Source organism: Thermocatellispora tengchongensis (assembly GCF_014202315.1).
Taxonomy (GTDB): domain Bacteria; phylum Actinomycetota; class Actinomycetes; order Streptosporangiales; family Streptosporangiaceae; genus Thermocatellispora; species Thermocatellispora tengchongensis.
Map to the genome: position 1 here is coordinate 227,989 of NZ_JACHGN010000015.1, position 57,671 is coordinate 285,659.

The 57,671-nt window shown below is 71.9% G+C and carries 50 protein-coding genes (2 of these 50 only partly in view); 8 read left to right on the forward strand and 42 right to left on the reverse strand.

All coding sequences use genetic code 11. The features are described from left to right. The 4 genes in view from HNP84_RS31940 to HNP84_RS31955 are tightly spaced (at most 11 nt apart) and all read right to left on the reverse strand, a layout consistent with a single transcriptional unit that may run on beyond the window. Positions 1–98, reverse strand: partial view of an ABC transporter substrate-binding protein gene (locus HNP84_RS31940; RefSeq protein WP_185053657.1) — the 5' portion only. Its footprint begins 1,216 nt before the window's first position; only the first 98 of its 1,314 coding nucleotides appear in the window; it begins with the start codon at positions 96–98; the stop codon falls past the left edge of the window. An 11-nt stretch (positions 99–109) separates the two neighbouring features. Beyond that, a complete protein-coding gene (locus tag HNP84_RS31945) occupies positions 110–916 on the reverse strand; it encodes a carbohydrate ABC transporter permease (RefSeq protein ID WP_185053658.1) in 807 nt (268 codons plus the stop codon). 6 nt (positions 917–922) lie between these two features. Beyond that, on the reverse strand, positions 923–1,885 hold the full coding sequence (locus HNP84_RS31950) for a carbohydrate ABC transporter permease (RefSeq protein WP_221337000.1): 963 nt from the start codon (positions 1,883–1,885) through the stop codon (positions 923–925). Further along, positions 1,882–3,195: a glycoside hydrolase family 36 protein gene (locus HNP84_RS31955; protein ID WP_185053660.1), complete on the reverse strand. Its 1,314-nt coding sequence runs from the start codon at positions 3,193–3,195 to the stop codon at positions 1,882–1,884. Before HNP84_RS31955 ends, HNP84_RS31950 begins: the two co-directional genes overlap by 4 nt. A 156-nt stretch (positions 3,196–3,351) precedes the next feature. Between HNP84_RS31955 and HNP84_RS31960 the strand changes: the two genes are divergently transcribed. Further along, positions 3,352–4,518 carry an ROK family transcriptional regulator gene (locus tag HNP84_RS31960; RefSeq protein ID WP_185053661.1) on the forward strand — a complete coding sequence of 389 codons (1,167 nt, stop codon included), beginning with the start codon at positions 3,352–3,354 and terminating at the stop codon, positions 4,516–4,518. Positions 4,519–4,779: 261 nt separating this feature from the next. On the opposite strand, the gene HNP84_RS31965 is transcribed toward HNP84_RS31960, so the two are convergent. The 10 genes from HNP84_RS31965 to HNP84_RS32010 form a co-directional block, all read right to left on the reverse strand. Further along, complete coding sequence (locus HNP84_RS31965; protein ID WP_221337001.1) at positions 4,780–5,715, reverse strand: TIGR03619 family F420-dependent LLM class oxidoreductase; 936 nt, start codon at positions 5,713–5,715, stop codon at positions 4,780–4,782. Between the two features lie 46 nt (positions 5,716–5,761). Beyond that, the gene (locus HNP84_RS31970; protein ID WP_312926235.1) at positions 5,762–6,493 is read right to left on the reverse strand and encodes a gamma-glutamyl-gamma-aminobutyrate hydrolase family protein; all 732 of its coding nucleotides are present in this window, start codon (positions 6,491–6,493) and stop codon (positions 5,762–5,764) included. Continuing rightward, positions 6,490–7,980, reverse strand: coding sequence for an aldehyde dehydrogenase (locus tag HNP84_RS31975; protein WP_185053663.1), 1,491 nt, complete (start codon positions 7,978–7,980; stop codon positions 6,490–6,492). Before HNP84_RS31975 ends, HNP84_RS31970 begins: the two co-directional genes overlap by 4 nt. Continuing rightward, entirely contained in the window at positions 7,973–9,376 is a 1,404-nt protein-coding gene (locus HNP84_RS31980; RefSeq protein WP_312926238.1) for an APC family permease, read from the reverse strand. Before HNP84_RS31980 ends, HNP84_RS31975 begins: the two co-directional genes overlap by 8 nt. 167 nt (positions 9,377–9,543) lie before the next feature. Further along, entirely contained in the window at positions 9,544–10,392 is an 849-nt protein-coding gene (locus tag HNP84_RS31985; RefSeq protein ID WP_185053665.1) for a fumarylacetoacetate hydrolase family protein, read from the reverse strand. Then, complete coding sequence (locus tag HNP84_RS31990) at positions 10,385–11,296, reverse strand: 3,4-dihydroxyphenylacetate 2,3-dioxygenase (protein WP_185053666.1); 912 nt, start codon at positions 11,294–11,296, stop codon at positions 10,385–10,387. The genes HNP84_RS31985 and HNP84_RS31990 overlap by 8 nt, the downstream gene beginning before the upstream one ends. Beyond that, positions 11,289–12,761: an aldehyde dehydrogenase gene (locus tag HNP84_RS31995; protein ID WP_185053667.1), complete on the reverse strand. Its 1,473-nt coding sequence runs from the start codon at positions 12,759–12,761 to the stop codon at positions 11,289–11,291. Before HNP84_RS31995 ends, HNP84_RS31990 begins: the two co-directional genes overlap by 8 nt. Next, positions 12,758–13,552 carry an acetoacetate decarboxylase family protein gene (locus HNP84_RS32000; protein ID WP_185053668.1) on the reverse strand — a complete coding sequence of 265 codons (795 nt, stop codon included), beginning with the start codon at positions 13,550–13,552 and terminating at the stop codon, positions 12,758–12,760. The genes HNP84_RS31995 and HNP84_RS32000 overlap by 4 nt, the downstream gene beginning before the upstream one ends. A 12-nt stretch (positions 13,553–13,564) precedes the next feature. After that, positions 13,565–14,773 carry an NAD(P)/FAD-dependent oxidoreductase gene (locus tag HNP84_RS56335; protein WP_185053669.1) on the reverse strand — a complete coding sequence of 403 codons (1,209 nt, stop codon included), beginning with the start codon at positions 14,771–14,773 and terminating at the stop codon, positions 13,565–13,567. A gap of 3 nt (positions 14,774–14,776) precedes the next feature. Continuing rightward, on the reverse strand, positions 14,777–14,965 hold the full coding sequence (locus tag HNP84_RS32010; RefSeq protein WP_185053670.1) for a ferredoxin: 189 nt from the start codon (positions 14,963–14,965) through the stop codon (positions 14,777–14,779). Positions 14,966–15,156: 191 nt separating this feature from the next. On the opposite strand from HNP84_RS32010, the gene HNP84_RS32015 reads away from it, so the two are divergent. Both HNP84_RS32015 and HNP84_RS32020 read left to right on the forward strand, forming a co-directional pair. Beyond that, entirely contained in the window at positions 15,157–16,515 is a 1,359-nt protein-coding gene (locus tag HNP84_RS32015; protein ID WP_185053671.1) for a glutamine synthetase family protein, read from the forward strand. A 16-nt stretch (positions 16,516–16,531) separates the two neighbouring features. Further along, entirely contained in the window at positions 16,532–17,800 is a 1,269-nt protein-coding gene (locus tag HNP84_RS32020) for a cytochrome P450 (protein ID WP_185053672.1), read from the forward strand. Positions 17,801–17,851: 51 nt separating this feature from the next. Here the strand turns inward: HNP84_RS32020 and HNP84_RS32025 are convergent, their stop codons facing one another. Further along, positions 17,852–19,315 (reverse strand): amidohydrolase, encoded by a 1,464-nt coding sequence (locus HNP84_RS32025; RefSeq protein WP_221337002.1) that lies wholly within the window; start codon positions 19,313–19,315, stop codon positions 17,852–17,854. A 224-nt stretch (positions 19,316–19,539) separates the two neighbouring features. Between HNP84_RS32025 and HNP84_RS32030 the strand changes: the two genes are divergently transcribed. The 3 genes from HNP84_RS32030 (at position 19,540) to HNP84_RS32040 (ending at position 24,500) form a co-directional block, all read left to right on the forward strand. Next, positions 19,540–20,112 (forward strand): MarR family winged helix-turn-helix transcriptional regulator, encoded by a 573-nt coding sequence (locus tag HNP84_RS32030; RefSeq protein ID WP_185053673.1) that lies wholly within the window; start codon positions 19,540–19,542, stop codon positions 20,110–20,112. Between the two features lie 324 nt (positions 20,113–20,436). Further along, positions 20,437–22,263 carry an amidohydrolase gene (locus HNP84_RS32035; protein WP_185053674.1) on the forward strand — a complete coding sequence of 609 codons (1,827 nt, stop codon included), beginning with the start codon at positions 20,437–20,439 and terminating at the stop codon, positions 22,261–22,263. A gap of 1,610 nt (positions 22,264–23,873) precedes the next feature. After that, entirely contained in the window at positions 23,874–24,500 is a 627-nt protein-coding gene (locus HNP84_RS32040; protein ID WP_221337004.1) for a helix-turn-helix domain-containing protein, read from the forward strand. Here the strand turns inward: HNP84_RS32040 and HNP84_RS32045 are convergent. Next, the gene (locus HNP84_RS32045) at positions 24,482–25,060 is read right to left on the reverse strand and encodes a dihydrofolate reductase family protein (protein ID WP_185053676.1); all 579 of its coding nucleotides are present in this window, start codon (positions 25,058–25,060) and stop codon (positions 24,482–24,484) included. The genes HNP84_RS32040 and HNP84_RS32045 overlap by 19 nt on opposite strands. A gap of 565 nt (positions 25,061–25,625) precedes the next feature. Here HNP84_RS32045 and HNP84_RS32050 point away from each other — a divergent pair. Further along, positions 25,626–27,308: a YncE family protein gene (locus HNP84_RS32050; protein ID WP_185053677.1), complete on the forward strand. Its 1,683-nt coding sequence runs from the start codon at positions 25,626–25,628 to the stop codon at positions 27,306–27,308. A 226-nt stretch (positions 27,309–27,534) separates the two neighbouring features. On the opposite strand, the gene HNP84_RS32055 is transcribed toward HNP84_RS32050, so the two are convergent. The 21 genes from HNP84_RS32055 to HNP84_RS32155 form a co-directional block, all read right to left on the reverse strand. Beyond that, positions 27,535–28,329 (reverse strand): SAM-dependent methyltransferase, encoded by a 795-nt coding sequence (locus tag HNP84_RS32055; RefSeq protein ID WP_185053678.1) that lies wholly within the window; start codon positions 28,327–28,329, stop codon positions 27,535–27,537. An 8-nt stretch (positions 28,330–28,337) separates the two neighbouring features. Continuing rightward, on the reverse strand, positions 28,338–29,291 hold the full coding sequence (locus HNP84_RS32060) for a helix-turn-helix domain-containing protein (RefSeq protein WP_185053679.1): 954 nt from the start codon (positions 29,289–29,291) through the stop codon (positions 28,338–28,340). A 159-nt stretch (positions 29,292–29,450) separates the two neighbouring features. Beyond that, on the reverse strand, positions 29,451–29,825 hold the full coding sequence (locus tag HNP84_RS32065; RefSeq protein WP_185053757.1) for an MFS transporter: 375 nt from the start codon (positions 29,823–29,825) through the stop codon (positions 29,451–29,453). A 177-nt stretch (positions 29,826–30,002) separates the two neighbouring features. Next, the gene (locus HNP84_RS32070) at positions 30,003–30,968 is read right to left on the reverse strand and encodes an alpha/beta hydrolase (RefSeq protein ID WP_221337006.1); all 966 of its coding nucleotides are present in this window, start codon (positions 30,966–30,968) and stop codon (positions 30,003–30,005) included. 122 nt (positions 30,969–31,090) lie between these two features. Further along, positions 31,091–33,400 (reverse strand): CaiB/BaiF CoA-transferase family protein, encoded by a 2,310-nt coding sequence (locus HNP84_RS32075; protein ID WP_185053680.1) that lies wholly within the window; start codon positions 33,398–33,400, stop codon positions 31,091–31,093. Next, positions 33,397–34,305, reverse strand: a complete 909-nt coding sequence (locus HNP84_RS32080) for an SMP-30/gluconolactonase/LRE family protein (protein WP_185053681.1) — start codon at positions 34,303–34,305, stop codon at positions 33,397–33,399. The genes HNP84_RS32075 and HNP84_RS32080 overlap by 4 nt, the downstream gene beginning before the upstream one ends. 26 nt (positions 34,306–34,331) lie before the next feature. Then, positions 34,332–35,327: an MBL fold metallo-hydrolase gene (locus HNP84_RS32085; protein ID WP_185053682.1), complete on the reverse strand. Its 996-nt coding sequence runs from the start codon at positions 35,325–35,327 to the stop codon at positions 34,332–34,334. Continuing rightward, on the reverse strand, positions 35,324–37,384 hold the full coding sequence (locus tag HNP84_RS32090) for an acetate--CoA ligase family protein (protein ID WP_185053683.1): 2,061 nt from the start codon (positions 37,382–37,384) through the stop codon (positions 35,324–35,326). The genes HNP84_RS32085 and HNP84_RS32090 overlap by 4 nt, the downstream gene beginning before the upstream one ends. 30 nt (positions 37,385–37,414) lie before the next feature. Then, positions 37,415–38,512, reverse strand: a complete 1,098-nt coding sequence (locus HNP84_RS32095; protein WP_185053684.1) for an acyl-CoA dehydrogenase family protein — start codon at positions 38,510–38,512, stop codon at positions 37,415–37,417. A gap of 13 nt (positions 38,513–38,525) precedes the next feature. After that, entirely contained in the window at positions 38,526–39,716 is a 1,191-nt protein-coding gene (locus tag HNP84_RS32100; protein ID WP_185053685.1) for an acyl-CoA dehydrogenase family protein, read from the reverse strand. A 4-nt stretch (positions 39,717–39,720) separates the two neighbouring features. Then, entirely contained in the window at positions 39,721–40,554 is an 834-nt protein-coding gene (locus HNP84_RS32105) for an enoyl-CoA hydratase/isomerase family protein (protein ID WP_185053686.1), read from the reverse strand. 17 nt (positions 40,555–40,571) lie between these two features. Further along, the gene (locus tag HNP84_RS32110) at positions 40,572–41,378 is read right to left on the reverse strand and encodes a hypothetical protein (protein WP_185053687.1); all 807 of its coding nucleotides are present in this window, start codon (positions 41,376–41,378) and stop codon (positions 40,572–40,574) included. Between the two features lie 3 nt (positions 41,379–41,381). Then, on the reverse strand, positions 41,382–42,503 hold the full coding sequence (locus HNP84_RS32115; RefSeq protein ID WP_185053688.1) for an LLM class flavin-dependent oxidoreductase: 1,122 nt from the start codon (positions 42,501–42,503) through the stop codon (positions 41,382–41,384). Positions 42,504–42,573: 70 nt separating this feature from the next. Then, positions 42,574–43,728 (reverse strand): acyl-CoA dehydrogenase family protein, encoded by a 1,155-nt coding sequence (locus tag HNP84_RS32120; protein WP_185053689.1) that lies wholly within the window; start codon positions 43,726–43,728, stop codon positions 42,574–42,576. A gap of 26 nt (positions 43,729–43,754) precedes the next feature. Next, a complete protein-coding gene (locus tag HNP84_RS32125; protein WP_185053690.1) occupies positions 43,755–44,675 on the reverse strand; it encodes a cyclase family protein in 921 nt (306 codons plus the stop codon). Between the two features lie 10 nt (positions 44,676–44,685). Then, positions 44,686–45,609 (reverse strand): amidohydrolase family protein, encoded by a 924-nt coding sequence (locus HNP84_RS32130; RefSeq protein WP_185053691.1) that lies wholly within the window; start codon positions 45,607–45,609, stop codon positions 44,686–44,688. A gap of 27 nt (positions 45,610–45,636) precedes the next feature. Continuing rightward, a complete protein-coding gene (locus HNP84_RS32135; protein ID WP_185053692.1) occupies positions 45,637–46,434 on the reverse strand; it encodes an enoyl-CoA hydratase/isomerase family protein in 798 nt (265 codons plus the stop codon). A 70-nt stretch (positions 46,435–46,504) separates the two neighbouring features. Then, positions 46,505–47,509 (reverse strand): ABC transporter ATP-binding protein, encoded by a 1,005-nt coding sequence (locus HNP84_RS32140; RefSeq protein ID WP_246518976.1) that lies wholly within the window; start codon positions 47,507–47,509, stop codon positions 46,505–46,507. A 12-nt stretch (positions 47,510–47,521) separates the two neighbouring features. Continuing rightward, entirely contained in the window at positions 47,522–48,658 is a 1,137-nt protein-coding gene (locus HNP84_RS32145; RefSeq protein WP_312926248.1) for an ABC transporter ATP-binding protein, read from the reverse strand. Beyond that, complete coding sequence (locus HNP84_RS56340) at positions 48,655–49,575, reverse strand: ABC transporter permease (protein ID WP_185053694.1); 921 nt, start codon at positions 49,573–49,575, stop codon at positions 48,655–48,657. The genes HNP84_RS32145 and HNP84_RS56340 overlap by 4 nt, the downstream gene beginning before the upstream one ends. After that, the gene (locus HNP84_RS32155) at positions 49,562–50,500 is read right to left on the reverse strand and encodes an ABC transporter permease (RefSeq protein ID WP_185053695.1); all 939 of its coding nucleotides are present in this window, start codon (positions 50,498–50,500) and stop codon (positions 49,562–49,564) included. Before HNP84_RS32155 ends, HNP84_RS56340 begins: the two co-directional genes overlap by 14 nt. Positions 50,501–50,934: 434 nt before the next feature. Between HNP84_RS32155 and HNP84_RS32160 the strand changes: the two genes are divergently transcribed. After that, positions 50,935–51,624, forward strand: coding sequence for a GntR family transcriptional regulator (locus tag HNP84_RS32160; RefSeq protein WP_185053696.1), 690 nt, complete (start codon positions 50,935–50,937; stop codon positions 51,622–51,624). A gap of 36 nt (positions 51,625–51,660) precedes the next feature. Here the strand turns inward: HNP84_RS32160 and HNP84_RS32165 are convergent, their stop codons facing one another. From HNP84_RS32165 to HNP84_RS32185, 5 genes are all read right to left on the reverse strand, one after another. After that, positions 51,661–52,788, reverse strand: coding sequence for an FAS1-like dehydratase domain-containing protein (locus tag HNP84_RS32165; protein ID WP_185053697.1), 1,128 nt, complete (start codon positions 52,786–52,788; stop codon positions 51,661–51,663). Then, the gene (locus HNP84_RS32170) at positions 52,781–53,692 is read right to left on the reverse strand and encodes an SDR family NAD(P)-dependent oxidoreductase (RefSeq protein ID WP_221337008.1); all 912 of its coding nucleotides are present in this window, start codon (positions 53,690–53,692) and stop codon (positions 52,781–52,783) included. Before HNP84_RS32170 ends, HNP84_RS32165 begins: the two co-directional genes overlap by 8 nt. A 37-nt stretch (positions 53,693–53,729) precedes the next feature. Then, a complete protein-coding gene (locus tag HNP84_RS32175) occupies positions 53,730–55,271 on the reverse strand; it encodes an ABC transporter substrate-binding protein (RefSeq protein ID WP_185053699.1) in 1,542 nt (513 codons plus the stop codon). A gap of 161 nt (positions 55,272–55,432) precedes the next feature. Next, positions 55,433–56,212 carry a crotonase/enoyl-CoA hydratase family protein gene (locus tag HNP84_RS32180; RefSeq protein WP_185053700.1) on the reverse strand — a complete coding sequence of 260 codons (780 nt, stop codon included), beginning with the start codon at positions 56,210–56,212 and terminating at the stop codon, positions 55,433–55,435. A gap of 13 nt (positions 56,213–56,225) precedes the next feature. Then, positions 56,226–57,671 carry the 3' portion of a CaiB/BaiF CoA transferase family protein gene (locus HNP84_RS32185; RefSeq protein ID WP_221337009.1) on the reverse strand. 1,029 nt of this gene lie beyond the right edge of the window, so the window shows 1,446 of its 2,475 coding nt (coding positions 1,030–2,475); its start codon lies beyond the right edge, outside the window; it ends in the stop codon at positions 56,226–56,228.

A 57,671-nucleotide genomic window follows, 5' to 3' on the forward strand; every position in this document is an offset into this window, starting at 1 on the left:
TCGGGGCCGGCCGAGGACGAGCCGGAACCGCATGCGGCGAGGGACAGGATCGCGGCGCCGGCGAGCGCCGCGAGGGGGGTTGTGCGGGGGGAGCGCATGAGTTCGCCTTTCACTTCAGGCCGGTGAGGACCACCGACCTGACGATGTGTCTCTGGAAGAAGATGAAGATCGCCACCATGGGGACCAGCGCGATGAGGCCGCCGGCCATCAGGAGGTTGTAGTCCACGCCGACGCCGCCCTTGAGCGTCGCCATCGCCACCGTGATGACCTTCGTGTCCTCGCCGCTGGTGATGATGAGCGGCCACAGGAAGCTGTTCCAGGACGAGATCACGGTGATGATGGCGAGCGTGCCGAGGGCGGGGCGGCACAGCGGGAGCATGATCTTGAGGAGGATGGTGAGCGGCCCCGCCCCGTCGATGCGGGCCGCCTCCTCCAGGCCCGCGGGCAGGCCGCGGAAGAACTGCCGCATGAGGAAGATGCCGTACGGCGTGCCGAACAGGAAGGGCACGAGCAGCCCCCACCAGGTGTTCACCAGGCCCAGCTCCCGCATGATCAGGAAGAGCGGGATCACGGTGACGGCGCCGGGCACCATCATGGTCGCCAGGTACAGCCAGAACAGCGGTTCCCGGCCGCGGAAGCGCAGGCGGGCGAAGGCGTAGGCGGCGAACGTGGTGAACACGAGCTGGCCCGCCGTCAGCACGGCGGTCATCAGGACGGTGTTGAGCAGGGCGCGGGGGAAGTCGCCCTCCAGGATGCGGGCCAGGTTGGCGCCGGTGGGCGGGACGCCGGGCAGCCAGGGCTCGGTGGAGTTGAGCTGGCCCTGCGACTTGAACGCGGTGAGCACCACGAGCAGGTACGGGAAGACCGACACGAAGGCGCCGGCGAGGAGGACGGCGTGCAGCAGGGTTCGTTTCATGGCCGCTCAGCTCAGGTCATAGGTGGTGCGCTTGCCGAAGAACCGGACCTGCGCCAGGGTGACCAGCAGGATGATCACGAAGAGCAGCAGGGACAGCGTGGCGGCGTAGCCGAAGTCGAACTCCTTGAACGCCGTCTGGTAGATGGTGAAGTTGAACGCCTCGGTGCTGTGGCCGGGGCCGCCGTCGGTCATCGCGAAGATCGTGTCGAACACCTGGAAGGCGCCGATCAGGCTGGTCACGCTGACGAAGAACATGGTCGGGTTGAGCAGCGGCAGCGTCACGTGGAAGAAGCGCTGGACGGGCGTGGCCCCGTCGGTGGCCGCCGCGTCGTACATCTCCTGCGGGATGCCCTGCAGCCCGGCCAGGAAGAACAACATCGTGTACCCGGTGTGCTGCCAGACGTTGACCAGCGCGACGGCGGGCAGGGCCCAGGTGGGGTCCGACAACCAGGCCGGGCCCGTGACGCCCACCAGGTCCAGGGCCCGGTTGAGCGCGCCATCGCGGGGGTCGAAGATCCAGTGCCAGACCAGGCCCATCACGATGGGCGTGGCCATCCACGGGACCACGAACAGGGCCCGGTAGATGCGCACGCCCCGGATCCTGCGGTTGAGCAGGAGCGCGAGCACCAGGGCGAGCACGGTCTGGAGCGGGATGCACAGCAGGACGAACAGGACCGTCACCCACAGGGAGTGCCACACCTGGCCGTCGGCGGCCAGCCGGGCGTAGTTGTCCAGGCCGACGAACCTGGGCTCCGACAGCAGCTCCCAGTCGAACAGGCTCAGGCCGAAGACGATGAGGACGGGCAGGAGGAGGAACGCCACGACCCCGAAGAGGCTGGGCGCGATGAACAGGTGGGCGTACCAGTCGCCGCGCCGGCGCCCGCCCTTCACGGTTGCGGGGACCTTCTCCGCCCGCGCCCCCGCGACCGGCCGTACGGGCGGCGCCGTACGTGTGGCCGGGCGGCTCACGACGGGTCCGTCCTGGTCGGGACCATCAGCCGCCGGGTGGTCCGCAGTCCCCATTCGTCCAGGGCGGCGAGGGGATCGCTGGATCCGCGCAGGCCGCCGGTGGCCTCGATGTGCGCCGCCCAGTCCTCGCGCGCCTCCACGTCCGGGCGGACGATGATGCAGTCGGGGTCGTTCACCCACCAGCGGGCGTGCAGGAACTCGCGGGCCGCGCCGGCGAGCCTGGCCCCGAGCTGGGAGGGCTGGCTCAGGTCGCCGGACCTCGGCATCAGGGTCGGCGCGACGTCCGGGCTGACCCGCATGATCTCGACGAGTCCCAGGCTCGGCAGCATGGGCGCGCCGCACCCGTGCAGGATCGCGTCTTCGCCGGCGCCCTGGCGGATCAGCTCCAGCCCGCGCCGGTAGGCGGCGATGGGGTCCACGTCCTGCGCGCGCCGCCCGGGGAGCGCCCCGGCGTAGCAGTAGTCGAGCTTGAAGTGGGTGATCCCGAGAGCGCGCAGGGTGGCGAACACCGTGACGAGGTGCTCGGCCGCCCCGGGATGCGTGACGTCGAGCACGGCGAGGTCCTGGTCCCACATGTGGCCCGCCCAGGCGTCGCCGACCAGCCACTCGGGGTGCTCGTGGAACACGCGGCTCCGGTGCCCGACCAGGAAGGGGGCGACCCAGATCCCGGCCCGCTTGCCGGCCTCGCGGATCGTGCCCACCGTCCGCTCCAGCGACCCGAAGCCCTGCCGCGTCTCCAGCCAGTCGCCGATCTCCGCCTCGTAGCCGTCGTCGAGCAGGAACATGTCCGCGGGAATGCCGAGCCGCGCGGCGAGGTGGAGGTTGTCGACAACGTCGGCCTCGGTGACCTTGTCCCAGTAGCCGTACCACGAACACCACATCGGCGGGACCGCGGGGACGGCCGGCGGCGCGTGGCCCTCGGCGATGCGCTCCGCCCAGGTCCGCAGCGCCTGATCGAGGCCGGATTCCGCCTGCCAGTGCGACACCGGCCCGTCGGCGGAGACGACCAGCCTGCCGCCCTCGCGACGCGCCCGGATGGACGGGACCTCCAGCGGCGACGGCGCCGACCACACCGAGACCGGGCCGCCGTCGCCCGGGTCCACCGCGAGCAGCCCCTCCCCCTGGAACACGCCGTCCGGGACCGGTGTCTCGGGGCGGTAGCAGAGGACCTGGATGGTCGGGTCGGCGGCGCGCGGAGGGCGCTCGTGCAGGCGGTAGGAGCCGGTCGGGCTCCATGACTGCCAGCCGTGCTCGAAGACGAGGCTCCGGGCGGGGTCGCAGCCGATCTCCCCGATGTCCACGAACGGCATCAGACTCCCGTCCTTTCACACTTACGAAGGAGCCCTTCATTAGTAGCAGCAGCCTGTTTGGGCAGTCAAGATGCGCTCTTCACCAAGCCAGGTGGCTCGGGGCTCATCCATGACATACTGGGGAGTTAATAAAGGAGACCTCCATTAGGGGTGGTGATGGCGCTGCGTGGCGGCGACCTGTCGCGCCTGCGACAGCTCAACTCCCTGTCGGCGATCAGGGAACTGCGTCGCGAGGGACCGCTCCCCCTGTCGGCGCTCGCCGACCGTACCGGCCTGTCCAGGCCCTCGACCAAGGAGGTCGTGGACGAGCTGGTCGGCCTGGGCTGGGTGGAGGAGGTGCCGCCGAGTCCGGGCACCATGGGCAGGCCCGCCCGCCGCTACCGTTTCCGCGCCGACAACGGCTTTCTCGTGGGTGTGGACATAGGAGCGCACAACGTCCGGGCCGCGTTGTCGGACCTGGACGGCCGCCTGCTCGCCGAGACGAGGCAGCCCGTCGAGCCCGGCACGCCGGTGGACGAGCGGCTGGCGGCCATCGAGGCCGCGGTCGAGGGTTGCCTGGCCATGAGCGGCAAGACCGCGGCCGACCTGTGGACCGTGGCCGTGGGCACGACCGGCGTCCTCAGCCCCGACGGCGTCATCAGGTATTCGGCCGGCATCCCCGACTGGCGGGGCTTCGACCTCGGCGAGCGGCTGCGCGCCATGTTCCCCTGCGAGGTGCTGCTGGAGAACGACAGCCGCCTCGCCGCCCTGGCCGAGCTGCGGCGCGGGGCGGCACGCGGCTCGCGCGAGGTGGTCTTCCTGCACGTCGCCAGGCGGATGGGCGCCGGGCTCATCATCGACGGCAAGATCCACCGCGGTTTCGGCGCGGCCTCCGGCGAGATCGCCATGCTGCCGGAGGCCCGCTGGTTCGACGCGCCCGAACACCTCAACTCCTGCCCGGTCGTGCCCGAGGGCACGCCCGCCGAGGACGCCGCCGGCTTCACCCTCGCCGCGGCCAGGGCCGGCGATCCCGTCGCCCTGGAGGCGGTGCGCCGCTACGTGGAGGACCTGGCCGTGGGAACCGCCGCGATGGTGCTGCTGCTGGACCCCGAGGTCCTGGTGCTCGGCGGCGGCTTCTCGCGCTCGGCCGACGTCCTGCTGCCCCCGCTGCGCGACCGGCTCGCGCGCGTCTGCGTCCGGATGCCCGAGCTCAGGGCGTCCACCCTGGGGGGAGAGTGCGTGGTCCTCGGCGCGATCGAGTACGCGGTGGACCACCTCGACCGGCAGTTGTTCGCCCCGGACGGCGGCCCCGAGCTGCCCGCACCGCTGACCGCCGCCCGCTGAGACACGCGCCCGCCCCGGCCGGTTCATCTCCGTCTCGTCCAGTCGGAGGAACTCGGAGAGCACGGCGGCCGTGTCCGCGCCGAGCAGCGGGGGGATGGGTTCCACCTCGCCCCACGCATCGACCGGGATGCGCAGCGCCGGGAACCGGCCCTCAGTGGGGCGCCACTCCGCGGCGCGCGGGGACCTTCCCCCGGTGCGCGGCTGAGCGACGTCGCCACGCTTCCCGGACGGTCCCGGCGCCGCGACGGCGCGTTCCCGCGGTCACGACGTGAGGGCGTCCACGCGCCTGATGACCTCCCGGCAGAACTGCGGCACGCCATCGGGATCGTCGATGAACTGCGAGGGCTTGATGCAGAACGTGGTGAACCCGGCGGCCACCTGCTCGGGGATGCTCTCCAGGGCCTGGGGCAGCGAGGCGCACGAGTCGCCGGACGGGAAGACGCCCCGGGTGCCGCCGACGAGTTCGAGCTCGGACAGGTCGCGCCCGGCCGCCCGGAGGGCGGAGGACAGCCGGTCCAGGTCGCCGGCGGACGGCCGCCCGAGCGGGTTGTAGCCGTGGCCGTAGCGGACCAGCCGCCTGACGAGATGGTCCGGCATTCCCTCGCCGCCGAAGAACAGCCGCGGCCCGTCCGGCCGGTACGCCCGCGGCTCGACGTACACGTCCCGGAACCGGAAGAACCTGCCCTCGTAGGAGACCGGGGCCCCCTTCCACACCAGCGACCAGATCTCCAGTTGCTCGTCCAGTATCCGTCCGCGCTTGTCGAACGGCACGCCGAGCGCGCGGTATTCGTCCCTGCTCCAGCTCACCGACGGGAGCACGAGCAGCCGTCCCTCGCTGAGCAGGTCGAGTGTGGCCAGGTCCTTGGCCAGCGCGAGCGGATGGCGGAGGGGGGCCAGCACGGCGACGGCCGCCAGCCGCAACGAGGTCGTGACCGAGGAGATGGCACTCAGCAGCAGCAGGTTGGCCGGCCACGGTGTGGCCGGGTCCTGGTTGCCCGGCAGCGCGTACTCCCGCGGGTTGGCCATCCGCCCCCGCGCCCCGGCGTCGGGGCCGAGCACCACATGCTCGCTGGCCATGACCGAGTCGAACCCCGCGTCCTCGGCCTCCCGCGCCCACCTGACCAGGGTGTTGAGATCGCGCCCGGAGGTCATCGTCCAGTTCTCCGTCAGTATGAGCTGCATTCGCACACTCGTCATGAGCACTCCTCGGCGATAGGTCTGGATTCCGGAGAGCGGTGCCGGATCACCATGGGTCCCGGCCGCGCACGCGGGCCGCGTGTACGAAGGCGTCGAACAGGGCCTGCTGCACCGGGTCGCGGTGCGCCGTGTCCTCCGGGTGCCACTGCACGGCGGCGAACCAGGAGGGCAGGGCGGGCAGCTCCAGCGCCTCGATCGTGCCGTCGGCGGCCTCGGCCGTGGCCGTCAGCCCGCTGCCCAGGCGGGCCACGCGCTGGTGGTGGTAGCAGGACGCGATCGCCTTCTGCTCGCCGGTGACCCGTTCCAGGAGCGAGCCGCGCACGATGGCGACCGGATGCACGATATGGCGGTGAATCCGGTGTTCGCCGCCCATGTCCTGGTGCAGGGTGCCGCCGAGCGCGATGTTGACGACCTGCAGTCCCCGGCAGACGGCGAGCAGCGGCAGGCCGATCTCCAGCGCGTGCCGGGCCACCTCGATGTCGAAGGCGTCCTGCTCGTCGTCGACGTCGTAGACGCTCTCGTGCGCGTCGTCCTCGCCGTAGCGGTGCGGGGCGATGTCGCCCCCGCCGGGCAGCAGGACCCCGTCGAAGCGGGCCAGGCGCGCGGCCACCTCGGCAGGGGCCGCGGGGGCGCGCGGATGCAGGGACAGCGGTTCGCCGCCCGCCCGCCAGACCGCCTCGATCAGCGCCCTCGCGTTGACCTCCGCGGCGTACCGGAGGGCGGAGGCCGAGGCGGAGAAGCGGGCCGGGATGGCGATGAGCGGACGATCGCCGGTCACAGCCGGATCCACGTGGTCTTGAGCTCGGTGTACTTCTCCAGGGCGTGGACGGATTTGTCGCGGCCGTTGCCGGACTGCTTCATCCCCCCGAAGGGCACGGTCAGGTCACCCTCCTCATAGCAGTTCACCCAGACCGTCCCGGCGCGCAGGGCGCGGGAGACCCGGTGCGCGGTGGACAGGTCGGAGGTCCACAGGCCGGCGGCCAGGCCGTACTCGGAGTCGTTGGCCAGCGCGACCGCCTGGTCCAGGTCGTCGAAGGCGAGCACGGACAGCACGGGCCCGAAGATCTCCTCGCGGGCGACTCGCATGCCGGGTTCGACCCGGTCGAACACCGTGGGCTCCAGGTAGTTGCCGCCGGTGCCGGTCAGCGTGCGCGCCCCGCCCGTACGCAGCCGGGCGCCCTCGCTCGCCGCGTCGGCGATGTGGCCGAGCACCCGGGCCAGGTGCGCCTCGCGGGCCAGGGGGCCCATCTGGGTGGCCGGGTCGAGCGGGTCTCCGACGCGCAGTTCCCTGGCGTGCCGGACGACGGCGTCGGTGACCTGTTCGGCGACGGCGGAGTGCACCAGCAGCCGGGAGGGGGCGGTGCACATCTGGCCCTGGTTGAAGAAGACGCCCCATGCGGCGGTGGCCGCGGCGGCGTCCAGATCGGGCGCGTCGGGCAGGATGATGTTGGGCGACTTGCCGCCGAGCTCCAGCCAGACCCGTTTGAGGTTGGAGTCGGCGGCGTACCGCATGAAGTGGCGGCCGACGGCCGTCGAGCCGGTGAAGGCGAGCACGTCCACGCCGGGATGCAGGCCGAGGGCCCGCCCGGCGGCGGGACCGTCCCCGGCGACGACGTTGAGCACGCCGGCCGGCAGGCCGGCCTCGGTGGCGAGGTGGCCGAGCGAGAGGGCCGACAGCGGCGACCACTCCGAGGGCTTGAGCACGACCGTGCAGCCCGCGGCCAGGGCCGGGGCGAGTTTCCAGGCGGCGATGGTGAGCGGGAAGTTCCAGGGCACCACCGCGCCCACCACTCCGGCGGGTTCGCGGGTGACGAGCGCCAGAGCGCCGGGGGCGGTGTGCGGCGACTCGTCGGCGAGCTTGCCCGCCAGTTCGCCGTACCAGCGGAAGGTGGAGATGGCGGCACGCAGCTCGATCTCGTAGGCGTCCTTGATCGGTTTGCCCATCTCCAGGCTGATGGTGAGCGCGAGGCTCTCGCGCTGTTCCTCCATCAGCTCGGCGAGCCGCAGCAGGGCCCGCCCGCGTTCGGCGGGCGCCAGGCGCGGCCACGGGCCGTGGTCGAAGGCGCGGCGGGCGACGGCCACGGCCAGGTCGACCTCGCCCGGCCCCGCGTCGGCGACATTGGCCAGGACCCTGCCGTCGCGAGGGGACACCACGGCGAATGACGCGCCGCCGCCGGACTCCTCGGCGCCGCCGATGTGGTGGCGGGTGGGGAGGGCCAGCCGCGCGGCGCGGCCGGCCCACTCCTGGTGCCCGATCTCACGCACCGGGGGCTCGCCTCCGTACGCGCAGGGCGGCGAGCACGCCGAGCAGCATCATGACCGGTACGCAGCACGCGAGCCAGATCGCCGTGGCCGTGGAGCCGCCGATGAGCGTGGGGAAGTTGGCGAGGATGAGCCAGACGGCGCCCGCGAGGCCGAGCGCCCCGAGGGCGGGGGCGATCAGCGTGTTCCAGGGGCGGGTGTCGACGCGTTCCCTGCGGAAGAACACGATCACCGAGACGGACGTGAGCAGGTACATGAGCATCATGGCCAGCACCGCGACGCCGCTGAACCAGGAGAAGAGCGTCAGCACGGGATCCCCGCCGGCCACCGCGAAGGGCAGGACCAGCAGCACCGCGATCACGGTCTGGGTCCAGCCGGCCAGCCACGGCGCGTGGCGGCGGTTGATCGAGGTCAGGCGCCGGGGCAGCACCCCTTCGCGGCCGAGCGAGAACAGGTAGCGGCCGGCGGAGTTGTGGAAGGCGAGCATGCCGGCGAACAGCGAAGTGGCCAGCAGGACCGGCAGCACCCCGTTGACCCAGGCGCCGAGCTGGGCCGCCACGGGGTCGAAGACGAACGCCGCGGAGTCGCCGCCCTCGACCGCCGCGCCCGCCGCCGCGACGGCCTTGGAGGAGCCGTAGGCGGAGATCACCATCCACGAGGTGAAGACGAAGAAGGCGCTGACGACGAGCACGGCGAGGTAGGTGGCGCGGGGGACGGTGCGCCGCGCGTCGCGCGCCTCCTCGCCGTAGATGGCGGTCGCCTCGAAGCCGAACATCGAGGCCACGGCGAACATCAGCGCGATCCCCGGGGTGCCCGACAGGGCCGACGCGGGCGAGAAGGCGGCGGCCACGCCGAGGCCCTCGGGGCCGCCGCCCTTGACGAAGGTGATCAGGCTGAAGACGAGCAGGATGCTGAACTCGGCGAGCACGAGGACCGCGAGCACCCTGGCGCCGATCTCGATGCCGGCCTGCCCGAGCCCCTGTACGACGGCGATGGTCACCAGCGTCCAGACCCACCAGGGCGCCTCCAGGCCGGTGTACTGGGCGACGAGGCCGGAGACGATGGAGCCGTACAGCCCGTAGATGGCGGCCTGGATGGTGCAGTAGGCGAACAGCGCGACGGCGGCGCTCCCGGTGCCGGCCGTCCGGCCGAGCCCTTTGCCGATGTAGACGTAGAAGGCGCCGGCGTCCACGACGTGCCTGCCCATGGCCGCGAAGCCGACCGAGAACAGCAGGATGATCAGCCCCACGACCAGGTAGGCGGCGGGGACGGCGGGGCCGTTGCCGAGGAGCACGGCGATGGGCAGGGCGCCGGCGATGCCGGTCAGCGGCGCCTGCGCCGAGAGTACGAGGAACAGGATGCCGAGTACGCCGAGCGCGTCCGGCTTGAGCCTGCTCACGGGGGGAGTGTCCCGCCCAGTGGCTTCCACTGCGGCGGTGGCTGGAGTGTCCACTTGGTGTCACCTACTGCCTTGGGGGGCGAGTCGCTAATCGTTTGCAGTCAAACGAGTTACGCAATGATGGAGCGCGAGGCGTCCGTTTGACAAGGGGCGGAGACCGGCGGACTTCACCCGCGCCGGGGCGGCCGGATGCCGCGGAACTCCCAGTCGCCGCCGAGCGCCGTGGACAAGACCTCCTCCGACTCGCTCGGCTGCGCCCCGACGTCCGCGCGGATCGCCGCCGGACCGGTGACGATCCGGTTGGCGAGCCGCCCCAGGCCCTCCACCTCGACCTCCACCAGGTCCCCCGGCCGCACCGGACGGGAGTTGGCCGGCGTGCCCGACAGCAGGACGTCGCCGGGGTACAGGGTGATGGTGCGGGCGATGTCGGCCACGAGATAGTGCATGTCCCACGTCATCTCGTCGGTCGAGCCGTCCTGGACGACCTCGCCGTTGACGTACGTGCGCAGGTGCTTGCCGCGGAAGTCCCAGCCGGTCACCAGGCCCGGCCCGAGCGGGCACAGCGTGTCGGAGCCCTTGACCCGCAGCATCGAGCCCGCGTCGGTGTCGCGGAAGTCGTGCAGCCCGAAGTCGTTGGCGACGGTGTATCCGGCGATGTACTCCCCCGCCTCGCCCGGCGAGACGTTGCGGCAGGTCCGGCCGATGACGATGGCCACCTCGCCCTCGTAGTTGAGCCACTTGCACCCCTCCGGGCGCACCACTGCGCCGCGGTGGGCGTTGAGGGAGGACGTGGGCTTGTGGAAGTACGTCGGCGCGGGCGGCAGCGTGGTCCGGAACTCCTCGACCCGGCTGCGGTGGTTGAGGTGCACCGCGATGATCTTCGACGGGACGACCGGCGGCAGGTGGTGCGCCTCGTCCGCCTTGACCCGGCGGCCGTCGCGGGCGACGAGTTCCTCCCCCTCCCGTACGGTCTCGGTGACGGCGCCGTCGAGCAGGATGCGGCGGTACTCAGGCATGGGCGTTCTCCTGACGGGGGGCGGTCCAGCCCCCGGACGGGCGGTCGAACCAGAGATGGACCTGGCCGGTGCCGATGGAGTTCTCGTACTCGCCGTACTGGCGGGCGCGGGCGGTGCACGCCCGCTCGCCGAGGGCGCCGGCCATCATGAGGTAGTGGTTGAAGCGAGCCTCGGGCTTGTACTTCCAGAACTCCGGCATGGTCTCCAGGACCCGGTCGTGGCGGCCCTCCTTGAACCAGGCGATGCGCTCCTGGTCGGCCGCACGCGCTTGCGGAGTGAAGATGTGGCGCGGGTCGCTGGCCTCGTGGTCGCGCAGCTCGCGCAGCGGCCAGAAGGTGTGCGACAGCGCGCCGGAGGCGATGAGCAGCACCCTGCGGCCCGGGGTCGCGGCGATGCCGTCGGCCAGGGCGCGGCCCAGGCGCAGATGGTCCTCCATGTCGCCGGTCTGGCAGACCCCGATCGACACCCACCGCTTGTCCGGCAGGCCCTCGCCGAGGAACTTCCACAGGTTGATCGTGGCGTAGTAGATCGGCAGGTAGGGGTCGTCGATCGGGGTGATCCAGGTGCCGTGCGCGCCGGCGAAGGAGGCCACGTTGCGGGCCAGCTCCGGATCGCCCGGGAAGTCGTACGGCATCCGGCACATGCCGCGGGGCAGTTCCTCTGAGGTGAACAGCCCGGCGCGGCGCGGCTGCGCGGTGACCACGAACTCCACGGTGGTGGCCCAGTGCGAGTCGAGCACCACGACGGTGTCGTAGTCGAGGGTCTCGAAGACCTCGCGGCGCAGCTCGCGCAGGCCGGTGACGAGGGTGATCTCCTTGCCCTCGTTCAGCTCCAGCCGGTCCCGCTCGGGGAGCACGATGGTGGGGACGTGCGCGAGCAGGCCCGCCCCGACGATCTCACCCACGGTCGATCCAGCCCTTCGGCGCGGTGACGGTGTTCTTCAGGTCGCAGTAGAAGTCGAAGCTCCAGGTGCCGCCCTCGCGGCCCACTCCCGACTCCCGGGAGCCGCCGAAGGGCGCGCGCAGGTCGCGGACGAAGAAGCAGTTGACCCAGACGGTCCCGGCGACCAGCCGGGCGGCGACGCGCTCGGCGCGGTCGCGGTCGCCGGTGGCGAGGGTGGCGGCCAGGCCGAAGCGGGTGTCGTTGGCCAGCCGGACCGCCTCGTCCTCGGTGTCGAAGGTCTGCAGCGTCAGCACCGGGCCGAACACCTCCTCCTGGACGATCTCACTGTCCTGGGCGACATCGGTGAGCAGCGTGGGCCGGTAGTACAGGCCGCCCAGATCGGTGTTGGGCCCGCCGCCCAGGAGCGTGCGCGCCCCGGCGGCCACCGCCCGCCGTACGAAGCCGTCGATCTTCTCGACCTGCCGGGCGTGGATGTTGGGGCCGATGTCGGTGGCCTCGTCGCGCGGGTCGCCCTGCCGCAGCGCCGCCGCCCTGGCGACGAAGCGGCGGGTGAACTCCTCGCTGATGGAGGACTCCACCAGCAGCCGCGTCGCGGCCAGGCACACCTGGCCGGCGTTGTCGTACTGCTCGACCGCCAGGTCCACGGCCACGTCGAGGTCGGCGTCGGCGAAGACGAGCAGCGGCGACTTGCCGCCCAGCTCGAAGCTGGTGGGGACGAGGCCGGCGGCGGCGGCCCGCGCGATGCGCTTGGCCGTGGGCACCGAGCCGGTGAAGCTGATGCGGCGCACGCCCGGATGCGCCACGAGCGCGGCGCCCGCCTCGGCGCCGTACCCCTGCACGACGTTGAGGACCCCGGCCGGCAGGCCGGCCTCCGCGGCGATGTCGGCCAGCAGCGAGGCGGTGAGCGGCGACCATTCGGCGGGCTTGAGCACCACCGTGTTGCCGGCGGCGAGCGCGGGGGCGACCTTCCAGGTGGCCAGCATCAGCGGCGCGTTCCATGGCGTGATCAGCACGCACGGCCCCGCCGGGTCCCAGGAGACGTGGTTGGTGTGGCCGCGGGTGTCGAAGTCCTCGTGCCCGAGGCCGTCCAGCCGGTCGGCGAAGAAGCGGAAGTTGTGCGCCACGCGTGGCATCACGCCGCGCCGGTGCGAGCGCAGCAGCGCGCCGTTGTCGGTGGTCTCGACGAGCGCCAGATCCTCCCGGCGCTTGTCCACCCCGTCGGCGATCACGCGCAGCAGGCGGGCCCGCTCGGCGGGCGGGGTTGCCGCCCAGGCGGGGAACGCCGCCTGGGCCGCGGCGACGGCGGCGTCCGCCTCCGCCTGCCCGCCGCGCGCGATCTCGCCGAGAACCGCGCCGTCGATGGGCGACTCGTCGGTGAAGGTCGTGGCGGACGCGACGCGCGCGCCGCCGATCCAGTGCCGGGTGTCCACGACGATCCCGGCGACGGTCGCGGTGTGCCTGGTCATGAGCGCTCCTTCGCTTCGAGCAGGGTGCCGCCGTCCCAGACGACGCCGACCTGCCGGTAGTAGGCGCCGATGGGCTCGCGGATCTCCAGACGGGCCAGTTCCTCCGTGGGCGCCTCGAACAGCTCCAGGTCGGCCACGCCGCGCCAGGGCGTGCCGCCCTCGGCCGCCGCCGCGCCCGACTCGATCAGCTCGTCCAGCGCGAGCCCGCCGCCCTTGTCGATCGAGGGCAGCCACCGGTGGTGCGCCATGGGGTGGGCGTTGACGAAGCCGTTGTTCCCGGCGGGCTCGGTCAGCGTCACCACGGCCTGTGCCAGCCTGCGGTCGGCGGCGGCGAGCGTGGCGCCGAAGCGCGCGCCCGCCTCGATGCGCGGCGCCGGCCCGTACGGGTGCGGGCGGGTCAGGTGGATGGAGCCGAGCTTCTTCGGGTAGCCCTGGTGGATGCCGCGGGCGACGGCGAAGTCCTTGTCCACCCAGATGTAGACGCAGCGCGAGTACGTGCGCCCCCGGTACGAGCAGCGCACGACCGCGAACGCCTCCTTGTACTGGGCGCGCACCGGATCGAGCAGCTCCTCCCCGGAGGCCGAGCAGGACTGCCAGTCGGCCCAGATCAGCGCGACCGCGCCGGGGTCCTCGGGGGCGAGGTCGAGAGGCTCGGGCAGCAACTCCCGTACCCGCGCCGGGTCGGTGCGGTACTCGATGGTGAGCAGGTCGCCGGAGTAGTGCCACGGCGGCGCGGGGATCAGCGAGGAGCGGCCGCCGGCCGTCCGCGGATACCAGAACCCTGTGATCATGTGGTTCGTTCCTTATGGGGTGAGAGCCGGCCGCCTGAGCAGGGCGGCGCGGTGGCGGGCAGCCGCGGCGACGGCGGCGGGCCCGCCCAGGGCGACGATCCCGACCAGGCGTCCGGCGGCGTGGTAGCCCACGACGACGTCCCCCGCGAGGTCGCCGTGCAGCACCCGGGCGTCCTCCGCGCCCAGTGCCGGGGTGCCGAACGACTGCAGGCGGAAGTCGTGCTGGTCGCTCCAGAAGGTGGGCAGCGGCGCGAACGGCTCGGGGTCCGGTTCGGCGCCGGCGAGGTGGGCGGCCAGGGTCCTCGCGGCGCGCTTGGCCGTGTCCGCGGGCATGGACCAGTGCTCCACCCGCCGCGGCACGCCGTCGTAGCGGGCGTTGGGGAAGCGGGCGACGTCGCCGACGGCCACGACGTGCGGCAGGCCGCCCGCGCGCAGCAGCTCGTCGGTGAGCACGCCGTCGGTGAGGTCCAGGCCGTTGCCGTCGAGCCATTCGGTGTTGGGGACCGAGCCGACCGCCTCGACCACCACGTCCGCGCCCAGCCTGCGCCCGTCCTCGAGCACGACGCCGGTCACGCGATCCTCGCCGTCGAAGGCGGCCACGCCGGCGCCGAGAGCGAAGCGCACGCCGCGTTCCCGGTGGCGGCGGAACAACGCGTGGGCCAGGAGGGCGCCGAGGGGGCGGAGCATGGGCAGGGGCTCGGGGTCGGCCACGGTGACCTCGGCCGCGCCCAGCTTGAGGGCGGTCGCGGCGACCTCGCAGCCGATGAACCCCGCGCCGACCACGACGACCCGCGCGCCCGGACGCGTGAGCCGCGCCCGCAGCGTACGGGCGTCGGCCATGGTGCGCACCACGTGGCGGCCCGCGAGCGGGCCGGGGCAGCGCAGCCGCCGCGGGCGTACGCCGGTGGCCACGACCAGGCCGTCGGCGGCCAGTTCCTCGCCGGTGTCCAGGCGGACCACGCGCCGGTCCAGCCTGGCGGAGGCGACGGCGGCGCCGAGCCGCCACTCCACATCCGCGCAGCTCGCCCTGGGCCGGAAGGCCAGCGACTCGAACGGCGCCGAGCCCGCGAGCACCTCCTTGGACAGGGGCGGCCGGTTGTAGGGCATCAGCGGCTCGTCACCGACCACGGTGATCGCGCCCGCCCAGCCCGCGGCCCGGAGTTGCTCGGCGGCGCGCAGGCCGGCCAGGCCGGCCCCGGCCACCACGACTCGGGAGGACACCGATCAGTCCTCGATCCGGATGGCCTGGAGCGGGCAGACGTCCGCCGCCTCCTCGACGTCCGCGCGCGACGCCTCGCCGGGTTCGGCGACGTACGTCAGATGCCCGGCGTCGTCGAGACGGAAGACGTCGGGAGCCGCGAAGACGCACTGCCCGTGATCCTGGCACTTGTCCATGTCGACGACGACTTTCACCGCCACACCTCCAATTCATTTGGATCCAAACAAGATAGGCGGGCGCCGATGAGCCGGTCAAGGGCCGTCGCGGACAATGAGATTGCGGAGCCCGCTTGCGAGGAAAGCCGCGCGAATCCTATCGTTTGGTTTCAAATGATTTCCCGGGGCCGCCCTCTCGCGCCCCTCATCCACCGCCCGAGGAGACGCCGATGAGCGCTCACGACATCTCGCAGATCCAGGAGCACCTGGCTCGCCTGGCCGCTCTTGACGTGGACGTCGTCCGCGTGGTCTACCCCGACCTCATCGGCACCGACCGGGCCCGGGACGTCCTGGTGGAGCACCTGGCCGGCGCCTGCGAGCACGGGCTCGCCTTCTGCCGCGCCGTCTACCACACCAGCCCGCAGGGCGACGTGGTGCCGGTCGAGGGCGGCCTGGACGCCGGGCTGCCCGACATCGCGGTCCGGCCCGACCTCAGCACACTGCGGCCGTTGCCCTGGGAGCCCGGCGTGGCCTCGTGCCTCGGCGAGGTGATCGACCCCGCCACCGGCCAGACGGTCCCGGAGTCGCCGCGCGACCTGCTGCGAGGCGTGCTCGACCGGTTCGCCCAGCACGGGCTCGTCCCGGTCGCCGGCCCCGAGCTCGAATACTTCCTGTGCGAGCCCGACCCCGGCGCGCCGTCCGGCTGGCGGCGCTACGCCGAGGCCCCGGGCAACGTCTACACCGCGGGACGGCGCGGCGACCCCGGCGGCCACCTGCTGCGGACGCTGCGGCATCTGCGCGATCTCGGCCTGGGCGTGAGCATGGGCAACCACGAGTTCAGCAGCGGCCAGTTCGAGATCAACCTGACCCATTCCGCAGCCCTGGACGCCGCCGACCGGACCTTCCTGTTCAAGGCCGCGATCAAGGAACTGGCCCGCGCCGAGGGCCGCCTCGCCACGTTCATGGCCAAGCCGTTCAACGACGAGGGCGGCTCCGGCTTCCACCTCCACCTGTCCTGCCTCGCCGGCGCCGACGGCCCGAACGCCTTCGACGACCCCTCGGCGCCCTACGGCCTGTCGGCCACGGCCCGCCACGCCATCGCCGGCGTACTGGCCCACGCCCCTGCGCTGGCCGCGCTGGCCAACCCCACCGTCAACTCCTACAAGCGCTTCGGCCCCGGCACCCTCGCCCCCTGGCTGATCGACTGGGGCCTGGACAACCGCAGCGCCATGCTCCGCATCCCGCCCGAACGCGGCGCCGGCACCCGCTTCGAGCTCCGCCTCGGCGACGCCGGCGCCAACCCCTACCTCCTGCTGGCCGGCACCATCGCCGCCGCGCTGCTCGGGATCCGCGCCGGGCAGGAGCCCCCGGCGCCGCTGGAGGGCTACGGCTACGACACCTCCCGCGCCGCCGTGCTCCCGATGACGCTCCCAGCCGCCCTGGACGCCTTCGAGGCCGACGCCGAGCTGACCGACCTGCTCGGCAAGGGCTTCACCGCCTCCTACCTCGCCTACAAACGCGACGAGGTCGCACGCTTCCACCGGCACGTCACCGACTGGGAGTTCACCGAGTACGCCTACCACCTGTGACACCGAGGAGCCCCGCTTGACCCCCGAACCCCTCCCGCTGGCGGACGTGGACCTCGCCGACCTCGGCAACTTCACCGACGGCGTCACCCCCTGGCGCATGTTCCACACCCTGCGCCACGAGGACCCCGTGCACTGGCAGCCCGAGCCCGCCCCCAACTCCGGCTTCTGGGCGGTCACCCGCCACGAGGACATCGTCCGCGTCGATCGCGACCCCGAGACCTTCACCTCCACCAGGTTCGTCAACCTCGAAGAGGTCGACGACGACCAGATCAGGCGCCGCGCCTCCATCCTGGAACTGGACGGCGTACGCCACCGGGCGCTGCGCGGCCTGCTCCAGCGCCAGTTCGGGGCGGCCGTCATCGGCCAGTACGCCGACTTCCTGCGCGGCCTGACCGCCAAGACCCTGGACGCCGCCTTCGCCAAGGGCTCCTTCGACTTCGTCGCCGACGTCTCGGCCGACTTCCCCATCAACGTGCTCGCCCGCCTGCTCGACGTGCCCGAGGGCGACACCCAGCGGCTCATCGACTGGGGCAACCGCATCATCGGCAACACCGACCCCGACTACGCCGACGTGCTGCTCGACAGCGAGGAGAGCGAGAACTACCGCCACCTGCCCTTCCGCTCCCCCGCCTCGCTGGAGGTCTTCGAGTACGGCCGCGAACTGGCCCGGCAGCGGCGCGGCGGCACCGGCACCGGCACCGACCTGATCTCCAAGCTCGTCAACGAGACCCCGCGCGACGGCGTCCCGCTGTCGGAGCAGGACTTCGACAACTACTTCCTGCTGCTGGTCGTGGCGGGCAACGAGACGACCCGGCACACCATCTCCCACGCCATGCACGCCCTGATCCAGCACCCCGACCAGCTCGACCTGCTGCGCCGCGACCCGTCCTTGATCCCCGGCGCGGTCGAGGAGTTCCTGCGCTGGGCCTCGCCGGTGTATCACTTCCGCCGCACCGCGACCCGCGACGTCGAACTCGGCGGCAAGCGGATCAGGGAGGGAGACAAGGTCGTCATGTGGTTCGCCTCCGGCAACCGCGACGAGAAGGTCTTCGGCGACCCCTACGCCTTCGACGTCACCAGGAAGAACAACGACCATGTGACCTTCGGCAAGGGCAGCCCGCACCTGTGCCTGGGCAACCTGCTGGCCCGCACCGAGATCCGCATCATGTTCGAGGAGCTCATCCCCCGAGTCGCCGACATCCGCCTGACCGGCGAGGTGCCCCGTGTACGGTCCAACTTCGTCAACGGCATCAAGAAGCTGCCCGTCGAGGTCACCCTCGCCTGACAGACGACCCTTTTGACGGACAAGGGCCGGGGATCTCAGGCGGAAAGGGGGTCAGCAACTGGCGCACATGTGCGCGGGGTTCGGACGGCTCGCCCAGCTCACGGCCCGCCCCTCGGCGGCTGCCGCACGGGCCGAGGGGTCGGAGGCGTCGTAGGCGATCGCGCCGTCCACCACCGTCAGCGCCACCGGCAGATCCGAGATCTCGTGCGCGTCCATCGCGAGGCGGCCACGCTCGTCGGTCAGGTGGCCGTCCAGGACGCACAGGTCCCCCGCCATCCCGCGGCGCAGCGACCCCTTCCAGCGTTCGGCGTGGTCCTGCCAGGCCGCCGAGGTGGTGTAGGTCCGCAGCGCCTCGTCCAGGCCGATCCGCTCGTCCGGGCCCGAGACGGCCCCGGATCGCCCCTCGCGCAGCAGCGCCGTCTCCAGGCCCTGCCGCCAGTCGGGCGCCACGTTCGGCGAGTCGGACGCGCTGGTCACCATCACCCGGGCGCGGAGCGCGGAGCGGTACGGCGTCTGGTACGCCGCTCTCGCATCGCCCACGACGCCGGTCTGGGTGTCGGCGATCAGATGCTTGATGTTGGGGTTCAGGCTCACGCCGCAGCCGTGGCGGGCGAGCGAGCGGAGGGTCTCCGGCCAGGCGAAGTCGCCGTGGATGACGTAGTGCCGCGGGTCACCGTGCCGCCGCGACCGGATCGCCTCCGCGTACGCCGCGGCCACCGCGTCGATGGCGGCGTCCCCCGTGGCGTGGGTGCCGATCTGCAGGCCCGCCCGGTGCACGAGGGCGATCATGGCGGTCAGCTCGGCGGCCTTCTCCTCGTCGGTCGAGCCGATCGTCACCAGGCCGCCTCGTCCCCCACCTGCGTACGGCTCGCGCATCCACGCCGTCCGGCTGGCGATTGGCACGCCGTCGGCGCGCAGCTTGACCCCGGTGACGACGAACCAGCGCGGATCGACGTTCAGCAGGGCCACGGGATGGCCTGGCGACACCGGATCCAGGTCGTGGCGGGTCGGCGGCCTGCCCTCGGCGAACGCGGTCTCGTTCCAGCCCTTGCCGCGGATCCACGCGCCGGCGCCCGCCTGCGCGACGGCCGCCGCGATCTGCCGGGCGACGTCCGCGATGGAGCCCACCGCGGACTCCCCGACATCGACGTTGTACGGCGGCAGGGCCAGCCCCGTCCGCAGGCCGTGCAGGTGCGCGTCGTTGATCCCGGGCAGGACGGTCCGCCCGCGCAGGGCGACGACCTCCGTCCGCCGCCCGATCAGGCGCCGCACCGACGCGTCGTCACCGACCTGGACCACGACGCCGTCCTTGATCGCTATGGCCCGCGCGACACCGGCGCCGCCGGCCATGGTCAAGATCCGGCCGCCGTACAACACAAGATCCGCGGCACCGCCGCGGCCCGATCCGGCGTCCCGCGCGGCATGGGCCGGACCCGTGCGCAGCGCGGCGGCACCCATGGCCCCCACCGCCGCCACCCGCATCAACTGCCGCCTGCTGACTGCATTGCTCGCCATTCGAGGCTCCTCACGAGCGGACGGCCGAAGCATGCCGGGATCTTCTCCCCGGCCCCGTCCGCATATGGGATCCATAGAATGTTCGGGGTCAAACGATGTGTCAATACCCCGCAGCCCTCACGCGGAGAGGCGGCGACGGCGTTTCGGGCCCGTACGACCCGCGTGCCCGGCGGACCGTACGTGTACAAATGAACCAGCAAGGATTGGCTTGGAGAGGAGCCGGCGTGCCCGCCCACTACTCGTTGTCGGAGACCGAAGAAGCGGTCAAGCGCCGCCTCGGGTCGATTCCGGTCCGGCTCGGTCCTCTCGCCGCGATCTCCAACCTCTACCGGGCCGCCACCGCGGTCCGCCAGCATCTGGAGAACTCCGCCCTGCGTACGGCCGACCTGACCTGGAGCGCCTTCGTCGTGCTGTGGGTGGTGTGGATCTGGGAGGAGATCGAGACCAGGCACGCCGCGGCCGAGGCGGGCATCTCCAAGGGCACGCTGACCGGCATCATCAAGACCATGGAGTCCCGCGGCTTCATCGAGCGGCGCCAGCACCCCGGCGACGGCCGGCTCGCGCTGCTGCGTCTCACCCCGGAGGGCCTGGCGCTGATGGAACGGCTTTTCCCCGCCTTCAACGAGGAGGAGGCGTTCGTGGTCGGAGCCCTCGACGAGCAGGAGGCGTTCCAGCTCGCGGACACGCTGCGCCGCATCGTCACCCGCCTTGAGGACCACGGCGAGGAGCGCCGTGAGGCCGTCCTCAGCCAGTCCCCGGTCCCACCGCGCCGAAGCGGACGCCGCCGCACACGCTGACCCGGGAGCCGTGCACCGGGATCCGACCGCCGCGCAGGCACCGGCCACCGCACCGCGCCGCGGCGACGAGCGCACGCGGCGGAGGCGAGCGCACGCGGCGGAGGCGAGCGCGCGCCGCGCACCGAGATCGGCTGGAACGCCGCCGCGCCCACCGGCTCTCGCCGGTCTCGCCCGGCCGCGGCCCGGCCGAGCGGAGGGAAGCGAGCCGGCGGCGAGGCAGCCCTTGGCAGATCTCATTTGAGTCCGTACGATCTCTGCATTCCACATATCGTGCGGGCCCAAACGATCGGTATGCCTGTTTCCCGCTGCCGAAGGACACTCACCATGAACGCTGAAATCAACCGCCGCCGGTTCCTGGGCCAGGCGGCCCGGGTCGCGGCCGGCGCCGTAGCCGCCTCCATGCCGGCGGCGAGCCCCGCGCTCGCCCAAGGGCGCGGCCCCGCGGACCTGATCATCTACAACGGGCGCGTGCAGATCATGGACCGGCACCTGCGCGTCGCCGAGGCCGTCGCCATCCGCGACGGCGTGGTGATCGGGGTCGGCCGGGAACGAGACATCCGCCGCCTGGCCGGACGCGGCACCGAGTCGATCAACGCCCAAGGCGGCACCGTACTGCCCGGCATCAACGACTCCCACCTGCACCTGGGCGGCTACGGCCTGGACTTCCCGCCCTTCACCGTCGAGGTGGACGTCCCCACCATCCAGGAGGTGGTCGATGCCGTGGCCGCCGCCGTCGCCGCCGCCACCACCCCCGGCTCCTGGATCCGCGGGCAGGGCTGGAACGAGAACCGGCTGCCCCACCCCCCGACCAAGGCCGACCTCGACCCCGTCTCCGGCGACCACCCGGTCATCCTGCGCGACTTCTCCGGGCACATGATGACAGCCAACTCCAACGCGCTGCGGATCGCCGGCATCACCCGCGACACACCCGCCCCGCCCGGCGGAGTGATCGAGAAGGACGGCGACGGCGAGCCCAACGGCGTCCTCCGCGAAGCCGCACAAGACCTGATCAACCCGCATGTGCCGCCCTACACCGAGGAGGAGACCGCCGGCGCCATCGACGCCGCGATCAAGCTGTGCCACGCCCAGGGCATCACCAGCGTCACCGATCCCGGGATCACCCTGCGGCAACTGGCGCTGTACGGCAGCAAGCACGACGCCGGCACGCTGCCCCTGCGCATCACCGCGCTGATCACGGGCGGCCGGCACCCGGACCACGTGCGCGAGCTCCTCGACAGTTACGACCCGCTGCGCGGTGCCGACCCGCGCATGCTCCGCGTCGGCGGTTTCAAGCTCATCATCGACGGTGTGCCGACCGCGGCGCAGACCGCCTGGCTGCACGAGCCGTACCTCGACGGCAGCAACGCCACGCCCGTCCTCCAGGGCGACACGATCGAGGAGCAGGTCGCGAACCTCCACGAGATGATCCGCCTGGTCCACGACGCCGGAATGCAGGTGGGCACGCACGCCACCGGAGACGCCGGGATCGACGCCGTGGTGGCGGGATACCTGGCCGCCATGCGCGGCAACCGCCGCTTCCGCGATCCCCGGCACTATGTGATCCACGGCGACCTGACGCCGCCGGGCACGCTGCGTACGATGGCCCGCCACGGCATCGGCGTCAGCATGAACGCCACGATCAAGTACGTGCTGGGCCGCACCCTCGACCCTCACCTCGGCCCCGAACGCACCGACTACCAGTGGCCCTACCGCACGGCGCTCGACCTCGGCGTCAAGGTCGCCAGCGCTTCGGATGCCCCGGTGACCTCCCCCAGCCTGCTCCAGGGCGTCCAGTCGGCGGTCCTCCGCGAGGGTCGGTTCGGCGGCGTGGCCGGCGAAGCCGAGCGCATCACCGTCGAGGAAGCCCTGGTCACCTACACCAGAACGGGTGCGTGGCAGGACCACGCCGAGCACTGGAAGGGCACCCTCGAACCCGGCATGGCCGGTGACGTGTGCGTCGTCGGCGGCGACGTACTGGGCGCCGACCCCGCCACGCTGGTCGAACTCCCGATCACCGCGACCGTCCTCGCCGGTCGGGTCGTCTACGACGGCAAGCCCGACCCGGCCATAGCGCCGGCGGCCGTCACGCGACGCAACGCCCGCGGAGCCGACCGCCTCAACCGCGGCGCCTGCTGTCACCAGCACGCCTGAGAACCATCGCCCCCCGCGAGCCGCCCGGCCACCACGTCGCGGCGGCCCGCGACCACTCCACAGCCGTCCCGGATACCGCGCGCGTCCGACCGGGGAGCACGCTGAGCGCGCCACGGGACGTGATGCCGCCGGCCCGCGCCAGAACGGGCCTCGGCACCGGTCCTGGCGCGAGCCCCGACGTGTCGGCGGCGCGGTTCACTGTGAAATGCCGAGTCCGCGTCGGTGGCGCATCCACCCTGGGGCGCCACCACCTCGAGGAGTCGCGGGCGTCCAGAGAGTTGTCGTTGTGCCGTACCGCCTTGTACGCGAGGTCGTCCTCCCGCCCGTCGCACATATTGACCATCGACCGATCGGCCGGCACCGTCACACTGCCCCGTGAGTATCGCTCCAGCCGGCGCCTTCCGCCGTCGCCGCCGAGATCAGGTTCAGGCCCGCGACCACCAGTCACGATCACTCCGTCCGCTCGGGTCACGCGTCCCCCTATTCCGTTTCACGTCGTCACACGATCAACACGGATAACAATCGATCAGTGACGGTTCGCGAGCAGGGCGGGGAGATCTTTCTTGGCAGCTCGCAAGCCCCTGCCCGTTATCGGCGTCTGTGTCGCGGAGACCACGAGTGACGCTTCCACGGTGCGCCTCGCTCGCGAACGGGCCACTAATCGCCAACGCCTTTACATTGTAGATTCGTAGCCTCGATGAACACGGGCGGGATCTCGGCCTACTCGCGCAGGAGAAGGCCGGTCAGTTGAAGATCCCGGACCGGCGGGACGGCAGCGAGGGTGTCGCGACGTGGAGTGGGCGACGGCCGGTCCCACGGTCCAAGGACGGTCCAGACACTGCGAAGGCCGGTCGCCTGGGTGGCGGACCGGCCTCTGACCTAAGCCGCGCTACACCGCCCACTACAACGACCTCAAGGGCGTACGCCGATCCGCAGCAGCTTCGCCGGCAAGAAGGACGCCGACATAGCCTGGCAGCGAGCCGAGGCGAAGATCGCCAAAGGACGCCTCGGCGACCCGGGACGCGGACGCCAGACCTTTCCAGCAATACGTCGAAGAAACCTGGCTCTCCCACCACGAAATGGAAGCCAGCACCCGCCAGGGCTACACCTACTCCTTCCTGTCCGACATGCTGCGCCGCCGCCGCGTGTTCGTCCTGGCCGCCGGCGTGATCTACGCCCTGGCACGATCATCATGGCGCTGTCCGCGGACGTCCCGCTGCTGTTCACCGGATCGATCGTCAGCTCGGTGGGCCTGGGCGTGTTCTCCGCCGTGGACCGGGTCCTCGCCCTCGACGTGCTGTCCGAGCGGGAGGCCGACGCGGGCCGTTACCTGGGTGTCTTCGGCTTCGCCACCTCCGTGCCCCAATCCGCCGCGCCGTTGCTCGCGCCCCTGCGCCTGGCCGCAGGCGCAGGGGCGCGCGGAGAAGAACTACAGGCTGCTCTACCTCGTGGTCGCCGGCTGCACGCTGGCCGGCGGCCTGATCGTCCGTCCCCACGGAGAACGCGAAGCGGCATATCCTTCGCCTGTGGGACTGCGGTTTAACACGCGCGAGTCGGACTCGGCGTGGGTCGACACCGTGTGGACGTGCACGAGCGAGCAGGTCACCGCAATGACGTCCGTCGCAGGGGCGCGTTGGGGCCTGGTGTTCTGGGAACACGCCGGCCGGGCGTACGCGGGCATCACCGGTCCCGAGACCCGGACCGGCACGGCGCCGGTGCCGGAGGGCGCGACCTTTACCGGCATCGAGTTCGCCATGGGCACCTCGTTGCGGGCCGTGCCCACGCCGGCGCTGGTCGACGGGGGCATCGGGCTCCCCGACACCACGCGGCGGACGTTCCGGCTGGACGGCGCGCGTTGGGAGACGCCCGGCCCCGACGACGCCGAGGCTCTGGTCGAGCGTCTCGTCCGCGCCGGGATCGTGGTCCGCGACCTCCTCGTCACCGACGTGGTGCGGGGGCACCGCCCGGCCGTCTCGGGGCGCACGGTCGAACGCCGGTTCCGCGCCGCGACTGGACTGACGCAGGGCGCGGTCCGGCAGATCGAGCGGGCCCGTACGGCGGCGCGGCTGCTGGCTGCCGGCGACCCGGCCGCCGACGTCGTCGCCAAGCTCGGCTACTTCGACGAGCCGCACCTGGCCAGGGCATTGCGCTCCTACGTCGGACGCACCGTCAGGCAACTGCGCGAGGGCGCCGGCGGCGCGATCGCCCTCGACCTGGATCAGCGCTTGACGTCGTAGACCAGCTTCAGGATCCCGTTCGAGTAGCTCTCCGATTCCCGCAGCCTCAGCATGTGCTTGTCTCGGTCGGCCCTGCTGAACAGGCTCTTCCCGGCACCGAGCAGCACGGGGAAGACGAGCAGGTTGTACTGGTCGATCAGGCCCGCGTCCGACAGCCGCCGGGCCAGCTCCGCGCTCCCGTGGATGAAGATCGCGCCGCCGTCACCCTCCTTGAGCGCGGCGACGTCTTCGGTCGAGCGCAGGATCGTGGTCGGCCCCCACCCGTTCACGATGGCGTCGTCGGACAGCGTGGTCGACACCACGTACTTGGGCAGCTCCTTGTAGGCGGCGTGGTCCTCCGAGCCGGGCCAGACGGCCGCGAACGCCTCGTAGCTGCGGCGGCCGAACATCAGCGCCGTCGTGTCGGTGAGCTCCTCACCCTTCAGCGACCAGGCTTCGGGGACGAATTCGAGGTCCTTGAACACCCACCCGCCGCTGCGGTGTTCCTCCCCAGGCCCACCGCCCGGCGAGTCCACGACGCCATCGAGCGACATGAAACCGGTGTAGACCAAGTTACGCACTGTCCATCTCCTCATACTCGGGCAAGCTGCCGGGTTCACGCTAGATCACGGCCGCGGTAGCCGTCTTGGACGGAAACGACAGCGGGTCCTCCAGATCCCCCAGTAGCGAGGTCGTAGGCCACCGTAGACGCCGTAGGCGATGTAGACAACGTTGGCGACGGTACTGCCGTCTTCGCGCCGTACCGGCAGCGCCAGCCGACGCCTTTCGGCCGCCGGCGACGCGGTCGGCGGCGCATTGGGAGCGGTCCTGCTTGGTGGCCAGAGGAGCTGTACGCCGCTGTTCCCGCCCCGCATGTTGGCGCTTCGCGCCCTCGAAGGGTGATCAGGAACAATTGACGTTTCCGCGCGGGAGATGCTCGGGGCCACCCGATCGTCGGCTGGGTCATGACAGGGGCGATGGCCGAGGGACGGGTCCACCCTTCGAATCACGACGCCGAAGATCCCTGGACGACAATGCCACACTATGCGAATATGTGTTCGATTAGCGAAGATCGTCAGCGGAGGTGAGTCCCGTAGTCATGTCGGAGTGCTCGCTTCTCCTCTTCTCCCCCAGAACGGAGTGCCTGTGCGCCCATCAACCTCTGCCCGTACCGCGCTGTCCCGCCGATTAGTCGCCTGGGCAGGGACGCTGCTCCTGGCGGCGGCCCTGCTCGTCACTCAGGCGCCCACCGCCGCGGCCGCCGCGACCGTCACGGACCTCGGCGTCGCCGGGAAGGGCGGAGACGTGGTGGCGCGCAGCAGCAAGGTCTTCGTCGCCGCCGGCGACCAGATCGTGGTCACGTCCATCGACGGCAAGGTCATCAACACGATCCCCGGCCTGTCCGGTGCCGTCGCCCTGGCCTCGCCGGAGGCCGGAAGGAAGGTGTACGCGGCGCTGCGCGATTCGCATGAAGTGATCGAGATCGACACCACCACGCTCGCCATCACCAAGCGCATCGACCTCACCGCGTACCCGTGCCCGTCGAGCCTGGCGCAGTCGTACGACCGGCTGTGGATCGGATTCGGTTGCGGCGAAGCGGGAGAGGGAGGCGTTCTCGGCCTCATTCCGGCGGCGGCGACACCCACCCCCGTCCGGGTCGGGCCGGCCACGACGCAGGCTCCGCTCGTCGCCGTCGCCGGGAACACGCTGGTGGCCGGGGAGCCGGGAGTCAGCCCCGCCACCGTCAAGGTGTACGACATCAACACCACGCCTCCCACTTCGCGCGGCGAGATCCGCGGAGACGCGAACGGGCTGCCGGCCCTGCGGGATCTCGCAATCGCCGAGTACGGGTCGGCGGCGCTGTCGGCGTTGGACGATACCCGCCGGTTCGACGCCTGGGACACGACAGCCCTGACTCAGGGCCGCGCCTACGACAGCAGCGGATTCGGCGAGCACGGCCTCCCCACCGCTGTCGCGGCCAGCCCGAACGGCGCCTACGTCGTGGGCGGCTGGAACTCCTCCGCGGGCGACGCGGCGGAGCTCGTGGTGTACGACGCGACCACCGCGGAGGTCATCTACACAGCCGCCCACCAGGGGAAGGCGGTGATGGCCGGCAGCATCGAGTTCTACGGCACACTCACCTTCGCGGTCTTGAAAGAGCCCGGCACCGGGCGGATGCACCTCTGGCGGCTGCCGCCCTCGCCCTACCACTCCTCCACGCTGACCTTGACGGCTCCCTCCAAGGTGACCGCGCTCAAGCAGTCGACCTTCAGCGGGCGACTCACGCTGAGCAGCGGACTGCCACCCGGCGTACAGACGCTCGAACTGTACCGCTGGCTCCCCGACGGCACCTCCAGGCCGTTCCAGGAGATCACCACGGCGGCGGACGGGACCTACCGATTCACCGACGCCCCGCCGTCCACCGGGGCGTTCAAGTATCAGGTGTACTGGCCGGCCAACTCATGGTTCCGGGGTAGCGGCTCCTCGGTGACCGTCACGGTGGCCCCGTACGAGCCGACGCTCACCGTGACCGGACCGGCGACGGGCAACGTCGGCGAGCGACTCGAATTCAGCGGCACCTTCGGCGCCGACGGCATCACCTTCCCGCGGACGACCATCACCGTCTCGCGCAAGGTCGTCAGCCCGGACGGCACCGTCACCTCGAAGGGCCTGGTGAAGTTGATCCCCGCCGCCGACGGGTCGTTCAGCTTCTCCGACACGCCGGCCGCGGCCGGCGAACACACGTACACCGTGAACTTGCTCGGCAACTCGACCATCGAGTCAGCGAGCACCACCCACGTGGTCACCGTCCTCCAGGCGCCCGCGTAGCATCCCGACCCCCGGTGACGGCGACCCGACTCGCCGTCACCCATGTCTCCCGTCTCACCGCGAAGGACTGACAGAGGCTCGCAACGACCGGGCCCCGACCGGATCGTCCAGATGCTCACACGGGCGGGGGTGTCTCCTCAGGCAGGGCGGTGGGGTGAAAGGCGGCGGTCCCCCTCCCCCGGGGAAACCGCCGCCTGTGAAGACCGGATGGTGCGTGTCGGCCTGGTCAGGGTTTGACGCCGACGGCGGCGACGGACTCCGGCGCCGCCTCCGGGTACGGGTCCCCCTCGCGGGGACGCCAGCGCGCGACGCCGGACAGGCCCGGCGCCACCAGCTCCCACCCGTCGAACAGCGCCCTGATGGCGTCGTGGCTGCGAGGCCACACCCCGCTCGGGGTCTGCCGATAGACGGCCTTGCCGGCGGCGGCCTCCTCCTCCGACATGGTGTCGGTGCACGCGTGCGTCAACGCCAGGTGCGAACCGGACGCGAGCCGGTCACGCAGGAACGCGATGGCGCCGGCGGGGTCGTCGTCGTCGGGGACGAAGTGCGCCACGGCGACGATGAGCAGCCCGACCGGCCGCGACAGGTCCAGCGCGTCCCGCACCTGCGGGTCCTCCAGGATCGCCTGCGGGTCGCGCAGGTCGCCGCCGATGACGGTCAATCCGGGCTCGCGCAGCTTCGCCTGGCCGTGCGCGACCACCTGGGGGTCGTTGTCGACGTACACGACGCGCGCGTCCGGGTGCACGGCGCGGGCGTAGTCGTGCGCGTTCGGGGTGAGCGGCAACCCGCACCCGATGTCGAGGAACTGCGTCACGCCCGCCTCGGCCATGGCGCGCACCGCGCGGAGCATGAACCCGCGGTTCGCGCGCGCAGCGTGCTGCACCGTCGGGAACTTCGCTTTCAGCACCTCAGCAGCGGCCTGGTCGGCCAGGTGGTAGTCCTTCCCGCCGAGCAGGTAGGTGTAGATCCTGGCCGCGCTCGGGGCGCTCGCCTGCCGCTGGGTGTCGCTCGGATTCGCCAAGACAGGGGTCACCTTTCCGTGGTGGGGGTGTCGGCGCTGTCGATCTCGTGGAGGCGGTCGCGGATCGCCGTGAGCATCCCGGCCGCGCGGGCGGGCCCGTGGGCGGCGACCGCGAGCTGGTCGAACAAGGCGGTGTAGTGGTTCATCTCATCGCGCTCGTACACCGCGAACGCGTCTGGTGGCTTGCCCAGCACCACCAGGTCCGGCTGGTCTTCTGGGGCGTACCGGTAGATCGCGAACCGGCCACGGGACACGGGCGTGAACCGGGCCCGCATCGGATTGATCTGGATGGAGATGTTGGTCCGGCGGGCGGCGCAGATGAGCGCGTCGAGCTGCCGGCGCTGCACGTCCGGCCCGGCGATGGAACGCCACAGCGCCGGCGCCTCGATGATCGCCCACAGGCGTGGCCCGCCCGTCGAGTGCAGCCGTTCCTGCCTGCGCAGCAGGCTGTCCACCTGCGCCCGCACCGCGTCCTCGGGCAGGGGCGGGAAGGTGGAGATCCGCGCCACCTCGGCCGCGTACTCCGGGGTTTGAAGCAGCGGCGGCACCAGATCCGGGGCGTAGACGGAGATCAGCTCCGCGGTCTGCTCCAAACCGACCGCGGCGTACTCCTGCCACGGCGAGTCGGTGCCGTCCCACCACTGCGGGAGACGTTCCCCCAGCAGGATCGACAGGATGACCCGCTGCTCGTGCGGGTTCCTCACCCCGTACAGGTTGAGGAGTTCGACCACGTCGTCCCGGTTCTGGTCGTACACACCCCGCGCGATGTTGCTGATCTTCGGCACGGACGCGCCGATCTCGTCCGCGGCGACCTTCTGAGGCAGGCCCGCCGCCTTGCGCAGGTCCCGCAGCCGCGCCCCGACGAGCATCTTCGCGGCCTGCTCACGTTCGAGGACTCGCTCGGCAGCCTCCTCGCCGGCGACCGAACTCCAGCCGCCAGGCTCCGCGCGATTGCCCACCATCCCTCCTTCGCCGGTCCTACGACCGGCGAAGGGCAGGGGTGCCCTGTGGACCGCTGGGGTCGCTCCGCAAGCCTGGACTTCAGCAGTAGCGCCCGTCAAGAGGAGTTGAAGTCTTAGCTACTTCGTTCACCTGCGGTTTTATGACCCCGGCTTCGGGCGTCACCCATGATCGACTTTTAGCACCTGAAAGTCGCGAGAGGCGAAACCAGCGGCGCAGATGACCAGGGTCGGGGCGGCCGCGCGGTGGCCGGCGACGACGGTGAAGACGGACCCGAGAAGGCGCGAGTACGGGACGGGCTCGCGCGGTTCGAGGGGCGGGATCACCTTGCGGAGCACGACGGCGAGGACGAGCGTCACCGCGGCCGCGATCACGTAGATCGCCCGCCAGCCCAGCAGGTCGGCGACGAACCCGCTGAGCGTGCGGGAGAGCAAGACGCCGATGAGGACGCCGGAGGTGACGGTGCCGACGATCCGTCCGCGCCGCTCGGGCGCAGCGAGCTCCCCGGCCAGCGGGGCAAGGAGCGAGGCCTGCAGCGGACGTGGGTGTGCGCGCCACGCAGGATGCCCGCGGCGTTGAGCAGCGCCGTGTGCGCCTACGAACGACGAGGTCCGCTGGCACTGCTGGCCGGTATGCGCCGGCTGGGGCTGAGCGCCGCCGGCGACCTGGCCGTGATCGGCGCCGGTGACATCCCCGCCGCTCGCTTCGCCCCGCTACATGACCTCTTCGAGGGAGGCGGGACCTCCCGACAGAACAGCCCCATCGACGACCCGGCCCTCGGCGACCCGCCGGACGAACGCGACGGCGCGCTCCACGGCCTCGGTGGCCTCGGGCAGAAAGCCGGTCGCCGCCTGCCAGACGTGTTGCATGTGCGGCCAGACCTCCAGCTCCACGTGCACGCCGGAGCGTGCGGCGTTCGCCGCGAGCGCGAGGGAGTCGTCCAGCAGCAGCTCGGCGCTGGAGACCTGAATGAACAGCGGGGGCAGCCCGGCCAGATCGGCGATCGCCGGAGAGACATACCCGTCTTCAGGCGAGTGCCCGGCCAGGTAGTCGGCCGTCATGGTCGGCCCGAGTCCGGGGTTCAGGAGCAGGTCGGTTTCGGTGTTGGTGACCCAGCTACCGCTGGTGTAGTTCTCGGGTCGCAGGTCGAAGACCCCGGAGAACAACGCCCCGGCGAGCGCGCGGGTGTCCCCGGCGTCACGGCGGCGCATCAGCAGTGCGGCGGCCAGGTTGGCGCCTGCCGACTCCCCTGCCACCACCACCCTGGCCTCGGGGAACAGCGCCTGGACCCGCTCGTAGGCGGCCTCGCAGTCATCCAGGGCCGCTGGATAGGGATGTTCCGGCGCCAGCCGGTACTCCGGCAGCAGCACCCGCGCACCGGTACCCAGCGCGACCTGCGCGGCCAGCGCGCGAACCGCCTTGGCCGATCCGGCGCGGAATCCGCCGCCGTGGATGTGGACGATCGCCAGGTCGTCCCTGGCGCCGTCCGGCGTCATCAGCCGGGTGCCCGGGGCCGACCCGTCGAACTCCTCGTCGGTCACGCCGGGGACCGGTCGGTAGGCATCGTCGTAGGCATGCGACTGCTCGCGCTCGGCCTCGATGGAGGGCCGCTCGGCAGGGGATCTGTCGCGCGCCTCCCGGAACATCGTCACCAGGAGATCGTGGGTTTTGCTGGGCACGGGCCGTCCTCGTTCTTGCTAACACGTGTAAGTGAAGCACACGTTAACAGGCACCTCACGTGGCGGCAAGAAGCCCCTGCATGGGTACATCCGCGGTCCGAATCGCCGCTCGGCGGGCCGGGCTAGGAGCGCAGCCGGGCTCCCAGCGGCGCGGTCCCGATCACGTTCTCCTCGGCCAGCTTGCGGATCTCCGCCTCGTCGAGGCCCAGCTCCCCGGCGAGGATGTCGGTGTTGTGCCGGCCTAGGGTGGGGGCGGCCGAGCGGGACCAGCCGCCCCGGCCGTGGAAGCGGAAGGGCAGCACGGGCAGCGGCAGGGTGCCCGCCAGCGGGTGGGTGACGGTCTCGAACAGGCGCGCGGCGAGCTGCGGGTGCTCGTGGGCGAAGCGCGGGTCGGTCATGGCGGCGGCGGGGACGCCCCGGGCCCGGAGCAGGGCGGCGGTCTCGGTGGCGTCGCGTCCGGACATCCATGCGGCCAGTTCCCGGTCCAGTTCGTCGTGCTGGGCCAGCCTGCCCGCGACGTGGTCCAGGCTCGCGTCGGCGTCCCATCGCGCCAGGCCGGCGACCTGCTTCAGCGCGGCCCACGCCGCGTCGTCCGTAACGGTGAGCGCGAGCCAGTTCTCCTCCCCCGCACCCGCGTAGACCCCCTGCGGGGCGAGGTCGTGCTCGCGGTTGCCGGTCCGGCCCAGGAGCCTGCCGTTCGCCGTCCACTCGATGACCTGCTCACTGGTCATCACCAGGGCCGCCTCGGCGAGCGGCGACTCCACCAGGGTGCCGACGCCCTCGCGCTCGCGGCGGGCGAGCGCGCACAGTGTGGCGAAGGCGGCGTTCGATCCGCTCATGGGGTCGGCCGCGCCGCCGCAGTTCAACGGGTCGCCACCGGGGTAGCCGGTGACCCAGCACATCCCGGAGTACTGCTCGACGGTCTGGGCGAAACCGACGAGGTCGCTCAGCGGCCCGTCCAGGCCGAAGGCGGGCATGCGCACGACGACCAGGCGCTCGTTCAGCGCGTGCAGATGCTCCCAGTCCAGGCCGAACCCGGGCAGCACGCGGGGGGCGAAGTTCTCCAGCAGGACGTCGGCGCCGGCGAGGAGGCGCTTGAGCAGGGCCAGTCCCTCGGGATGGGACAGGTCGAGGGTGAGGCTGCGCTTGTTGTGGTTGATGCCGAGGAAGTAGTTGCTGTACTCCCACCAGGAGGGGGCGTCGGTCAGCGTGCCGCCGACCAGACGGCAGCCGTCCACCCGGCTCGGCGACTCGACCTTGATCACGTCCGCGCCGAGGGCGGCGAGGAAGGTGCCGACGTACGAGCCGGCCCACCACGAGCACAGCTCGATGACCCGCAGCCCCTCGAACGGGCGGTCCGCCGCGGGCCGATCGCCGGGCGGTGCCGCGACGACGTGGTCCGGCCGGGCCGGCCGCTTGCCGTCGAAGCGGAACGGGACCACCGGATGCCGGAAGGAACCCGTCGGGTCCTCGGTGTAGAAGCCGCGTGCCACGGTCTGCGCGTCGGTGAGGATCGTCTCGCCGTTGTGCACGGGGGCGACCGGGATGCGGAACAGCCGGGCGAGATCGACGATCTCCTGGACGGTGTGCCGCGTGGTCCACGCCCGGACGGCGGCGCTCCACTCGGCGTAGCGCGCGTAGCGGCCGTGGTAGGTGAGCATGTCCGGATCGTCGAGGTAGTCGGGCCGCTCGATGAGGACCATGAAGTCCTGCAGGTTCTGCGCGCTGCCGATGTTGAAGCCGACCCATCCGTCGGCGGCCGGCTCTACGGACGGGGTGAAGCGGCGCCGCACGATCGCGCGGTCCCTCTCGTCGCCGCGGATGGAGGAGGCGGCGTCGCTGAACATCGTGTGGCCGTAGTGGGCGACGTCGAGGAGCGCGATGTCCACCACCTCGCCCGTTCCGCCGTGACGCGCCTCCAGATGGGCCGCGAGCGCGGCGGAGGCCGCCATGGACCCGGCCAGCCAGAAGGTCTGCCGCCCTCCGATCCTGAGCGGGTGGGACTCGGGCAGCCCGCAGCGCGCCAGTGCTCCGGACTCGGCCAGGACGGTGAACTCCGACCAGGGGCGCCGCTCCTGCGACCAGGGGCCGCTGAGCCCCCACGGCGTGATGGCGACGACGACGCATCCCGGCCGCCGTCCTTCCAGGGCGGAAGGTGGCAGGTGATCGGCCTCGACCACGACGATGTCCGCCATGGCGGTGAGTTCGCGCAGGGATGGATCCCCCTCCGTTCCCGGACGTTTGCCGGCGTGCAGGTACGCGAAAAGCGGACGCTCCCCGCCCTGCTCGCGCCTCTCCGCGCGGCCCGTGAGGCGCACCTCGGCGCCGAGGTCGGCGAACAGCCGGCCGCAGTACGCGCCGGCGATGGAACCGGAGACCTCGATCACGCGAACGCCCGCCAGCGGAGGGCACGTGTCACGCTCCGCCGTCATGGCCGCGTCGCCCCCGCTCCGACCGGCACCCGCACCGCCCAGATCGAGCCTCGGCCCTCCCGGCGCGACTTGCCGAAGTCGTACACCTCGAAGCCGCAGCACAGGAACAACGTGCGGCGGCCGGGGCCGCCGAGGCCGCAGGCGGTGGAGCGTCCGGCCAGGGCCGGGTCGACGACCACCCTGTCGGTGACCAATCCGCCGTCCACGACGCGCACCGCGCCGCCCCCGCCGGGCTGGGCCACCCATGCACCGCCCTCGGCGTCGAGGCAGAGCCCGTCGGGGAGGATGTCCACCTCGGCGAACAGCGACCGGTTGCCCAGCGACCCGTCCTCGGCCACGTCGAAGGCGAGCACCTGGTTGGCGAAGGCCGCGGCCGTGACCAGGGTCCGGCCGTCCGCGCTGAGTGCGATGCCGTTGGCGCCGGCGATCTCGCCGGCCTCGGTGAGGTCGCGGGCGGCGCCGTCCGGGCCGACCAGGATGATGAACGAGTCGCGCTTGGGCTCGCCGCGCCACAGGTCGCAGCCGAGCTGGGTGACGTACGCCCGCCCGGCCGCGTCCACGACCATGTCGTTGATCGGGCCGACGGCCAGGCCGCGCAGGTCGGCGTGGACCTCGACATTCCTGCCGTCGTAGACGAGGACCAGCTTTTCGAACATCGAGTTGACCAGCATCCGGCCGTCGGGCAGGAACCCGGTCCCGGCGACGACGACCTCCGCGCCGTCCACGCCCTCGCGACCGCCGAGGTCGAGGAAGGTCTCCGCCCGGCCGTCCTCGTTCAGGCGGATGACCCGGCGGTTGTACATGTCGGAGAAGTAGAAGTGGCCGTCGTGCCAGCGGGGGCATTCGGTCCAGCTATAGCCGGTCGCGATCCGCTCGGCGGGGTGCAGTGCGGGGAAGGGGAACATGGCGGGGTCCTCAATCCTGTCGATCGTCAGTCGGCGAGCGCGTACACCGCGACGCCGTCTCCGGCGGTGCGGCGGACGGCGCCCGCACACCGGAGGCGGGCGAGGCGGGCGAGCACCTCGCCCAGGGCGAGGAACTGCAGCTTGCCGGGCAGGTCGTGCAGGGTCCCGCGTCCCCACCCGAGCCGCAGCGCCAGCGCGTACGGCGTCAGCGGCCCGGCCGCCAGGCCGGCGCGGGTCTCCTCCAGCTTGCGGCGGTGCCGGGCGAGGTGGCGGGTGGCCAGCGCGGCCACATCCGCCACCGGGTCGCCGTGACCGGGCAGGGCCAGGGTCACGTCCAGGGAGGCGACGCGCCGCACCGACTCGTGGTAGGCGGCCAGCGGGTCGGGCGGGGAGCCGGGCCGTACGGTGACGTGCGCGTTCCCGCCGCCGGGCGGCAGCAGGTGGTCGCCGGTGAGCAGCAGCCGGCGGCGCGGCTCGTACAGGCAGATGTGGCCGCTGGTGTGACCGGGTGTGAACAGCACGCGCCAGCGCATCGACCCGACCGCCAACTCCTCGCCGTCGGCGACGTGCCGGATGACGGCGGGCGGCGGACCGGGCTCGGGCGCGAACGTCGCGGCGATCGCCGCCGCCCGGTGGCCGGGCACGCCGCGCCGTTCCAGCCAGCCGGTCAGCCCGTCGCGGCTCAGACCGCACCAGGTGGCGAGCCCGTCCAGGGTGTGCTTCTCGGCGGGGTGGATCAGCACGGGGACGCCGAGCTCACGCTGCACCGCCGCGGCGTGGCCGACGTGGTCCCGGTGGGCGTGGGTGATCAGCACGCCGCGCAGCCCCGGCGGCGCGACTCCGGCCGCCGCCAGCAGGGCGGGGATGTGGTCGGCGTCGGCCTGCTCGGTGGCGGCCGTGTCGATCAGCAGCCCTTCGCCGCCGTCGGCGAGCAGGTAGCAGTTGGCCGTGATGGCGTCCATGGGGACCTGGGCCCGCCACAGGCCCGCCGCCACCCGGTCGATGCGCTGGAGCGGCGTCATGCGTACAGGTGGATCTTGGCGTCGAGCACGGTCAGCTCGCCGCCGGCGGCGCGGACGATCGGGTTGAGGTCGATGGACTCCACGCGCGGGTCGCGCATGACGCGTTCCAGCGCGGCGATCAGCTCGCCGAAGCCGCCGTCTCCGGCTGCCACCTCGCCGAAGCCGCCGTCTCCGGCGGCCTGGGGCAGGTGCCGTCGCAGCAGGGCGGCGAGCTGTCGCGGTGACAGCGGCAGCAGGCGCAGGCCGACGTCCTTGTCCTCCACGCCGCTGCCGCCGGGGCCGATCGCGACGAGGGGGGCGCCCCCGGGGGCCCGGGACAGGCCGACGAAGTATTCCTCGTCGTGCGGGACGAACTCCGCGAGCGTGACCGCCGCGCCGAACAGGGCCCGCAGGTAGCCGATCGCGGCGACGGCGGCCTGCGGGCCGGGGACGTGGGTGACGACGGCGCCTTCCTTGGCGCGGTGGGCCGAGCCGGTCTCGGCCTTGGCCACCACGGGGAAGCGCACCTCGCGCACCGCCTCGGCGGCGTCCTGCTCCAGGCCGATCGTCCAGGTCGCGGGCCAGGACAGGGGCACCGGGGCGAGCAGTTCACGCGTCTCGGCGGCCGACGCGACCCGGGTGGGGCCGCCGGCCGCCCGCGACCCGGCCGGCGGCTCGGGGCCCGGCTCGCCGCGGCTCCAGGTGCGCAGCGCCCGCAGCTTGACCAGCGTGTCGTGCACGCCGTAGCCGATCGTCACATCCGGGCCGAAGGCGTCACCCGCCGGGTCCTCGATCCGGAGGGAGGCGGCCACGGGGTGCTTGCCGGACTCGCGGACGATCCGGATCGACTCCTGCAGTTGCCAGGTGAAGGACGGCGGGTCGGCGTCGGTGGGGATGAACGGGATGACGTTCACCACGATGTCGAAGCCCGGGTCCCGGGCGAAGGAGGAGACCACCTCCCGGTAGTGGTCCGGCCGGCCGATCAGTCCGGCGCCCATGTCCAGGGGGTTGGCGTGCCCCCCTTCGGCGGGCTGGGGCAGGTCGACGCCCGCGGCGCTCATCGCGTCGGCCAGGATGATCGCGCCGCCGCCCGTGCCGGTGAACAGGCCCACGCCGGCCGCGCCGAGCCTGCGGCACGAGGCCGACTTCAGCGCCGCGACCGAGGCCACCAGTTCGTCGGGGTCGGCGACCATGACGACGCCGTACTGCTCGCACACGCCGCGCACCAGGCGTTCCGGTGTGGCAAGCGCGCCGGTGTGGGAGCGCGCCATGGACGCGCCGGCGTCCGACAGCCCGCCGAGGAGCAGCACGACCGGCTTGCCGTGCTCGGCGGCGGCGCGTGCGAAGCGGGCGAACTCCGGCACCGAGGAGACGTTCTCGGCGTAGACGGCCAGCACGGAGACGTCGTCGTCGGCGAGCAGGCTCTCGCCGAGGGAGGCGTAGCCGAGCAGGGCCTCGTTGCCCAGGCTGTAGGCCGAGTGCACGCCGAGCCCGGAGCGGCGCAGGCCGCGCAGGATCAGCCCGAGCAGCCCGCCGCTCTGGCTGAGCACCGCGACGTCCCCCGGCTCGGGGGCCGGCCCGATCGGCAGGTCCAGCGCGTTCAGTCCGTGGCGGAAGGACGCGACGCCGACCGACTGCGGCCCGAACAGCGGCACCCCGTGCCGCCGGGCCCAGGCGGCGAGTTCCCGCTCCGCGGCGATGTTGCCGGCCTCGCGGAAGCCGTTGGCGAAGACGATCGCGCCGCGGGGCGGACGGTCCTCGGTCTCGCGCAGCGCGGGCAGCACCAGTTCGCCGCGGACGAGCAGCCACAGCAGGCCGATCTCCCCGTCCACCTCGGCCAGGGAGGTGGCGGCGGGGATGCCGAAGACGGTGCCGCCGCGGCGGCCGACCACGTTGATCCGCCCCTGGAACGGGCAGCGGGGGTCCTGGAGGCTGTCCAGGATCAGCCGGGTGGTGCCGCCCCGCTCATTGGCGCCGAGCAGGGTCACGGCCGGGGTGTCCCACATGGCGGCCAGCCGTGTCGCCCAGTCCAGGGGCGCGGTGGGCGGGTCCGCCGTGGTGGTGGCGGGATCGCTCACGCCGTGTTCCTCCTGATTCGCATGGTGGTGCTAGGCCGCGGGCCAGGCGGCGAACTCGCCGTGGAAGTCCCGCTCGGCGTCGGCGAGGACCGCGTCGCCGAGTTCGGCGAGCAGGTGGCGAGGGGTGCCGAGACGCAGCTTGTGCGCCTTCGCCCGCCGGTAGAAGTGGTGCAGGGGGTACTCCTTCATGAAGCCGATCCCGCCGTGGAGCTGGACGGCGGTCTTGGTGACCCGTTCCGCCGCCTCGCCGGTGTGCCAGGCGGCCATCAGGGCATGGCGGGTGAAGGGATGCGCGTGCGCGGCCCGCCACAGCGCCGACCACACCAGCAGCGAGGCGGACTCGACGTCCATGCGCATGTCGGCGCTGTGGTGCTGGACCGCCTGGAACATGCCGATCGGGCGGCCGAACTGGTGACGCCGCTTGGCGTTGTCCACGGTCATGTCCATCGCCCTGCGGGCGCAGCCGAGCAGGTCGGCGGCGCGCAGCAGCCGGGTGAGCTGCGTCTGCTCACCCCAGACGGCTCGGCTCGCCCCGCCGATGAGGGGCAGGCCGGCGGGGTCGAGCGCGGTGAGCCGGACGTCGGCCACCCGCTCGTTGTCGAAGACCTCAAGGGGGGTGACGGACACGGCCGCATGGTGACGCGGCAGCAGGCGTACGGCGATCCGGTCCGCGTCTTCCGCCGTGACCAGCAGGAAGGCGTCGGCCGCGGCGGCCCACTCGACCTGGCCGATCGTGCCGTCGCCGTCCAGGTCACGGGCGTCCAGGACACAGACGGGGGCCGCCTCCCCGGCGATCCGGGCGAGAAGGTCGTCGCACGCCTGCGTCGCCTCGGGCAGGCGCGCGGCGAGCAGCCCCGCGGACATCGTGGCGCGCAGCGGCGAGGCCACCGCGAAGTAGCCCATGCGGCTGACGACGAGCCCCAGCTCGACCAGCGTGGACTCCTCCCCCGCGCGCTCCAGGCCGAGGCCGGTCCAGCCCAGCATGGCCGTCCGGGCGAGCAGGTCGCGGTCGTAGCCGTGCTCGGTGGCCGCCACCGCGTCGATCCGGTCCAGGGGCGCGTGCCGCTCCAGCATCTGGTCGGCCGAGCGGACGAGCTCCTGTTGCACGTCCGAGAGCCGTTGGTCCACGGGGTGGCCTCCTCTACTTGCGGTTGCGGGGCAGGCCCAGGCCCCGCTGGGCGATGATGTCGCGCTGCACCTCGTTGGTCCCGGCGGCGAACTTGCGCACCGGCGACTCGCGGTAGTCCAGTTCGACCAGGCCGTGGATCGGTGCTCCCGGGGCGCCGACGCGAAGCTGCCCGCGCGGGCCGATCAGGTCCAGGCCGGCGCTGGGCAGTTCCTGGAACACCTCCGAGCTCCACACCTTGGCCATCGACGCCTCCGCCGCCAGCGGCTCGCCGCGGGTGATCAGGGCGGCGACCTGGGCGGAGAGCAGGCGGACGATCTCGACCTTGGTGGCGAGCCGGCCCAGCTCGGCGCGTACGGCGGGGTCGCCGGCCGGGCGCGGGCCGGCGCCCTCGCCGGCCAGGGACCACTCGATCAGCTCGCGCAGCTCCCTTACCTGGATGTTGGCGTTGAGGTTGCGTTCCAGGTCCAGGGAGAGCGAGATGACCTTCCAGCCCTCGTTCTCCTCACCGACGCGGCGGTCCACCGGTACGCGCACGTCGTCGAAGAAGATCTCGTTGGTGCGGTAGTCGGCCTGGGTGATCATCGGCCGGACCGTGATGCCCGGTGTGTCCAGCGGGACGATGAGCAGCGAGATGCCCCGGTGCCGCGAGTCGGGCGGGCCGGTGCGCACGGCCAGCCAGATGTGGGTGGAGTACTGGGCGCCGGTGGTGAAGATCTTCTGGCCGTTGAGGACGTAGTGGTCGCCGTCGCGTACGGCGCGCAGTTGCAGGGCCGCCAGGTCGGTGCCCGCGCCCGGCTCGCTGAAGCCGAGGCAGAACTCGATGTCGCCGGCGAGGATGCCGCCCAGGAACTCGCGCCGGTGCTCGGGCGAGCCGGCCCGCATCAGCGTGGGGCCGATCATGGTGACGGACATCAGCATCTCGGGGAGCTTGCGGTAGGACAGCTCCTCGATCACCAGCCATTGGGCGAAGTAGCTCTTGCCGCGCCCGCCGTACTCGGCGGGCCAGGCCAGGCCGAGCCAGCCGTCGCCGCCCAGGCGTTTGAGGAAGGCCCGCCGGGCGGCGATGTCCTCCGGGGCCATGGCGTGGTCGGGCCGCACCAGGGGCGGCTCGCGGGGGATGAAGCCCTCCTCGGCGAGGCCGTCCAGGTAGCGCCGGAACTCGCCGAGCAGCGCCGCGTCCTCCTCCTCGATGCCGAAGTTCACGGGCTCACCTTCCTTCGTAGCCTGCGGGGTCGCGCTTTTCCAGGAACGCGGCCACCGCCTCGGCGTGGTCCCGGGAGAGCATGGTCAGGCTCTCCAGGCCGTAGCCCTCGGTGGCGTGGGCGTGGACCGCCTGCCTGATCTGGTTGTTGAGGATGCGCTTGGTCCAGCGGATCGCCAGTGGCGGGAGCGCGGCCAGCTCGCGGGCCTGGGCCAGCGCCGACGAGAGCACGTCCTGCGCGGGGAGCGCCCGGTCGGCCAGGCCGATCTGCACCGCCTGGGCGCCGCTGATCAGCTTGCCGCTGAGCAGCATCGACTTGGCCCGGGGCATGCCGGCGGCCAGCGCCAGCAGGTACGCCTGCGGGGCGACCAGGCCGCGCAGCACGTGGGTGTCGCCCAGCTTGGCCTCCTCGGCGACGACCATGATGTCGGCCAGCAGCGCGATGCGCAGCCCGGCGCCGACGGCGTGCCCGTTCACCGCGGCGATGACCGGCACGTCGAGGTCGAGCATCGCCGTCATGAAGTCGGTGCCGCGGTCCACCGGAAGCCGGCGCACCCACGCCGGGTTGCCGCGCGGGTCGGCCATCCTCTCGGCGCGCTCGCGCATGGTGCCGATGTCGCCGCCGGAGGAGAACCGCCTGCCTCGGCCCGTGATCACGATCGCCCGGATGTCCGGGTCGTCGCGCATTCCCCGGAAGCAGGCGGTCAGCTCGGGGGTCATCGCGGTCGTGGGGTTGGCCCGGTCCGGGTCCGCGCCGAGCGTGATCAGCGCGATCGACTCCGAGACCGCCACCTCGATCGCCTCGTACGCGCCGTACCGGGCCGTAGCGCCGTCTGTCATCCCGCCGCCCCCGCGCCCTAGCGGATCTTGGTAGTGCCGAACAGCGCGGGCCGCACCGGGTCGGACACGAACTTGATCTCGCGGAAGGTGATGTCGGCCTGGCCGGCGACGGCCGAGACCGGGTAGACCGGCACCACACCGCCCCGCCCCCATGCGGAGGGCTCGAAGGCGTCGATACGGGGGCGGCCGAGGTCGGCGCGGTGGAAGACGTAGTCGGCGCCGGCCTGCACCAGCTTGGGTCCGTCGGGGGTCACCGCGAAGTTGATGTTGGCGTTGAGCCCGAACGACCCGCCGTTCGTCGGCACGGGCTCCACCATCCTGACCGCGAGCGCGCGCGTGCCGCCGGCGACGACCTCCAGCCGGGTCTCGTCGTGGAAGCGGCGCAGCTTGACGTCGTCGCACACGCGCAGCCGGAAACCCCAGCCCCGCGCGAACTCCGCTGCCGCCTCTGCGTTGTCGATGTAGCCCTCCACCAGGAAGACCCTCGGCCGGAATCCCGCGCGGCAGACCAGGCGGGTCTCGGCCATGGTCACCGGTCCCCACGGCGTGTCGGGCAGGTGCAGGCCGCGCCAGCTCACGAAGCTTGGGTTGGTGGGGGCGAGAGCGGGCGGGATCAGGCCCTGGAGGCTGCCCATGGGGATCTCGGCGAAGACCTGGATCATCTCCGCGCGCTCGAAGGTGACGGGCTCGACGTCGAGGTGCGGCATCTGCGGGGCCCCGTCGAGCAGGAGGCCGGGGTCCAGGGTGCCGAACTCGGCGTACTCGGCGATCTCCTTGATCGTGTCCGCGCCGCCGGTCACCTTCGGCGCTTGCTGGGTGGTCACTGCTCAGCGTCCCTTCACGACGGCGCCGACGGGGGCGGCGAGTTCCTCGGCGGACTTGAAGGCGGGGATGACGTACTTGCCGAAGGTGCGCAGGCTTTCCATCACGTCCTCGTGCGGCAGCACCTCGGCCGCCTGGATGACGAAGTTCATGCCGTCCACGCCGATGTTCTCCCAGTGCTTGATCACCGAGATGATCCGGTCGGGGTCGCCGATGGCCAGGCCCTCCGGGATGCCGGACTTGTCGCCGGGGCCGAGGGCCTCCTGCCGCAGCGTCGGCAGGAACCCGCCGATCTGGTACAGCGGGGAGGGGTAGACCTCCTTGACCGCGACGGTGTGGGCGGTGTTGTGGTTGAAGGTGTCGAGCATGGTGCGGCCGGCCTTGGAGGCCCGCTCGCCGTCCACCCCGCAGTGCATGAAGTTGACGATCTGGACCTGCTCGTTGACCAGGGGACCGATCGGCTCGCACTGCCTGATCCGCTTGCGGTAGTTGCGGATCTTCTCCTCCTGGGCGGCGTAGTTGCCGATGCTCAGGCCGAAGACGCCCAGGCCGCGGTCGGCGGCGTCGTACTCGGTGCCCTGGCTGGTCACCGCGACCCACAGCGGCGGGTGCGGGTCCTGCAGCGGCTTGGGCACGATGGCGCGCTCGGGCATGGAGAAGAAGCGGCCCTGGTGGGAGAACGTCTCGTCCACCCACATCTTCGGCAGGGCGCGGACGTACTCGTCCCAGGACTGCTTGGTGTCGTGCGGCTCGGCGCCGTAGCCGCCGAGTTCGAGCCAGGTGTTGGAGCGCCCGGTGCCGATGTCCACCCGGCCGTTCGAGACGATGTCGAGCACCGCGGCGCGTTCGGCGATGTGGGCGGGGTGGTTGATCGGCGGGACGCACACCACGATGCCGTGGCCGACCCGGATGCGCTTGGTCATGACCGCCGCCGCGGTGAGGAAGACCTCCGGGGCGGTGCTGTAGGAGTGCGGGGAGGAGAAGTGATGCTCGACCGCCCAGACGTGGTCGAAGCCGATCTCGTCGGCCAGCCTGATCTGCTCCAGGGCGTTGTCGTAGATCTTCTTCACGTCGGCACGGGAGGAGTGGGGCGGGCCGCCCAGCTCGAACAGTAGACCGAATCTCATGGGAACCTTCCAGTCGCGCGGCCACGGGCCGCGTGGTGTCGATGTGATCCTCAGGCGGCCGGATGCCCCATCAGGCGAGCCGTCCCGTCGTGCGGAACTCCTCCAGCCGGCGCTTGCCGACGATGACGCGCTGCAGCTCGATCACGCCCTGGCCGACCTCGTAGAACTTGCCCTCGCGGTAGAGCCGTTCGAGCACCATCTCCTGGGTCCAGCCGTAGGCGCCGCACACCTCCAGCGCGAGCCCGGTGACCTCCCTGGCCATGCGCGCCGCCACAATCCGGGTGCTGGCCGCCAGCCGGGACACCGCGGGGTCGCGCCGATCGACGGCGGTGGCGGCGAGGCGGACGAGCGCCCGCGCCGCGTCCACGGCGGCCGACATCTCGCCCAGCGTGCTCTGCACCGTCGGGAACTTCGCCCCGATGGGGTCGCCGCGGTGCAGTCGCTCGCTGGCGTACCGCACCGCCTCCTCAAGGGCGCGCCGGCCGATGCCGACGCAGATGGCGCCGGCGCGGACCTTGGCCTCGGCCTCGGTGGCCACCATGATCGCGAAGCCCTGGTCCGGCTCCCCCAGCAGCGCCGACTCCGGGAGCCTGAGGTCGTGGAGGGTGACCGGGGCGGTGCCCTGACCGCCGAAGGCGAGCATCTTGATCGGCGCGCCGGGCTGCCAGCCGGGTTCGGAGGTGGGCACCAGGAAGGCGCCGAGCCGATCGGGCGTCGTGCGGGCGAAGACCAGGGCGACATCGGCGTACGCGGCGAAGGAGGTGAACATCTTGGCGCCGTTGAGCACCCAGCCGGAGCCGTCGCGGACCGCCGTGGTGGTGATCTGGCGGGGGTCGGACCCGGTCTGCGGCTCGGTGAAGGACCAGGCGCCCATGGCGCGGCCGGCGACGAGGTCGCGGCCCCACTGCTTCTTCTGCTCCTCGGTGCCGAAGCGGGAGATGGCGCCGGCCACCTGCACGGTCGGGCCGGGGTAGAGCGCGGCGACGGCGCCCGCGACGGCCACCTCCTCCACGCCCGTCACGTAGGTCAGGTACGAGCCGCCGATGCCGCCGTCCTCCTCGGAGAACGCCAGCGAGGGCACGCCCAGCTCGCACAGCAGGGACCACAGCTCGGGGGAGAACTCCTGGGTGCGGTCCACCCGGGCGGCCAGGGCGGCGATCTTCTCGGTGCCGGCCCTGCGCAGCGTCTCGACGATCTGCCGGACGTCGGTGCCGGTGACGGTCATGTGGTCCTCCTCGTGTCGGGCCGTCTTCAGAGCACCGCGACCGGTGCCACGGGGCTTCCTGTGCCGCCGCGGATGCGCAGCGGCGCGACCAGGAACAGGAAGGCGGTCGCGCCCGTCTCGGCCAGTTCCTCCAGGTCGAGGAACTCCAGCAGGTAGACGCCGCAGTCGCGGATCAGGAACTGGTGCACCGGGCAGACGGTGCCGGGGGCCCACGGGATGACCTCCACGCCGGAGGTGTCGGCGCCCACGAGCGCGACGTCCCGGCGGGCCAGCCACTCGGCCGCCTCCAGCCCGATGCCCGGGCGGTCGCCCAGGTACGCCTCGCGGTCGGCCCGCCACATCCTGATCCAGCCGGTGCGCAGCAGCACGGCGTCGCCCGGTTCCGGCGTCACCCCGGCCCGGCCGAAGGCCGCCTCCAGCTCCGCGGCGCCGATCTCGTGCCCGGCCGGCAGGTGAGGCATCCCGGCCGCCGCGGCCAGATCGAGCAGGACTCCCCTGGTCACCATCGGCGGCGCCTTGTCGATGCCCAGCCTCCGCATGCCGGAGCTGCGCACCGTCCGCTCCTCGAAGCCGTTGTAGAGCCGCTCGCCGTACCAGGCGTGGCCCAGCGCGTCCAGGTGCGTGGTCGCGCCGTGCACCCGCAGGCTCACGTAGTCGGTGGCGGCCTTGAAGCCGCCCGGCGCGGAGGCGCCGGCAGCGTAGTCGCCGGCGTCACGCAGCATGAAATGCTCGTAGCCGTGCCGCGTGGACGGCGCGTCGCGGTCGCCGATGACCTGCGCGAGCGGCACGGCCCGGCCCCGCTCGGGCAGGCGCAGCGCACGCAGCACCTTCTCCGGGGTGATCAGGTTGGCCGCGCCGGCCTCGTCGCCGGTGCCCCAGCGGCCCCAGTTGGAGTACTCGGGCCGCGCGGGCTCCCCGGGGCCGTCCGCGGCGCGCGGTCGGAACACCTGCGCGCTCTCAGATGGCCGTGCGGTCGAGGATGCCCTTCATGTTGGAGTACATGAACTTCTCCAGGACGTCCTCGGGCAGGTCGAGATGGCGCGCGTCGGTGGTGGCCTTCTTCAGGTTCAGCAGCGGGTAGTCCGTACCGAAGATCACCTTCTCCGCGCCGGGCTGGCCGTGCCACTTGCCGCCCAGGAACTCCAGCAGCTCCTTGGGGTAGCGCTTGGGCGACCAGGCCGAGGTGCAGATGTACAGGTTGGGGTGCTTGGCCGCGAGGTGGGTCATCATGCCCGCCCACGGGTCGCCGATGTGGTGGCCGACCACGATCAGGTCGGGGAATGCCAGGCACACGTCGTCGAGGTGGAGCGGGTAGTTGGGCAGCGTGGGCCACAGCGGGCCCGGCATGCCGATGTAGGAGAAGACGAACAGGTTCAGCTCGACGCACTTGGCGTACAGGGGGTAGTACCACTTGTCGTTGGGCGGGGTGCCCCACGGGCTGGGCAGGATGTGCACGCCCTGGATGCCGTACCTCTCCTTGTGCTCGGCGAGGATGCGCGGGTTCTCCAGCAGGTCCCAGTACGACCCCGGGCCCTGGCGAGGCGGGATCAACGTGCCGGCGTGCGCGAAGCGGCCGGGGTACTTCTGGATGATGTCGTAGTGCTCCTGCACCCGGGCGTCGAGGCCCTTGCGGTCGGTGTGGTAGTAGAGCGACGCCTGGAACACCGCCGACTCCACGCCGACCTCGTCCATCTCGGCGATGGTCTGCTCCATGCCCGCCTCGGCGGTCCGCGGCGCCTCGCCACCCTGCTGGAAGGTGCGCATGACCCGGTTGCGCATCGGGTCCTGCAGCCACGAATCCCGGTCGCCGAAGGTGTCGGGGGTCGTCGCGGCCCATCCCGGGTGGAAGAACGCGTCGATAACCGGTCCTGTGTACGCCACGATGCCTCTTCCTGTCGATGATGTCTGCTACTGGGGGCCGGGCGAGGAGCCGTTCCCGGTGGTCCGGGCCCGAGCCGAGGTGATGCCGTCGTACACGCGCCGCAGGAAGCGCCGATACTCCCCCGACGCCGCTGCGGCCTGCTGCTGGACTCCCTCCGCGCGCACCACTGACGGCAACTCGGCCATCGAGGTGCTTTCGAGCAGGTTCTTCACCAGCGCGAGGGTCGCCCCGGGCGACTGGCGCAGCTCCGCCAGCAGCCCGTCCACACAGGCGTCGATCCCGCCCGGCTCGGCCAGGCGGGCGATCATGCCGCGCTCGTGCGCCTCCGCCGCGCCGATCCACCTGCCGCTGAGCAGCAGGTCGCGGGCGACCGCCGGGCCGAGCAAGCGGGGCAGCACCAGGCTGGTCCCGGCGTCGGGCATCAGGCCGAGGTGGGCGAAGGTGAAGCGGAACCGGGCGTCCCGCTCGGCCACGACCAGGTCCGCGGCCAGGGCCAGTGCGGCGCCGGCTCCGACCGCGGCCCCCTGGACCGCCGCGATCACGATCTGGTCGGCCGCGCGCATCGCGAGCACGGTGCCGGTCATGCGCCGCCAATAGTCGGCGACGTAGTTCTCCGGCAGCCCCTCCTTCAGCTCGGCGAGGTCGCCTCCGCTGGAGAACGTGCGGCCGGCGCCTTTGATCACGATGAATCGCACGTCCTCACGGCTGCGGAGGTCCTGCAGAACCGCGGCGAGCGCGTGGTGCACCGCCCGCGAGACGGCGTTGCGCGCCTCGGGCCGATCGAGGACGACGTGGGCGACGTCGCCCACGACATCCGATCGCACATGACTGCTCTCCACAGTCCTCCCCGCTCGATCGTAGGTATGATCCATCATATCTGATCAAACATCAAATTCAAGCCTCCGGCTGGCGGGAAAGGTCCGCGGCCTGCAACGGGAAATGGCACGCGACCGCGTGACCCGGCCGGATCGCGGTGAGTGGCGGCTCCTCACGAGCGCAGACGTCGTTGGCCATGGCACACCGTGTGCGGAACCGGCACCCGCTCGGCGGATCCACCGGTGAGGGTGGATCGCCCGCCACGACCCCCTCCGGCCGCCGGGCGCCGGGATCGGGCCTGGGCACCGAGTTCAGCAAGGCGAGCGTGTACGGATGCGCGGGGCGGGAGTAGAGCTCGCCGGCGCCGGCGATCTCGACCACCTTGCCGAGATACATCACCATGACCCGGTCGGAGACGTTCTTCACCACCGCCAGATCGTGCGCGATGAACAGCACGGCCAGGTCGAACCGTTCGCGCAGGTCCTCGATCAGGTTCAGCACCGTGGCCCGCAGCGAGACGTCGAGCGAGGACACCGGCTCGTCGCACACCAGCAGCCGCGCACCCGCCACGAGCGCCCGCGCGATGGCGACTCGCTGGCACTGCCCGCCGGACAGCTCGGTCGGATGGCGATCGCCGTAGTCGGCCGGATCGAGGCCCACCGCGCGCAGCATCTCCTCCGCCTTCGCGGCGCGCTCGGCCCGGGTGCCTCTGCGCCAGATCGTCAGCGGCTCGGCCACGATCTGGCGGATCTTGCGGCGGGGGTTGAGCGAGGAGACCGGGTCCTGGAAGACCATCTGCAGCTCCGGGCGCAACCGCCGCAGCGAGGATCCGGGGAGCCGGGTCAGGTCGGTGCCGTCGAACTCCACCGTCCCGGACAGGGGGCGCGGCATCTGCAGGATGGACCGCGCCATGGTGGACTTCCCGCACCCGGACTCCCCCACCACCCCGAGCGTCTCGCCCCGGTCCAGCTCGAACGAGACGCCCGACACGGCGTGCACCGTTCCGGCGCGGGTGTGATACTCCACGACGAGGTCCGCCACCCGCAGCAGCGGCCGGTCCGCGTCCTGATCAGCATGCGTCATGGCCATGCTCCCTCATCGCTCCCTCATCGCTCCCTGATCGCTCCCTGATCGCTCCGTCGTCTCCGTGCCCGCGGCGGCCGACGACTCGTACTCCGGTGAGCCGACGGGATACCAGCAGCGATAGCTGTGCTCGGGATCGTCCGCCTGAACGAGCGGCGGTTCCTGCTCCCGGCACTTGCGCCGCGCCGCGGGGCACCGATCGGCGAAGCGGCACCCGGGCATCGGCACGGCGAGGTTGGGCGGGTGTCCCGGGATCGCGTTGAGCCGGGTGTGGCTGGGCTCCTCCAGCCGGGGCAGCGCGTCCAGCAGGGCCCGGGTGTAGGGCATCATGACGTTCGCGAACAGGGTGCGCGTCGGCGCCGTCTCCACGATGCGCCCGGCGTACATGACGGCGATGCGGTCGGTCCTGGTGGCCACGACGCCGAGATCGTGGGTGACCAGGACCATGGCCATGTGCCGCTCGGCCTGCTGGCGGCCCAGCAGGTCCAGGATCTGGTGCTGCACGGTCACGTCGAGCGCGGTGGTCGGCTCGTCGGCGAACAGCAGCCGCGGATTGCCCGCCAGGGCGATGGCGATCCCCACCCGCTGCCGCATGCCGCCGGAGAGCTGGTGCGGGTAGGCGTGCATCCGCTTGGCGGGCTCCGGTATGCCGACGCTTCTGAGCAGCTCGACGGACGCGGCCTCGGCCTCCCCGCGCGACAGTTCCGGACGATGCCGCCGGACCGTCTCGGAGATCTGCCGGCCGATCCTGGTGACCGGGTTCAGCGAGGTCAGCGGGTCCTGAAGGACCATGGCGATCTCGCTGCCCCACATCTTGCGCAGTTCCCTGCGCGGCAACCGCACGAGGTCGCGGCCGGCGAACATGATCCGGCCGGTCCGCTCGACCCGCTGTCCGGGGGCGATGAGCCCCATCACCGAGCGGGCGAACACCGACTTGCCCGAGCCGGACTCGCCGACGATGCCCAGGGTCTCCTCGGGGCGCACCGCGATCGAGACGTGGTCCACCGCGCGGACCAGACCGCGCGGGGTGTGGAAGCCGGTGCACAGGTCGACGACCTCCAGCAGCGGGGCCGCCGTGGCCGGGGAGGCGGCGGCGTCCGGTGCGGGGCCGGCCGCGCTCACGGGGTTTCCCGTCGGCTTGGCGCTCACAGCGACACCTCCGACCGTCCGGACGTCTTGTTCCGCAGCCGGTCGCCGATGACGTTGAAGGACAGCACCGTCAGCAGCAGGACCAGGGCGGGCAGGGCCACGATGTGCGGGCTCGACGACAGGAGCTGGCGGCCGCCGGCGATCATGCTCCCCCAGCTCGGCGTCGGCGGCTGCAGGCCGAAGCCGAGGAAGCTGAGCGAGCCCTCGGCGACCATGACCACCGCGACGACCACGAAGGCGTACGCCAGGACGCTCGGCAGCACGTTGGGGAAGACCTCCCTGGCCAGGGTCCGCAGCCGGCCCGAACCGAGCACCCGTGAGGCCAGCACGAACTCGCGCTTGGACCACATCAGCGTGTTGGCGCGGGCCAGGCGGGTGAAGGTCGGGACGAAGACCGAGCCGAGGCCGATGATGAGCACGGTGGCCGTGGCCCCGCGCACGGCGACGAGCACCATGATGAACACCAGTGCGGGGAAGGCGAGCACGAGATCGACGACCGCGCTGATGACCGCGTCCACCCACCCGCGCAGATAACCGGCCAGAAGGCCGAGCAGCATGCCGGCCGAGAGCCCCAGCAGGACCGCCACCAGGCCGACCTGCAGCGACGCCCTGGCCCCGTGGATCAGCCTGGCGAGCATGTCCCGGCCGAGCTGGTCGGTCCCCAGCAGATGGCCGGTGACCGGCCCGGACGCGATGTGCTCGTAGTCCGGCACGGTCGGGTCCGGAAGCGGCAGCAGCGGCGCCAGCAGGGCGCTCAGCGCGACCAGGCCGATCCAGGCGGCCGACAACCACATGCCCCAGGGGCGGCGGCGGACGGGCCGGTTCCCCGTGGCCGGACCGGGCGCCCGCGGAGCGGGGCTCGCGGGGCGCAGCGTGCCGGTCGCCCCGCCGGTGGCGTTTTCATCAGGAGTGTTCACTGCGGACCCTCGGATCGAGTAGGACGTACAACAGGTCGATGGCCGCGTTCACCAGGACGTACGCCACGGCGATGACCGCCACGACGGCCTGGATGGTCACGAAGTCGCGCGCCGTGATCGAGTCCACGAGCAGACGTCCGAGCCCGGGGATCGCGAAGAGCGTCTCGACCACGACCGCGCTGCCGATGAGCCGGGCGGTGTTGATTCCGGCGAGGGTGACCAGCGAGAACGACGACGGGCGCAGCGCCTGGCGGATCAGGATGTTGGCCGAGGACATGCCCTTGGCCTGGGCCGCGAGGATGAAGTCCTCCCGCATGGTCACCTGCATGTCGTTGCGCAGCAGGCGCTGGTAGACGCCGGCGGGTTCGAGCGACATGGCCAGGGCGGGCAGCAGGATGCTCTGCAGGTTGGCGGCGAGCCCGTCGCCGAGTGGCCGGTAGCCCGACGCCGGGAGCCAGCCGAGGTGGACGGCGAAGACGAAGACGAGGAACAGGCCCACGACGAAGTGCGGCGTCGAGATCGCCGCGAACGCCCACCCGGTGCTGACCCGGTCCACCAGCCCTCTGGGCCGGTAGACGCCGTAGATGGCCGCGGCGAGCGCCATGACCAGGGCGAGGACCTGCACGAAGACCATGAGCTGGATCGACACGGGCAGTCGTTGCAGGATCGCCTCGGTGACCGGCTGCGCCGTGCGGTAGGAGGTGCCGAAATCCCCCTGCAACGCGCCGGTGACCCAGTCGGCGTAGCGGACCCACACCGGCTCGTCCAGCTTCAGCGTCGCCCGCAGTCGCGCGACCTGCTCGGCCGAGGCGTCCTCGCCGAGGATCGCCCGGGCGGGGTCCCCGGGCAGGAAGTCCAGCATCACCGAGACCAGGAAGGTCACGCCGACCAGCACCAGCGTCAGGTGCGCCAGCCGCTTGAGCATGAACTCCAGCCAGCCGGGCGCACGCCGGCGACGACGCGCCCGCTGCCGCCGGCGGGCCGGAGGCTGCGCTTTCGCGGATTCTTCAGGCGGTACCGCGACGCTCTTTCCCAACCGCGCCATCACATCGCTCCTCGAACCGGCAGCGGAAAGCCGCCCGATTGTGCGGGCCGTTCAGTGAAACCAGAATTTATATATGATCAAAAGGTTGCGCCGATGGCGCCCCTGCCCCATGCCGTGCCCGCCGCGCGACCTCATCCGGCTCCCGGCCTACCGGCCGTCGGACAGACGGGAGCCGGGCGACGTCATGTGATCAGAGCCACAACGTACCTACTGGCGTAACCGAAATCAAGAGTATGATGTCTGATCAAATATGTTGTGATGCGTCGATCACCCGGTCCTCGTCCGGGGGCGCCGAGCGGACCGAGGTGGAGAACATGGCCGGGACCGACTCCGCACGTCTGAAGAGGATGCACAACCGCCCCAAGCTGTCGGACGAGATCATCGAGAACCTGCGTCAGGCCATCCTGAGCGGCTCCTACTCCCGTGGAGCGAAACTCGGCCTGGAGGAACTGGCCGAGGAGCTGGGCGTCAGCATCATGCCGGTGCGTGAGGCGCTCATCGCCCTCGCCAACGAAGGACTCGTCGTCGCCGAGCCGCGGCGGGGCTTTCGCGCCTCGCCGCTGCTCCAGCAGGACCTGGACGACATCTTCGAGATCCAGGCCCATCTCGCGGGAATCCTCGCGGCACGGGCCGCGGAGGCGGCGACCGCGGAAGACGTGGCCACCCTCCGGGAGATCCACCGGCGTTTCGAGGAGCTCAGCCGCGAACCCGCCGGCGGCACGCGGTCCGCAGCGCTCGGCGAACTCAACACCGGCTTCCACCGGTACATCAACAAGCTGCCGCCCGGAGACCGGGTCAGGTGGTTCCTGCGGCTCACCAACAGGTTCGTCCGCCAGGACCTGTTCGAATCCGTTCCCGGCATGCTGGAAGGCGCGTTGCGGGACCATCCCCCGATCATCGAGGCCATCGCGGCCCGCGACAGCGCGCGGGCCCGCCGCCTGATGGAAGAGCACTTCGCTCAGGGGGCGAGCCTGCTGGGCTGCGCGCTCGCCGGCCGGCACTGATCAGCCGGCGAGCCGGTCACACAGCGGGGGTCACGGTCATCCGTAGAGCCCGTGCCCCGGATCCGCCTCCGGGGAGAAGAGGATGTCGTCGCCGAGCGGGTCGCCGCGGCGCGGCAACCGCACCACCGCCGTGCCGGTCGCCGTCGCCACCTCGTTCTGGTTCACGACCTCGATCTTGATCTCGGCCAGATGGCCGCCGGCGTCGTCGACGTACGTGCCGACCACCTCGCCGGTCACATGGTTGGTGTCGCCGACCAGGTTGGGGCGGCGGAGCCGGACGTCGATCGAACGCAGGTCGCCGTGATCCCCCATCCAGTCGGTGACGATCTGGGTCATCCAGCAGATCCGCTGCGGCCCGTAGTCGAAGCTGCCGGCCTGGGCCCTGGACTTGCGGGCGTACTCCGGATCCGCCCGCCCGCCGGCCCCCACGTCGATCGTGCCGCTGTCGACCTTCCTCGCCCGCTTCGTGCCCAGTGCGCCGTACGTGAAGATATACAGCTCGGTACGCGTATAGGTGCCCTTGTCCAGGCGCGGAAGCCGCTGTCCGACGTGGACCCCGTCGGCCCAGAGAGGCACCTCGCCCCGGCGCTCGCGCGTCCAGACCAGCGGGTCCGGCGCGACCTGGGAGTGCCGGCTGCGGATGCCGGACTCCACGCCCGTCCCCCGGTTGGCGAACCGGAGCATCCGGTTCGTCAACGTCGCCACCTTCTCCGCGCGGTGGTTGTAGTAGTCGGTCCGGCCCGTGCAGACGAGCGCGTCACCGATCTGCCGGAACTTGGCCCGCTCGACGCCCACCGGGGTCTCGATGGCCCGGACACGGTCGCCGAGCCAGATCGGCGCGTGCCACTCGATCGTGGCGCCGCCGTACAGGATGGTCAGGCTGTTCATGGGGACGCGGGCCGGCTCGATGTGGCCCCACATCGACGCGTTGGCGCCGAAGTTGATCGAGAACAGGAACGACGGCGGCGCCACCAGGTCGTGATACCGGCCGCGGGCGGCGTACGCCGGATCGCGCCAGAGCGGGTTGTAGTCGCCGACGCCGTCCGCGAAGCGCTGCAGCCACTCCGTCGTCACCGTCCGCCACGGGCGTGGCCGGAGCGGCTTGCCCAGCCCGCGCCGGTACTCCTCCTCGAACTCGTCGAGAGTGCGGATCCGGTCACTCATCGTCGTTCCCCCCTCCGCGGGGTACCGAGGGGCGGGCCATCAGCTCGCGCACCGCCGCGCCGGTGGTGTCCATGATCTGGCCGATACGGTCGCGGACGACCTCGGGCGTCAGGTCCGGGTCGCGTACCCCGGCGGTCTTGACCACGACCATGCGCGCGACCGATCCCCCGGACGCCGCGAGCACTTCGCCGCTGATCTCGCACGACTCGTGCGCGAGATAGGCCGCGACGGGCGCGACGAGGCCGGGCGGCATCGACGCCTTCATGTGCTCGGCGAATCCCGGCGGCAGGGAGTCGCCGTTGTGGTCCACCATCCGGGTCCCGGCGCCCGGGGCCAGGGCGTTCACCTTGATGCCGAGCGGATGTCCGGCCACCGCCAGGTTCCGGGTAAGTCCGAGCACCGCGCCCTTCGCCGATCCGTAATGCAGCATGCCCGGCACTCCCCACAGGGCGGCCGAGACCGTGTTCACCACCCGGCCCGCCCCCGACCGCTTGAGATGCGGCCAGGCCGCGCGCGCCATGAACAGCGACCCGAAGTAGTGGACGTCGATCTGGGCCCGGAACTCCTCGGCCGGCAGAGTCTCGAAGTCCCCGGTGCTGAAGATGCCGGCGTTGTTGAGGAGAATGTCGAGACGGCCGAAGCTCTCCAGCGCGACCGCCACGATCGCCTGTGCGCCCGCCTCCGTCGCCACCGACTCTCGTGTCGCCACGGCGGTGCCGCCCGAGGAGCGGATCAGGTCGGCGGTCGCGCCGGCCGGGTCCTCGCCGGTGGGCCGGCCGTCCACGGTCCCGCCGGAGTCGCAGACGACCACGGCGGCCCCGCGCCGGGCGAGCAGGAGCGCCTCGGCTCGGCCGATGCCGCGGCCCGCGCCCGTCACCACGGCGACCTTCCCGTCGAATCTCATCTCGGCCAACCCGGCCTCCGGGGGGATCGCGCGGCGGTCACTTCTCCAGCCACGCGCTGTCGAAGTACTGCATGGTGCTGCCGGTGTACTTGTAGCCGCCGGTGTCGAGGTGGAGCTTGGTCGTCGTCGCCATGCTCGCGGTGTACGGCAGGACGTACGCGGCGATCGCCTTGTCCCGGATGATGTTGAGCACCTCCCGCCACGCCGCGTTGCGCTCGTCGAGAGTCAGGGAGTTGCGGGCCTTGAGCAGGGCGGCGTCGAGCTCGGGGTAGGTGGCCTTCGGCCAGTTGGTGGCCTTGGAGTAGAACCGGGACCAGAAGGTCGGGTATCCGCTGCTGGCCGTGGACCCCCAGATGAGGTCATAGTCGCCGTTGGCCCCGATCTCCGCGAGCGTCGCCGCGTCCACGGCGGTGACCTTCACGTTGAGGCCGATCTTCTTCAGTTCGCTCTGGAGATAGGTCGCCTGCGTGGTGAGCGATTGGAAGTACTTCAGCTCGACGTCGGGGTCGCCGCCGTCGGCGACGAACTCGGCGATGAGCGCCTTGGCCTGGCCGAGGTCCTGCCGTGGCGTGTCCTCGGGGGAACAGACCGGCGATCCCGGCGCGAAGGGCACGCAGTCGAGGCTGCCGTCCCAGACGTCGGTGTCGCCCATGATGACCTTCTTGGTGGTCTGCGGGTCGAAGGCCAGCGAGATCGCCCTGCGTACCCGCTCATCGGCCCCGATGGGCCGTGAACCGTTGGGGACCACGGCCGCGCCGCCACCGAGCGGGGGCCAGAGCTTGATGGACTCGTTGCCCTTGTACTGCGGCCACACGCCGGCGTTGACGAGAGCCGAGTGCGCCGCGCCGGAGAGCATCGTGTCGGTGATGGTCTGCGTGCCCGTCATGACCTGGTAGGTGACGCGGTCGAGATACGGCTTGCCCGTCTCCCAGTACTCCGGGTTCTTCGCGAACACCATCTCCGAGTCGCGGGTCCAGGACTGCAGGACGAAGGCCCCGGCGCCCACCGGGTGCTCGTTGAAGTTCCCCGGGTCCGCCAGCGCCTTCGGGGAACCCACCAGGCTCGCCGGGGTCGAGGCCGTGAAGATCACCGGGAAGGACCCGTTGACGTCCTTGAGGGTGAACGTCACCTCAAGATCGCCGGTCGCCTCGACCGACTTCAGATCGGCGAGCAACGGTTTGGCCACCGAAGTGCTCTCGGGCGCGGTGTGCCGCTTGACGTTGAACACCACCGCTTCGGCGTCCAGCGGCGTGCCGTCGCTGAACATCACACCCCGGCGGAGCTTCAGCACCCACACCCTGCCGTCGGCGCTGGTCATGCTCTCGGCCAGTTTCGGCCGCACCTCGCCGGTGATGTCGTCGCGATACAGCAGCGTGTCCATGACCATCGCCGCCCGCTCGATCCCCGTGCCGACGTTCGCCAGTTTCACCGGGTCGAACCCCGGCATCTCCCCGACGGCGGCGAGCACGGTCACGGAGCCGCCACGATCGACGCCCCCTCCGGTGCGGCCGCTCCCCGCCTCGGGACCGGCGCCACCGCAGGCGGCGACGGCCAGCAGCAGAGCGCCGGCGACGATCATCGCCCGCGCCTTCCGTACCCGCCGCACACGGCACGTGGGAACGTTCATTTCACGATCACCTCTTCGTCAGGCCGCACCCGGCCGTGAATTGCCATCACCTTAGGTCTGCCGAGGTCATAAATCAATAATTATTGATCAAATCTTGCACGAGTGACCTCGGTTCAGGCCGGCTCCCGCAGCGACGGCCAGTCGGGGGCTCGCCGTTCGTTGAACGCCGCCGCCCCCTCTGCGGCGTCCGCCGACCGGGTGACGCTGTGCAGGATCGGCCGCTGCCGCTCGAAGAACTCGCCGACCGGCCAGTCCTCGGACTCGTCGAGGATGCGCTTGGTCGCGCCCAGCGCGACGGGCGAGCACTCGGCGATCTTCCGGGCGAGCCGCATCGCCGCGTCGAGCGCCTGACCGTCAGGGACCACCCGTGAGACGAGCCCCAGGTCGGCCAGCCGCCGAGCGTCCAGCGGCTCTCCGGTGAAGAGCGCTTCGGCCGCGACCGCGCGCGGGATCCGCCGCGGCAGCCGCAGGATGCCGCCGCCGCCGGCCAGCAGGCCCCGCTTGACCTCCGGAAGGGCGAACCGGGCGCTCTCACCCGCCACGATGAGATCACAGGCGAGTGCGATCTCGAAGCCTCCGCCCGCGGCGTGCCCCTCGACGGCGGCGATGGTGACCTTGGCCGGGGTCCGCTCCGTCATGCCGGCGAACCCCCGGTCCGTCATCGGGCTGAACTCCGGCCCGCGGCCGAAGTTCTTCAGGTCGTTGCCGGCGCAGAAGGCCCGTCCCGCCCCGTGGACGACTCCGACGATGAGCGAGGGGGTTCGCTCCAGCCGCTCGACGGCGGCGTGCAACCCGAGCGCCAGCTCCCGGTCAACGGCGTTGAGCACCTGTGGCCGGTTGAGGGTGATCTGGAGTATCGGACCGGCAACGGTGGTGAGCACGGCGTCGGTCATCGCCTTGATCCTTTCACTGGACGACCACGCGTCCGTCCTTCGTTCCCAGCGGCTCTTCGCCGATCAGCCCCAGTTTCCGGAGCCGGACGATCTCGGATTCCTCCATCCCGAGGAGGTCGCGCAGGACGTGATCGTTGTGCCGGCCCAGTGTGGGAGCCGGAGACCGGCGCCGCAGCGGGGTCCCCGACAGGCGCATCGGCGCGGACGGATACCGGTGCGTGCCGACGTGGGGCCGGTCGAGGGCGTGGAAGAAACCGGTCGAGGCCAGGTGCGGATCGGCCAGGACCTCGGCGGCGTCGGCGACCGGCGCGGCCGGCACACCGTTCGCCTGGAGGATGCCGGCGGCCTCCTTCGCCGGGCGCCGCCTCGTCCACTCCTCGACCTCGGCGTCGATGCGGGACCGGTCCGCCAGGCGGCCCGGCACGGTGGACCAGGAGGGCGTCACGGCCAGGCCCAGCACCCGTGCCAGCGCCCGCCACTGCTCGTCCGTCCGGACGCTCACCACCACCCACGAGTCCTCACCCGCGGCGCGGTAGCACCCGCTCGGCGCCGCTCCGGGAACGGTGTTCTCGCGCCGCTCCGGGGACCGGCCCGCGAGCTGGGTCTGGAGCAGTTCGGCGCCGAGATGACCGATCACGGCCTCCACCTGCGCGACCTCGACATGCTGCCCGGCGCCTGTGGCGCGGCGGTGCCGCAGGGCCAGCACCGCGCCGAACGCGGCGACGATTCCGGCGTTGGAGTCGGCGAGGCTCATGGCGATCACCTGCGGGACGCCCCCGCGGTACCCGCAGCGCTCGGTCAGCCCGGCGGCCGACTCGGTGATCAGGGCGGTGCTGCGGTAGTCGCGCCAGGGCCCCTCCAGGCCGAATCCGGGCATCGAGACCATGACGAGATCCGGGTTGACCACGCGCAGGTCGTCGAAGCTCAGGCGCAGCGACCTCATCACCCGCGGTGTGAAGTTCTCCACGACCAGGTCGGCGGACCGGATCAGCCGCAGCGCGACCGCGCGGCCCTCCTCGTGGGCCAGGTCCAGCGTGACGCCGAGCTTGCCCTCGTTCACGGAGTTGAACAAAGGGGACTGTTCCCACAGGTAGTCGGGGTCGGGCGCGTCGCCGGTGAAGATCCGCCTCGCCGTACGCCACCAGTCGGTGCGGGTGACGGACTCCACCTTGACGACCTCCGCGCCGAGGTCGGACAGGAGCTGGGTGGCGAAGGGCCCCGCCCAGCCCATCGTGAAGTCCACGACCCGGATGCCGTGGAGGGGGCGTTCCGATCCGCCGGCCGGCGCCCGGCGCCGCGGCGTCCCGAGCCACTCCGCCAGGACCTCCTCGGTGTGCTCCCCGTGCGCGGGGGCACGGCGCCGCGCCCGCCAAGGGCTGCCGGGCAGCCGAGCAGGGGCGCCCGGGTGCCGCAGCGTCCTGTCCCCGTAGTCGAGTTCGTCGAAGAACGCACGGGCCGT

Coding starts and splice junctions, on each gene's coding strand:
- HNP84_RS31945 (WP_185053658.1), bottom strand. CDS start 916: ATGAAACGAACCCTGCTGCACGCCGTCCTCCTCGCCGGCGCCTTCGTG.
- HNP84_RS31955 (WP_185053660.1), bottom strand. CDS start 3,195: ATGCCGTTCGTGGACATCGGGGAGATCGGCTGCGACCCCGCCCGGAGC.
- HNP84_RS31960 (WP_185053661.1), top strand. CDS start 3,352: ATGGCGCTGCGTGGCGGCGACCTGTCGCGCCTGCGACAGCTCAACTCC.
- HNP84_RS31965 (WP_221337001.1), bottom strand. CDS start 5,715: ATGACGAGTGTGCGAATGCAGCTCATACTGACGGAGAACTGGACGATG.
- HNP84_RS31985 (WP_185053665.1), bottom strand. CDS start 10,392: ATGCCTGAGTACCGCCGCATCCTGCTCGACGGCGCCGTCACCGAGACC.
- HNP84_RS31995 (WP_185053667.1), bottom strand. CDS start 12,761: ATGACCAGGCACACCGCGACCGTCGCCGGGATCGTCGTGGACACCCGG.
- HNP84_RS32000 (WP_185053668.1), bottom strand. CDS start 13,552: ATGATCACAGGGTTCTGGTATCCGCGGACGGCCGGCGGCCGCTCCTCG.
- HNP84_RS32015 (WP_185053671.1), top strand. CDS start 15,157: ATGAGCGCTCACGACATCTCGCAGATCCAGGAGCACCTGGCTCGCCTG.
- HNP84_RS32025 (WP_221337002.1), bottom strand. CDS start 19,315: ATGGCGAGCAATGCAGTCAGCAGGCGGCAGTTGATGCGGGTGGCGGCG.
- HNP84_RS32035 (WP_185053674.1), top strand. CDS start 20,437: ATGAACGCTGAAATCAACCGCCGCCGGTTCCTGGGCCAGGCGGCCCGG.
- HNP84_RS32040 (WP_221337004.1), top strand. CDS start 23,874: ATGACGTCCGTCGCAGGGGCGCGTTGGGGCCTGGTGTTCTGGGAACAC.
- HNP84_RS32060 (WP_185053679.1), bottom strand. CDS start 29,291: ATGGTGGGCAATCGCGCGGAGCCTGGCGGCTGGAGTTCGGTCGCCGGC.
- HNP84_RS32075 (WP_185053680.1), bottom strand. CDS start 33,400: ATGACGGCGGAGCGTGACACGTGCCCTCCGCTGGCGGGCGTTCGCGTG.
- HNP84_RS32080 (WP_185053681.1), bottom strand. CDS start 34,305: ATGTTCCCCTTCCCCGCACTGCACCCCGCCGAGCGGATCGCGACCGGC.
- HNP84_RS32085 (WP_185053682.1), bottom strand. CDS start 35,327: ATGACGCCGCTCCAGCGCATCGACCGGGTGGCGGCGGGCCTGTGGCGG.
- HNP84_RS32105 (WP_185053686.1), bottom strand. CDS start 40,554: ATGACAGACGGCGCTACGGCCCGGTACGGCGCGTACGAGGCGATCGAG.
- HNP84_RS32115 (WP_185053688.1), bottom strand. CDS start 42,503: ATGAGATTCGGTCTACTGTTCGAGCTGGGCGGCCCGCCCCACTCCTCC.
- HNP84_RS32120 (WP_185053689.1), bottom strand. CDS start 43,728: ATGACCGTCACCGGCACCGACGTCCGGCAGATCGTCGAGACGCTGCGC.
- HNP84_RS32140 (WP_246518976.1), bottom strand. CDS start 47,509: ATGACGCATGCTGATCAGGACGCGGACCGGCCGCTGCTGCGGGTGGCG.
- HNP84_RS32155 (WP_185053695.1), bottom strand. CDS start 50,500: ATGCTCAAGCGGCTGGCGCACCTGACGCTGGTGCTGGTCGGCGTGACC.
- HNP84_RS32160 (WP_185053696.1), top strand. CDS start 50,935: ATGGCCGGGACCGACTCCGCACGTCTGAAGAGGATGCACAACCGCCCC.
- HNP84_RS32165 (WP_185053697.1), bottom strand. CDS start 52,788: ATGAGTGACCGGATCCGCACTCTCGACGAGTTCGAGGAGGAGTACCGG.
- HNP84_RS32170 (WP_221337008.1), bottom strand. CDS start 53,692: ATGAGATTCGACGGGAAGGTCGCCGTGGTGACGGGCGCGGGCCGCGGC.
- HNP84_RS32175 (WP_185053699.1), bottom strand. CDS start 55,271: ATGATCGTCGCCGGCGCTCTGCTGCTGGCCGTCGCCGCCTGCGGTGGC.
- HNP84_RS32180 (WP_185053700.1), bottom strand. CDS start 56,212: ATGACCGACGCCGTGCTCACCACCGTTGCCGGTCCGATACTCCAGATC.